41 protein-coding genes and 1 pseudogene are annotated in these 41028 nt (G+C 62.5%); 39 read left to right on the forward strand and 3 right to left on the reverse strand.

Annotation, left to right across the window (positions count from 1 at the left end; all coding sequences use genetic code 11):
• Positions 1–86 precede the first annotated feature (86 nt).
• From dnaE to ispD, 8 genes are all read left to right on the forward strand, one after another.
• The gene (dnaE, locus tag HU729_RS10560) at positions 87–3611 is read left to right on the forward strand and encodes a DNA polymerase III subunit alpha (RefSeq protein ID WP_186709876.1); all 3525 of its coding nucleotides are present in this window, start codon (positions 87–89) and stop codon (positions 3609–3611) included.
• Between the two features lie 105 nt (positions 3612–3716).
• Positions 3717–4664: an acetyl-CoA carboxylase carboxyl transferase subunit alpha gene (gene accA / locus HU729_RS10565; protein ID WP_186667227.1), complete on the forward strand. Its 948-nt coding sequence runs from the start codon at positions 3717–3719 to the stop codon at positions 4662–4664.
• 182 nt (positions 4665–4846) lie between these two features.
• Positions 4847–6142, forward strand: coding sequence for a tRNA lysidine(34) synthetase TilS (gene tilS, locus HU729_RS10570; RefSeq protein WP_186709881.1), 1296 nt, complete (start codon positions 4847–4849; stop codon positions 6140–6142).
• Between the two features lie 269 nt (positions 6143–6411).
• The gene (locus tag HU729_RS10575; protein WP_186667225.1) at positions 6412–8040 is read left to right on the forward strand and encodes a CTP synthase; all 1629 of its coding nucleotides are present in this window, start codon (positions 6412–6414) and stop codon (positions 8038–8040) included.
• Positions 8041–8043: 3 nt separating this feature from the next.
• Complete coding sequence (gene kdsA, locus HU729_RS10580; protein ID WP_186667224.1) at positions 8044–8889, forward strand: 3-deoxy-8-phosphooctulonate synthase; 846 nt, start codon at positions 8044–8046, stop codon at positions 8887–8889.
• A 153-nt stretch (positions 8890–9042) separates the two neighbouring features.
• Entirely contained in the window at positions 9043–10332 is a 1290-nt protein-coding gene (gene eno / locus HU729_RS10585; RefSeq protein ID WP_054891062.1) for a phosphopyruvate hydratase, read from the forward strand.
• 156 nt (positions 10333–10488) lie between these two features.
• Positions 10489–10770, forward strand: coding sequence for a cell division protein FtsB (gene ftsB / locus HU729_RS10590; RefSeq protein ID WP_054891061.1), 282 nt, complete (start codon positions 10489–10491; stop codon positions 10768–10770).
• A complete protein-coding gene (ispD, locus tag HU729_RS10595; protein ID WP_186709882.1) occupies positions 10767–11474 on the forward strand; it encodes a 2-C-methyl-D-erythritol 4-phosphate cytidylyltransferase in 708 nt (235 codons plus the stop codon). The genes ftsB and ispD overlap by 4 nt, the downstream gene beginning before the upstream one ends.
• A 24-nt stretch (positions 11475–11498) precedes the next feature.
• Here the strand turns inward: ispD and HU729_RS10600 are convergent, their stop codons facing one another.
• A complete protein-coding gene (locus HU729_RS10600) occupies positions 11499–12395 on the reverse strand; it encodes a LysR substrate-binding domain-containing protein (protein ID WP_186667222.1) in 897 nt (298 codons plus the stop codon).
• 106 nt (positions 12396–12501) lie between these two features.
• Here HU729_RS10600 and HU729_RS10605 point away from each other — a divergent pair, with 106 nt between their 5' ends.
• The 8 genes from HU729_RS10605 to rpoS all read left to right on the forward strand — a co-directional run bounded on the left by HU729_RS10605 (position 12502) and on the right by rpoS (position 19660).
• A complete protein-coding gene (locus HU729_RS10605; protein ID WP_009686067.1) occupies positions 12502–13614 on the forward strand; it encodes an S-(hydroxymethyl)glutathione dehydrogenase/class III alcohol dehydrogenase in 1113 nt (370 codons plus the stop codon).
• An 8-nt stretch (positions 13615–13622) separates the two neighbouring features.
• Positions 13623–14477, forward strand: a complete 855-nt coding sequence (fghA, locus tag HU729_RS10610) for an S-formylglutathione hydrolase (RefSeq protein ID WP_186667221.1) — start codon at positions 13623–13625, stop codon at positions 14475–14477.
• A 72-nt stretch (positions 14478–14549) separates the two neighbouring features.
• Positions 14550–15023: a 2-C-methyl-D-erythritol 2,4-cyclodiphosphate synthase gene (gene ispF / locus HU729_RS10615; RefSeq protein WP_054891057.1), complete on the forward strand. Its 474-nt coding sequence runs from the start codon at positions 14550–14552 to the stop codon at positions 15021–15023.
• Positions 15020–16078 (forward strand): tRNA pseudouridine(13) synthase TruD, encoded by a 1059-nt coding sequence (gene truD, locus HU729_RS10620; RefSeq protein ID WP_186709883.1) that lies wholly within the window; start codon positions 15020–15022, stop codon positions 16076–16078. Before ispF ends, truD begins: the two co-directional genes overlap by 4 nt.
• Positions 16066–16815 (forward strand): 5'/3'-nucleotidase SurE, encoded by a 750-nt coding sequence (gene surE / locus HU729_RS10625; protein WP_186667218.1) that lies wholly within the window; start codon positions 16066–16068, stop codon positions 16813–16815. The genes truD and surE overlap by 13 nt, the downstream gene beginning before the upstream one ends.
• A 41-nt stretch (positions 16816–16856) precedes the next feature.
• Positions 16857–17495 (forward strand): protein-L-isoaspartate(D-aspartate) O-methyltransferase, encoded by a 639-nt coding sequence (locus tag HU729_RS10630; RefSeq protein WP_186667345.1) that lies wholly within the window; start codon positions 16857–16859, stop codon positions 17493–17495.
• A 187-nt stretch (positions 17496–17682) separates the two neighbouring features.
• Positions 17683–18543 carry a peptidoglycan DD-metalloendopeptidase family protein gene (locus HU729_RS10635; RefSeq protein ID WP_186667217.1) on the forward strand — a complete coding sequence of 287 codons (861 nt, stop codon included), beginning with the start codon at positions 17683–17685 and terminating at the stop codon, positions 18541–18543.
• A 109-nt stretch (positions 18544–18652) separates the two neighbouring features.
• A complete protein-coding gene (gene rpoS, locus HU729_RS10640; protein WP_054891052.1) occupies positions 18653–19660 on the forward strand; it encodes an RNA polymerase sigma factor RpoS in 1008 nt (335 codons plus the stop codon).
• A gap of 505 nt (positions 19661–20165) precedes the next feature.
• On the opposite strand, the gene fdxA is transcribed toward rpoS, so the two are convergent.
• Together fdxA and mutS are read right to left on the reverse strand one after the other, a co-directional pair.
• Positions 20166–20489 (reverse strand): ferredoxin FdxA, encoded by a 324-nt coding sequence (gene fdxA / locus HU729_RS10645; RefSeq protein ID WP_012315871.1) that lies wholly within the window; start codon positions 20487–20489, stop codon positions 20166–20168.
• A gap of 136 nt (positions 20490–20625) precedes the next feature.
• Positions 20626–23196, reverse strand: a complete 2571-nt coding sequence (mutS, locus tag HU729_RS10650; RefSeq protein ID WP_186709887.1) for a DNA mismatch repair protein MutS — start codon at positions 23194–23196, stop codon at positions 20626–20628.
• 146 nt (positions 23197–23342) lie between these two features.
• Here mutS and HU729_RS10655 point away from each other — a divergent pair, with 146 nt between their 5' ends.
• From HU729_RS10655 to recX, 23 genes and pseudogenes are all read left to right on the forward strand, one after another.
• Entirely contained in the window at positions 23343–23783 is a 441-nt protein-coding gene (locus HU729_RS10655; RefSeq protein WP_186709888.1) for a hypothetical protein, read from the forward strand.
• 64 nt (positions 23784–23847) lie between these two features.
• Entirely contained in the window at positions 23848–24582 is a 735-nt protein-coding gene (locus HU729_RS10660; protein WP_054891094.1) for an XRE family transcriptional regulator, read from the forward strand.
• 541 nt (positions 24583–25123) lie between these two features.
• Positions 25124–25447, forward strand: coding sequence for a phage holin family protein (locus HU729_RS10665; protein WP_054891048.1), 324 nt, complete (start codon positions 25124–25126; stop codon positions 25445–25447).
• 11 nt (positions 25448–25458) lie between these two features.
• Entirely contained in the window at positions 25459–25956 is a 498-nt protein-coding gene (locus tag HU729_RS10670) for a hypothetical protein (protein ID WP_186667214.1), read from the forward strand.
• On the forward strand, positions 25953–26513 hold the full coding sequence (locus HU729_RS10675) for a phage baseplate assembly protein V (RefSeq protein WP_186709889.1): 561 nt from the start codon (positions 25953–25955) through the stop codon (positions 26511–26513). Before HU729_RS10670 ends, HU729_RS10675 begins: the two co-directional genes overlap by 4 nt.
• Before the next feature lie 87 nt (positions 26514–26600).
• Positions 26601–26927 (forward strand): GPW/gp25 family protein, encoded by a 327-nt coding sequence (locus HU729_RS10680; protein WP_186667212.1) that lies wholly within the window; start codon positions 26601–26603, stop codon positions 26925–26927.
• Positions 26924–27805: a baseplate J/gp47 family protein gene (locus tag HU729_RS10685; protein WP_186709890.1), complete on the forward strand. Its 882-nt coding sequence runs from the start codon at positions 26924–26926 to the stop codon at positions 27803–27805. Before HU729_RS10680 ends, HU729_RS10685 begins: the two co-directional genes overlap by 4 nt.
• Position 27806: 1 nt before the next feature.
• Positions 27807–28415, forward strand: coding sequence for a phage tail protein I (locus HU729_RS10690; protein ID WP_186709892.1), 609 nt, complete (start codon positions 27807–27809; stop codon positions 28413–28415).
• On the forward strand, positions 28408–30654 hold the full coding sequence (locus HU729_RS25815) for a phage tail protein (protein WP_238348346.1): 2247 nt from the start codon (positions 28408–28410) through the stop codon (positions 30652–30654). Before HU729_RS10690 ends, HU729_RS25815 begins: the two co-directional genes overlap by 8 nt.
• Positions 30655–30810: 156 nt before the next feature.
• Positions 30811–31977, forward strand: coding sequence for a phage tail sheath family protein (locus HU729_RS10705; RefSeq protein WP_186709894.1), 1167 nt, complete (start codon positions 30811–30813; stop codon positions 31975–31977).
• Positions 31978–31990: 13 nt separating this feature from the next.
• Complete coding sequence (locus HU729_RS10710; RefSeq protein ID WP_186709896.1) at positions 31991–32500, forward strand: phage major tail tube protein; 510 nt, start codon at positions 31991–31993, stop codon at positions 32498–32500.
• An 11-nt stretch (positions 32501–32511) separates the two neighbouring features.
• Entirely contained in the window at positions 32512–32814 is a 303-nt protein-coding gene (locus tag HU729_RS10715; protein WP_186709898.1) for a phage tail assembly protein, read from the forward strand.
• A gap of 124 nt (positions 32815–32938) precedes the next feature.
• Positions 32939–34969: a hypothetical protein gene (locus HU729_RS10720; RefSeq protein WP_186709900.1), complete on the forward strand. Its 2031-nt coding sequence runs from the start codon at positions 32939–32941 to the stop codon at positions 34967–34969.
• A gap of 15 nt (positions 34970–34984) precedes the next feature.
• On the forward strand, positions 34985–35830 hold the full coding sequence (locus HU729_RS10725; protein WP_186709902.1) for a phage tail protein: 846 nt from the start codon (positions 34985–34987) through the stop codon (positions 35828–35830).
• A complete protein-coding gene (locus HU729_RS10730) occupies positions 35805–36011 on the forward strand; it encodes a tail protein X (protein WP_063545897.1) in 207 nt (68 codons plus the stop codon). The genes HU729_RS10725 and HU729_RS10730 overlap by 26 nt, the downstream gene beginning before the upstream one ends.
• Positions 36012–36051: 40 nt before the next feature.
• Positions 36052–37086: a contractile injection system protein, VgrG/Pvc8 family gene (locus HU729_RS10735; protein WP_186709904.1), complete on the forward strand. Its 1035-nt coding sequence runs from the start codon at positions 36052–36054 to the stop codon at positions 37084–37086.
• Between the two features lie 32 nt (positions 37087–37118).
• Positions 37119–37262, forward strand: a pseudogene (locus HU729_RS25820) (Com family DNA-binding transcriptional regulator); the annotation flags it as partial.
• Positions 37263–37314: 52 nt separating this feature from the next.
• Positions 37315–37671, forward strand: coding sequence for a hypothetical protein (locus tag HU729_RS10745; protein ID WP_186709906.1), 357 nt, complete (start codon positions 37315–37317; stop codon positions 37669–37671).
• A gap of 70 nt (positions 37672–37741) precedes the next feature.
• A complete protein-coding gene (locus HU729_RS10750; protein ID WP_186709908.1) occupies positions 37742–38290 on the forward strand; it encodes a glycoside hydrolase family 19 protein in 549 nt (182 codons plus the stop codon).
• A 32-nt stretch (positions 38291–38322) separates the two neighbouring features.
• Positions 38323–38784 carry a lysis system i-spanin subunit Rz gene (locus HU729_RS25670; protein ID WP_202883551.1) on the forward strand — a complete coding sequence of 154 codons (462 nt, stop codon included), beginning with the start codon at positions 38323–38325 and terminating at the stop codon, positions 38782–38784.
• A 59-nt stretch (positions 38785–38843) separates the two neighbouring features.
• Positions 38844–39326: a nicotinamide-nucleotide amidohydrolase family protein gene (locus HU729_RS10760; RefSeq protein WP_186667201.1), complete on the forward strand. Its 483-nt coding sequence runs from the start codon at positions 38844–38846 to the stop codon at positions 39324–39326.
• A gap of 104 nt (positions 39327–39430) precedes the next feature.
• Complete coding sequence (gene recA, locus HU729_RS10765; RefSeq protein ID WP_125931569.1) at positions 39431–40498, forward strand: recombinase RecA; 1068 nt, start codon at positions 39431–39433, stop codon at positions 40496–40498.
• A 19-nt stretch (positions 40499–40517) separates the two neighbouring features.
• Complete coding sequence (gene recX, locus HU729_RS10770) at positions 40518–40988, forward strand: recombination regulator RecX (protein ID WP_186667200.1); 471 nt, start codon at positions 40518–40520, stop codon at positions 40986–40988.
• Positions 40989–41028 lie beyond the last annotated feature (40 nt).

Raw genomic sequence — 41028 nt, forward strand, 5'->3', positions numbered from 1 at the left:
TCGGGGCCGCTATGCGGCCCCAAAACATTCCGGCTAATTACGCTACAATCCCGCCCTTGTCGTTCAGCATTGCCACAGGATCTTCAATGTCGGTCTCCTTCGTTCACCTCCGTGTGCACTCCGAGTTCTCCCTGGTCGATGGTCTGGTGCGGATCAAGCCGCTGGCCAAGGCCCTGGCCGGAATGAACATGCCGGCGGTGGCGATCACCGACCAGAGCAACATGTGCTCGCTGGTGAAGTTCTACAAGACCGCCATGGGCGCAGGGATCAAGCCGATCTGCGGCGCCGACCTGTGGCTGGCCGGTGCCGATCCGGAGGCACCGCTGTCGCGTATCTGCTTCCTGGCCATGAACCCCCGGGGCTATCGCAACCTCACCGAGTTGATCTCCAAGGGCTGGACCGAAGGCCAGCGCAACGGCCTGGTGATCATCCAGCGTGAATGGATCGCGCCCGCCAGCGAGGGCCTGATTGGCTTGTCTGCGGCGCGCGAGGGCGATATCGGCATGGCGCTGCTCTCCGGTCGCAGCGACGAGGCCGAGGCCTTGCTACGCGACTGGATGCAGATGCTGCCGGAGCGCTTCTATGTAGAAGTGCAGCGCACCAATCGCGCAGGCGACGAAGAATACCTGCACGCTGCAGTGGCCCTCGCCGACAAGGTCGGCGCGCCGCTGGTGGCGACCAACGATGTACGCTTCATCAAACAGACCGACTTCGACGCCCACGAGACCCGCGTCTGCATCGGCGAGGGCTGGACCCTGGACGACCCGCGGCGCCCGCGCGGCTACAGCGATCAGCAGTACCTGAAGTCGGCCGAGGAGATGGCCGAGCTGTTCAGCGACCTGCCGGACGCGATCGCCAACACTGTCGAGATCGCCAAGCGTTGCAACATCACGGTGCAGTTGGGCAAGTACTTCCTCCCCGATTTCCCGACGCCCAACGGCATGAGCATCGACGATTACCTGCGCCACGTCTCCCACGAGGGCCTGGAAGAACGTCTGGCCGTGCTCTGGCCGAAAGAGACCACGCCCAATTACGAAGAGAAACGTCAGGTCTACCTGGACCGCCTGAAGTTCGAGCTGGATATCATCATCCAGATGGGCTTCCCCGGTTACTTCCTGATCGTTATGGACTTCATCAAGTGGGCCAAGAACAACGACGTGCCGGTGGGGCCGGGCCGGGGTTCGGGGGCGGGTTCGTTGGTGGCCTACGTGCTGAAGATCACCGACCTCGACCCGCTGGCTTATGACCTGCTGTTCGAGCGCTTCCTCAACCCCGAACGTATTTCCATGCCCGACTTCGACGTCGACTTCTGCATGGATGGTCGCGACCGGGTGATCGACTACGTGGCCGAGGCCTATGGGCGCAATGCGGTCAGCCAGATCATCACCTTCGGCACCATGGCCGCGAAGGCGGTGGTGCGTGACGTGGCGCGTGTGCAGGGCAAGTCCTACGGCCTGGCCGACCGCTTGTCGAAAATGATCCCGTTCGAAGTGGGCATGACCCTGGAGAAGGCCTACGAGCAGGAAGAGATCCTGCGCGACTTCCTCAAGGGCGATGAAGACGCTCGCGAGATCTGGGACATGGCGCTCAAGCTCGAGGGGGTCACTCGCGGTACCGGTAAGCACGCCGGTGGTGTGGTGATCGCGCCGACCAAACTCACCGATTTCTCGCCGATCGCCTGTGACGAAGAGGGCGGCGGCCTGGTGACTCAGTTCGACAAGGACGACGTCGAGGCTGCGGGCCTGGTGAAGTTCGACTTCCTCGGCTTGCGGACGCTGACGATCATCAAGTGGGCGATGGAGATCATCAACCGCGAGCAGAAAAAGAAAGACCTGCCCGACGTCAACATCGACTTCATCCCGCTGGACGACCGCAAGACCTACGAGCTGTTGCAGAAGGCCGAGACCACGGCGGTGTTCCAGCTTGAATCGCGCGGCATGAAAGAGCTGATCAAGAAGCTCAAGCCCGACTGCCTGGAAGACCTCATCGCACTGGTGGCGTTGTTCCGCCCCGGCCCGCTGCAGTCGGGCATGGTGGACGACTTCATCAACCGCAAGCACGGCCGCGCGGAGCTGGCCTATCCGCACTCCGATTACCAGTACGAAGGCCTCAAGCCGGTACTGGCCCCCACCTACGGCATCATCCTGTATCAGGAACAGGTGATGCAGATCGCCCAGGTGATGGCCGGCTACACCCTGGGTGGCGCCGATATGCTGCGTCGGGCCATGGGCAAGAAGAAGCCAGAGGAAATGGCCAAGCAACGCGGCGGTTTCATCGAAGGTTGCGTGGCCAATAACATCGATGCAGACCTTGCCGGTAACATCTTCGACCTGGTAGAGAAGTTTGCCGGTTACGGCTTCAACAAGTCTCACTCCGCAGCCTATGGCCTGGTCTCGTACCAGACCGCCTGGCTCAAGACCCACTACCCGGCGCCGTTCATGGCTGCGGTATTGTCGGCGGATATGCACAACACCGACAAGGTGGTGGTGCTGGTCGAGGAAGTGCGCAGCATGAAGCTGCGCCTCGATGCGCCGGACGTGAACTTCTCCGACTTCAAGTTCACCGTCAACGACGACGGTCGTATCGTCTATGGCCTGGGTGCGATCAAGGGGGTGGGTGAAGGCCCGGTGGAGGCGATCGTCGAGGCGCGCGCCGAAGGCGGCCCGTTCAAGGACCTGTTCGACTTCTGCGAGCGCGTCGACCTCAAGCGCATCAACAAGCGCACCCTCGATGCCCTGATCCGCAGCGGTGCGTTGGACCGGTTGGGGCCGCACTTCCACGACGAGATCAAGGCCTACCAGGCCAACATCGACCGCAACCGCGCGGTGTTGCTGTCGGCGCTCGAAGAGGCGATCAAGTCGGCCGAGCAGACCGCTCGCACCGCTGACAGCGGCCATATCGACCTGTTCGGTGGGCTGTTCGTCGAAGAGGATTCCGATGTCTATGCCAACCACCACAAGGTCCGCGAGCTCACGCTCAAGGAGCGCCTCAAAGGCGAAAAGGATACCCTCGGGCTATATCTCACCGGTCACCCAATCGATGAATACGAAACCGAGATCCGCCGTTTCGCTCGCCAGCGCATCGTTGACCTCAAGCCTTCACGCGACACTCAGACCATCGCGGGGATGATCATTGCCCTGCGGGTGATGAAGAACAAGAAGGGTGACAAGATGGGCTTCGTCACCCTCGACGATCGCTCCGGTCGTATCGAGGCCTCGCTGTTCGCCGATGCCTTCATGGCGGCCCAGGCGCTGCTGCAGACCGACGCGATGGTGGTGGTCGAAGGCGAGGTCAGCAACGACGACTTCTCCGGCGGCCTGCGCCTGCGCGTCAAGCAGGTGATGACCATGGAGGATGCCCGCACCAAGCTGGCCGAAAGCCTGCGCCTGAAGATCGCCCACGAAGCACTCAAGGGAGATCGCCTGGCCTGGCTGGGCGAGCTGATCACCCGTCATCGCGGCGGTTGCCCGATCACGCTGGAGTACACCGGCAGCGATGCCAAGGCCATGCTGCAGTTCGGCGACGAGTGGTCGATCGATCCCGCCGATGGCCTGATTCAGGCGCTGCGTGACCAGTTCGGACGTGAGAACGTCTTCCTGCAATACCGTTGAAACGACGAATTTTAATCTCGACCTGAATGCGCCAGATCCCGTAAGGTATGGCGCCAAACGGATCAACCGGCCGGCCGCCTGGCCGTAGACCCAAGACGGATGCCTATGAACCCGAATTTTCTCGATTTCGAACAGCCGATTGCCGACCTGCAAGCCAAGATCGAAGAGCTGCGCCTGGTTGGTAACGACAACTCGCTGAACATCAGCGATGAAATTGCCCGTCTGCAAGACAAGAGCAGTGCCCTGACCGAAAGCATCTTCGGCAACCTGACCAGCTGGCAGATCGCCCGCCTGGCACGCCACCCGCGTCGTCCGTACACGCTGGACTACCTCGATCACATCTTCACCGAGTTCGAAGAACTGCACGGCGACCGTCATTTTTCCGACGACGCCGCGATCGTTGGCGGTACCGCGCGCCTGGACGGCAAGCCGGTGATGGTCATCGGTCACCAGAAGGGCCGCGAAGTGCGTGAGAAGGTCCGTCGCAACTTCGGCATGCCGCGTCCTGAAGGCTACCGCAAGGCCTGCCGCCTGATGGAGATGGCCGAGCGCTTCAAGATGCCGATCCTGACTTTCATCGATACCCCAGGCGCCTACCCGGGCATCGACGCCGAAGAGCGCAACCAGAGTGAGGCCATCGCCTGGAACCTGCGCGTCATGGCGCGCCTGAAAACCCCGATCATCGCCACCGTAATTGGTGAAGGTGGTTCGGGCGGCGCACTGGCCATCGGTGTGTGCGACCAACTGAACATGCTGCAATACTCCACCTACTCGGTGATCTCGCCGGAAGGTTGCGCCTCGATCCTGTGGAAGACCTCCGACAAGGCGCCGGACGCTGCCGAAGCAATGGGCATCACCGCTGAGCGCTTGAAGAGCCTGAACATCGTCGACAAGGTGATCAGCGAGCCACTGGGCGGCGCTCACCGCGATCCGGCCAAGATGTCGGCCAGCATCCGTGCCGACCTGCTCGAGCAGCTCGACATGCTGGGCAAGCTCGACAACGATACTCTGCTCAAGCGTCGCTACGATCGCCTGATGAGCTACGGTCTCTGATTGGCAGGGGCGCTTTGCGCCCTGTTCGCGGGCAAGCCCGCTCCCACAAAAGCAACGATGCTATTTGGGAGCAACTGTCTTGTTCAACATCTAAAGGCCAGCCCAATCTCCCTGTGGGAGCGGCCTTGTGCCGCGAATGGGGCGCGAGCGGCTCCGGCAATTCCAAGTCCTGTGAGGGCCTGATGCTTGACCTCACCCCCAAGCTGCTCCCCTGGCAGCAGGCCCCCACCTGGTACATTGCCTTCTCCGGCGGCCTCGACTCCACTGTCCTGCTGCACCTCCTCGCCAGTCACGCCCGGCAACACGACAGTCCACCGGTGCGTGCCCTGCACATTCACCATGGCCTGCAAGCCGCTGCCGACGCTTGGCCGGATCACTGTCGCCATGTCTGCGACAGCCTGGGCATTGCGCTCGATGTCATTCATGTCGAGGTGCCTTCAGGCGCCAGCCTCGAGCAAGCCGCCCGCACGGCGCGATACGACGCGTTCGCCGAGGTTCTGCAGCCGGGCGAAGTGCTGTTCACCGGCCAGCACCGCGATGACCAGGCCGAGACCCTGCTGTTTCGCCTGTTGCGTGGTGCCGGCCTGCGCGGTCTGGCGGCGATGCCCGCATCTCGTCCGCTGGGGCAGGGGCGGCTGGTCAGGCCGTTGCTCGATCTGGCGCGGGATCAGTTGCAGCGGTATGCCCAGGCATCGGGGCTGAGATGGATCGAAGACCCGTCCAACACCGATACCCGCTTCGCCCGCAATTTCCTGCGCGCCGACGTGTTCCCGCTGCTGCACCAGCGCTGGCCGCAAGCGAGCCAGAGCCTGGCGCGCAGCGCCGCGCACCTGGGCGAGGCCCTGGCGCTGCTGGACGAGCTCGCCGCCACCGACATCGCTGCCGCAAGCCCTGGCGCAATAGCGCCTTGGCAATGCCTGGACTCGCTGGACCTGGGGGTGCTGGCGGCGCTTTCGCCGGCGCGCCAGCGTAACGCTTTGCAGTACTGGCTGAGCAGTCGTACACGTCTACCCGATAGCCGTCATTGGGCCGGCTGGGACAACCTGCGTGATGCCGCCGCCGATGCCCAGCCGCTCTGGCGCTTGACCGATGGTGAACTGCAGCGCAGTCATGGGCGGTTGTGGTGGTTGAGCGGCGATTGGCTGCAGGCGCCGCAGGGTGGGGCGCCTTGGCCAGACCCGAGCCAGTCTCTCTCACTACCCGGCAATGGCAGCGTGCAAGTGGTAGGTGCCATTCCCGGACCTGGCCTGCATGTCGCCTATCGCCAGGGCGGCGAAGTGCTCGATATTCCAGGGCGCGGCCACCGCGACCTCAAGCGCCTGCTCAACGAGTGTCACGTGCCGCATTTCATCCGTCATCGCCTGCCGCTGCTGTGGCAGGGCGAGCGCCTGCTGGCGGTGGCCAACCTGCCGGAGCTAGGGTCGGCAGGTTGGCAGTTGCAGTGGCAGCCGCCGACGAACGTGCAAGGTTTGAGCTGAAGGGTACATTCCGGTAGACTACCCTCCCTTCTTGATACAGCTTCTGTGGGTTCCTCGAAAACACAGGAGTTGCCGATTACCAAGCAGTTTTTTGCTGGGCTGATTCTTAAAATGACGAGCGAGCTCCACACTGGGGATACCCCCGGTCTGTACAGACGCGGCAGTTGTTCGAGATGCACTGTGATTGACGCAGGTGATCGGGGGCTTCGGCCTTCCTTCGCTTTCTCCGGCGGCGCTGGCCGCCTTAACGCAGACTTCTAGGGTTTTTCATGACGCGCTACATATTCGTCACGGGCGGTGTTGTTTCTTCATTGGGGAAAGGCATTGCCTCGGCTTCCCTGGCGGCCATCCTGGAAGCGCGGGGGCTCAAGGTCACCATGCTCAAGCTGGACCCGTACATCAACGTCGATCCGGGTACCATGAGCCCGTTCCAGCACGGTGAAGTGTTCGTCACCCACGACGGTGCCGAGACCGACCTTGACCTGGGCCACTACGAGCGGTTCATCCGCACCACGATGACCCAGAACAACAACTTCACCACCGGCCGCATCTACGAGCACGTGCTGCGCAAGGAGCGCCGTGGCGACTACCTGGGGGCGACCATCCAGGTCATCCCGCACATCACCGACGAGATCAAGCGTCGCATCATCAAGGGCGCCGGCGATGCCGACGTGGCTCTGGTCGAGATCGGCGGCACTGTGGGCGACATCGAGTCGCAGCCATTCCTCGAAGCCATCCGTCAGTTGCGTGTCGAAGTAGGCTCCAAGCGCGCCATGCTGATGCACCTGACGCTGGTGCCGTACATCGCCACCGCTGGTGAAACCAAGACCAAGCCTACTCAGCACTCGGTCAAGGAGCTGCGCTCCATCGGCCTGCAGCCAGATGTGCTGATCTGCCGCTCCGACCACCCGGTCGATGCCTCGTCGCGCCGCAAGATCGCCCTGTTCACCAACGTCGAAGAGCGTGCGGTGATTTCGCTGGAAGACGTCGACACCATCTACAAGATCCCGGGCGTGCTGCACGCACAGGGCCTGGACGACTTCGTCGTCGAGCGCTTCGGCCTGCAGTGCAATGGCGCCGACCTGTCCGAGTGGGACAAGGTCGTCGATGCCAAGCTCAACCCCGAGCATGAAGTCACCATCGCCATGGTCGGCAAGTACATGGAGCTGCTGGATGCGTACAAGTCGCTGATCGAAGCGATGAGCCACGCCGGCATCACCAACCGCACCAAGGTCAACCTGCGCTACATCGATTCCGAAGACATCGAGAACCAGGGCACCGGCCTGCTCGAAGGCGCCGACGCCATCCTGGTGCCGGGCGGCTTCGGTCTGCGCGGCGTGGAAGGCAAGATCAAGGCTGTGCAGTTCGCCCGTGAGAACAAGGTTCCATACCTGGGCATCTGCCTGGGCATGCAGGTCGCGGTGATCGAATTCGCCCGTAACGTCATGGGCTGGAAAGACGCCAACTCCACCGAGTTCGACCGCAACAGCGGCCACCCGGTGGTCGGCCTGATCACCGAATGGTCCGATGCCACCGGTGCCGTCGAAACCCGTACCGAAGCTTCCGACCTGGGCGGCACCATGCGCCTGGGCGCGCAGGACTGCCAGCTGATCGCCGGCTCCAAGGTTCACGACTGCTACGGCAGCGACGTGATCACCGAGCGTCACCGTCACCGCTACGAAGTGAACAACAACCTGCTGCCGCAACTGATCGACGCCGGCCTGGTGGTTTCGGGTCGTTCCGAAGATGGCGCGCTGGTCGAAGTGGTCGAGTCGAAGGATCACCCATGGTTCGTCGCCTGCCAGTTCCACCCGGAGTTCACCTCCACGCCTCGTGACGGCCACCCGCTGTTCAGCGGTTTCGTCAAGGCAGCCCTGGCACAGAAGAACAAGGCCTGATCCATGACCCAGAAGATCATTCGCGTCGGTAACATCGAGATCGCCAACGACAAGCCGTTCGTCCTGTTCGGCGGCATGAACGTCCTGGAGTCCCGTGACCTGGCCCTGAAGGTCTGCGAGGAGTACGTGCGGGTGACCGAGAAACTCGGCATCCCGTACGTGTTCAAGGCCAGCTTCGACAAGGCCAACCGTTCGTCGGTCGCTTCGTACCGCGGTCCGGGCATGGAAGAGGGGCTGAAGATCTTCGAGGAGATCAAGCGTACCTTCAACGTACCGGTGATCACCGATGTGCACGAGCCTTACCAGTGCGAGCCGGTGGCCAAGGTCTGCGACATCATCCAGCTGCCGGCGTTTCTCTCGCGCCAGACCGACCTGGTGGTGGCCATGGCCAGGACCGGCGCGGTGATCAACATCAAGAAGGCCCAGTTCCTCGCCCCGCACGAGATGAAGCACATCCTCGCCAAGTGCGTCGAGGCCGGTAACGACCAGCTCATTCTCTGCGAGCGCGGTTCGAGCTTCGGCTACAACAACCTGGTGGTCGACATGCTCGGCTTCGGCATCATGAAGCAGTTCGAGTACCCGGTGTTCTTCGACGTCACCCACTCGCTGCAGACGCCTGGCGGCCGTGCCGACTCCGCTGGTGGTCGCCGTGCCCAGGTCACCGACCTGGCCAAGGCGGGCATGAGCCAGGGCCTGGCTGGCCTGTTCCTCGAGGCTCACCCGGACCCGGACAACGCCAAGTGCGATGGCCCGTGCGCCCTGCGCCTGGACAAGCTGGAACCGTTCCTGGCGCAGCTCAAGCAACTGGACGATCTGGTGAAAAGTTTTCCGACGGTAGAGACCGCGTAAAGCTCATTTCTCGGGTAAAGTACCGCCCGTTCCACCCCCTGGCCTGCCGGTCAGGGGCTCCCTTCGCCAGGCCTGCCCGTGCCATGTCGCCTGGTGAACGGCAAGAATTCCCAAAGCTGCGTTGTTTTCGTCAATTCTGGAGTGCTTACAACAATGGCAAAGATCGTCGACATCAAAGGTCGTGAAGTTCTCGATTCGCGTGGCAACCCCACCGTGGAAGCCGATGTGCTGCTCGACAACGGCATCATTGGCAGCGCTTGCGCGCCGTCTGGTGCTTCCACTGGCTCGCGCGAAGCGCTGGAGCTGCGTGATGGCGACAAGAGCCGTTACCTGGGCAAGGGCGTGCTGAAGGCCGTCGGCAACATCAATGGTCCGATCCGTGACCTGCTGCTGGGCAAGGATCCTTCCGACCAGAAAGCACTCGACCGCGCCATGATCGAACTGGACGGTACCGAGAACAAGGCCAAGCTGGGCGCCAACGCCATCCTCGCTGTGTCCCTGGCTGCTGCCAAGGCCGCTGCCCAGGACCAGGACCTGCCGCTGTACGCGCACATCGCCAACCTCAACGGCACCCCTGGCCAGTACTCGATGCCGGTGCCGATGATGAACATCATCAACGGCGGCGAGCACGCCGATAACAACGTCGACATCCAGGAGTTCATGGTCCAGCCGGTAGGCGCCAAGACCTTCTCCGACGGCCTGCGCATGGGCACCGAGATCTTCCACCACCTCAAGGCTGTTCTGAAGGCCCGCGGCCTGAACACTGCCGTGGGTGACGAAGGTGGCTTCGCCCCGAACCTGGCCTCCAACGAAGATGCCCTGGCGGCCATCGCCGAAGCGGTCGAGAAAGCCGGCTACAAGCTGGGCACCGACGTCACCCTGGCCCTGGACTGCGCGGCTTCCGAGTTCTACGAAGACGGCAAGTACAACCTGTCCGGCGAAGGCAAGTCGTTCGATGCCGAAGGTTTTGCCGACTACCTGAAAGGCCTGACCGAGCGCTTCCCGATCATCTCGATCGAAGACGGCCTGGACGAGTCCGACTGGGCTGGCTGGAAGATCCTGACCGACAAGATCGGTGCCAAGGTACAGCTGGTCGGTGACGATCTGTTCGTGACCAACACCAAGATCCTCAAGGAAGGCATCGAGAAAGGCATCGGCAACTCGATCCTGATCAAGTTCAACCAGATCGGCTCGCTGACCGAAACCCTGGAAGCCATCCAGATGGCCAAGGCCGCTGGTTATACTGCGGTCATTTCGCACCGTTCCGGTGAAACCGAAGATTCGACCATCGCCGACCTGGCTGTCGGTACCGCCGCAGGCCAGATCAAGACCGGTTCGCTGTGCCGTTCCGACCGCGTCTCGAAGTACAACCAACTGCTGCGTATCGAAGAGCAGCTGGGTGCCAAGGCCGTCTACCGTGGCCGTGCCGAGTTTCGCGGCTGAGCAAGAGATGGTAAAAAGGCAGCAGCCGGGGCTGTCTGAACATTCTTACTGAGTGTTCAGCGCCTTCAAACGGGTTTCTGTCGACGAAGCCTGGCCTCGGCCAGGCTTCGTGCTATCGGAAGCTCGCTGCGGCGGCCTTTTACCCTGGATATCTTCATGCGCAGTCCCTATTGGTTGTTCCTCGTCCTGCTGTTGTTGCTCGGAGGCCTGCAATATCGCCTCTGGGTCGGTAATGGCAGCCTGGCGCAAGTGGCCGAGCTGCAACAGCAGATCGCCGACCAGCATGCCGAAAACGAACGGCTGCTGGAACGCAATCGCGTGCTCGACGCTGAAGTCCTGGAGTTGAAGAAAGGTATGGAGACCGTGGAAGAACGGGCTCGTCATGAACTGGGAATGGTCAAGGAGGGCGAAACCCTCTACCAGTTGCCACAGAAATGATCCAAGAACAGCCGGCCTTCTGGGCCGTGATTCCTGCCGCGGGCATTGGTGCCCGCATGGCTGCCGACCGCCCCAAGCAGTATCTGCAACTGGGCCGGCAGACCATCCTCGAGCATAGCCTCGACTGTTTTCTCGACCATCCCACGCTCAAGGGCGTGGTGGTCAGCGTTGCCGAAGACGATCCCTACTGGCCTGGCTTGCGCTGTGCGAGCGATCCGCGCATCCAGCGTGCAGCGGGTGGGCGCGAGCGTGCCGATTCGGTACTGAATGCCCTGTTGCTGCTGCACGCCCAAGGGGCGGCCGACGACGACTGGGTGCTGGTGCACGATGCTGCGCGGCCGAACCTGACGCGTAGCGATCTGGACAAACTGCTGTCGGAGCTGGCCGACGATCCGGTGGGTGGGCTGCTGGCGGTGCCTGCACGCGATACCCTCAAGCGTGCCGACGCGACTGGCCGGGTCAGCTCCACGGTGGACCGCAGCACTGTTTGGCAGGCCTACACGCCGCAGATGTTTCGGCTTGGCATGCTGCACCGGGCACTGGCCGAGTGCCTGGTGGCGGATGTGGCGGTGACCGATGAGTCCTCTGCCATCGAATGGGCCGGGCATGCGCCGCGTCTGATCGAAGGGCGTAGCGACAACATCAAGGTGACCCGGCCGGAAGACCTGGAGTGGTTGCGTCAGCGCTGGGCTGGGCGGCGCTGAGGCCTTCGGCAGAAGCGCAGCGCTTCAGCCTTGCTGATACTCCGGCAATCCTGCCAACCCATCCTTCAGGTAGTCGACCAACCGCCGCACCTTCGGTGAAAGATGCCGCTGCTGTGGATACAGCGCCCACACCGCGGTGTTCGGCGGCTGGTGCGCCTCCAGCAGCGGCACCAGTGCCCCGGCATGCAGATGCTCGAGCACGTAGTAATCCGGCAACTGGCACAACCCCATTCCTTGCAGCGCCGCGTCGAGTACCGCCTGGCCGCTGTTGCAGCGCCAGTTGCCTTGTACCCGTTGGCTGATTTCGCGGCCATCCTGCTGCAACACCCACAGGTCCGAGCTGCCCACCAGGCAATTGTGCCGCGCCAGTTCCGACAGGCTGTGCGGTCTGCCGTAACGCTCCAGATAAGCCGGCGATGCGCACAGGTACATGCGCCGCGGTGCGAGGCGCGTGGCCACCAGGCGTGAATCCTGGAGGCGTCCCAGGCGAATGGCCAGGTCCATGCCCTCGTGCAGCAGGTCCAGGGTGCGGTTGCTCAGCTCCACCTCGACGCGCAACTGTGGATACAACGCCATGAAGCGTGTCACCAGTGGCACGATGAAACGCTCGCCGTAGGCCACCGCGCACGTCATGCGCAGCAGGCCCTTGGGTTCGCTGGCCAGGTCCCCCATCGCGCGCAGCGCTTCTTCGCGGCCATCCTGCAGGCGCTGGCAGTGCTGCAGGAAGGTCTGCCCGGCTTCACTCAGGGTCACACGCCGAGTGCTGCGGTACAGCAGGCGGGTTTGCAGGCGTTCCTCCAGGCGAGCGATCTGGCGGCTGACATGCGATGAGGAAACCCCCAGCCGTTCGGCGGCCGCAGTGAACTGGCCCGACTCGGCGACGGCGACGAACTCGTCGATTCCTTCCCAGCGACTGCTCATTGATTATCCCTTCATGGCAATAATGTTTTGCATTTGCTCGGATTATTCATCAAAAAAGCATGAATTACACTGGTGGCCTTAACTGATACCTAGCTTGGAGACCACCATGATCAAGTCCCGCGCCGCTGTTGCCTTCGAGGCCAAGAAACCCCTGGAAATCGTCGAAGTGGACGTGGCCATGCCCAAGGCGGGCGAGGTACTGCTGCGCGTGGTCGCCAGCGGTGTCTGCCACACCGATGCCTACACCCTCTCCGGTGCGGACCCGGAAGGCATCTTCCCGTCGATCCTCGGTCACGAGGGAGGGGCAATCGTCGAGGCGGTGGGTGAGGGGGTCACTTCGCTGGCCGTTGGTGATCATGTGATCCCGCTGTACACCCCGGAATGCGGCAAGTGCAAGTTCTGCCTGTCGGGCAAGACCAACCTGTGCCAGGCCATCCGCGCCACCCAGGGCAAGGGCCTGATGCCTGACGGCACCACGCGCTTCAGCTACAAAGGGCAGCAGTTGTTCCACTACATGGGCACTTCGACCTTCTCCGAGTACACCGTCCTGCCGGAAATCTCCGTGGCCAAGATCCAGAAGGAAGCGCCGCTGGAGAAGGTCTGCCTGCTTGGTTGCGGCGTGACCACCGGTATCGGTGCGGTACTCAACACCGCCAAGGTCAAACCGGGTGACACCGTGGCCATTTTCGGCCTGGGCGGTATTGGTCTGTCGGCGGTGATCGGCGCGGTGAAGGCCAAGGCCTCGCGTATCATCGCCATCGACATCAACCCGGCCAAGTTCGAGATCGCCCGCCAGTTGGGGGCTACCGACTGCATCAACCCGAAGGACTACGATCGCCCGATCCAGGAAGTGATCGTCGACCTCACCGATGGCGGCGTGGACTTCTCCTTCGAGTGCATCGGCAATGTCCAACTGATGCGTGCGGCGCTCGAGTGCTGCCACAAGGGCTGGGGTGAGTCGGTGATCATCGGTGTGGCCGGCGCCGGCCAGGAAATCGCCACCCGTCCGTTCCAGTTGGTCACCGGCCGGGTCTGGCGCGGTTCGGCCTTCGGCGGCGTGCGTGGCCGCAGCGAGCTGCCAAGCTACGTGGAAATGTCCGAGAAGGGCGAGATCCCGCTGGACACCTTCATCACCCACACCATGGGGCTGGAGGACATCAACAAGGCCTTCGATCTGATGCATGAAGGCAAAAGCATCCGCAGCGTGATCCACTTCTGAGGCCTGCCATGAGCCTGGACAACATCTCCTGCCAGAAGAGCTTCGGCGGCTGGCACAAGCGCTACAAGCATCACTCCAAGGTGCTCGGCTGCGACATGGTGTTCGCTGTCTACCTGCCACCGCAAGCCGAGCAGGGCGAGAAACTGCCGGTGCTGTACTGGCTCAGCGGCCTGACCTGCACCGACGAGAACTTCATGCAGAAGGCCGGCGCCCAGCGCCTGGCCGCCGAGCTTGGCCTGATCATCGTCGCGCCCGACACCAGCCCGCGTGGCGAGCAGGTGCCCGGGGACCCGGACGGCGCCTGGGATTTCGGGCTCGGCGCTGGCTTCTACCTCAACGCCACCCAGCAGCCCTGGGCCCAGCATTACCGCATGCACGACTACGTGGTGCAGGAGCTACCGGCGCTGATCGAGGCGCATTTCCCTGCGTCCGATCAGCGTAGTATCAGTGGTCATTCGATGGGCGGGCATGGGGCGCTGGTCTGTGCCCTGCGCAACCCGGGGCGCTATCGATCGGTGTCTGCGTTCTCGCCGATCAGCAACCCGATGGATTGCCCGTGGGGTGAAAAAGCCTTCTCCCGCTACCTGGGTGAGGACCGCGCGCGCTGGCGTGAGTGGGATGCCAGCGTGCTGCTGGCCGAAACCCCGGCTGGCCAGTGTCCGCCGCTGCTGGTCGACCAGGGCGATCGCGACGACTTCCTCGACAAGCAGCTCAAGCCTGCGGCGTTGGAGCAGGCGGCGCGCAAAGGTGGGCATGAACTGACCCTGAGGTTGCAGCCAGGGTATGACCATAGCTACTACTTCATTGCCAGCTTCATCGATGAGCACCTGCGCCATCACGCGGTGGCGCTGGGGCGGGTGTAGTGTTGCAGGAGCGGCCCCAATAGCGGCCAAAGCAGGTAGAATCACGCCCTGACTCAATCAGGGCGTTTTTCTATGCGTATTGGCCACGGCTACGATGTGCACCGTTTCGCCGACGGTGATTTCATTACCTTGGGCGGGGTGCGTATTCCCCACAAATACGGCCTGCTGGCCCATTCCGATGGTGATGTGCTGCTGCACGCCCTGAGCGATGCCTTGCTTGGCGCAGCAGCGCTGGGCGATATCGGCAAGCATTTCCCTGATACCGATCCACAGTTCAAGGGCGCCGACAGCCGCGTGCTACTGCGTCATGTGGTGGCCGTCGTGCAGGCCAAGGGCTGGAAGGTGGGCAACGTCGACGCCACCATCGTCGCCCAGGCCCCGAAGATGGCGCCGCACATCGACACCATGCGTCGTTTCATCGCCGAGGACCTGCAGGTCGAGCTCGACCAGGTCAACGTCAAGGCGACCACCGAGGAGAAGCTTGGCTTCACTGGTCGGGAGGAGGGCATCGCCGTGCATGCGGTCGCCCTGCTGCTGCCAGCATGACCGAACTGGAACTGTTGGGCCCGCGCGCCAGCGGCGAGGCCCTTGGCCGCGCCGTGCTCAAGGCCGTCGCCGATGATTTTCAGGTCGATGAAGTGCTCGACATCCCCCTGTCCGGTCAAGGCGAACACCTGTGGCTGTGGGTCGAGAAGCGCGACCTGAACACCGAGGAAGCTGCCCGACGCCTGGCGCGCGCGGCCGGTGTGCCGGTTCGTGCTATCAGTTATGCCGGCCTGAAGGACCGTCAGGCCCTGACCCGGCAGTGGTTCAGCCTGCACCTGCCAGGCAAGGCCGATCCTGACCTGTCCCGTGCCGAAGACGACAGCCTGCGCGTGCTCAAACAGGTGCGTCACCAGCGCAAGCTGCAGCGTGGCGCACATTCGGCCAATGGCTTCACCCTGCGACTGACGGGCCTGAGCGCCGATCACCAGGCGCTGGACGCCCGTCTGGAACAGCTCAAGGTGCAGGGCGTACCGAACTATTTCGGTGCCCAGCGCTTCGGCCATGCCGGCGGGAACGTGCACGATGCGCTCGACTGGGCGGCCCGAGAGGCACTGCCGGAGCAGCGCAATGTGCGTTCGCGGCTGCTGTCTGCGGGGCGCAGCTACCTGTTCAACCAGGTACTGGCCGCGCGAGTGGCTGACGGAAGCTGGAACCAGGCGCAGGTTGGCGATCTTCTGGCCTTCACGGATAGCCGTAGCTTCTTTCCGGCTGGCGAGCAGGAATGCTCCGATCCTCGACTGACAATTCTCGACCTCCATCCCACCGGCCCCATGTGGGGCGCGGGCCTTCCGTCGAGCGCGGGCGGGACCGCGGCGCTGGAAACGGCGGTCGGCGAACGCCATCCTGCACTCTGCCAATGGCTGGGCAGGGCAGGACTGGATCACGAACGGCGCATCCTGCGGCTCCCTATTGGGCGGCTGACGTGGCATTATCCCGAGCCTGATATCCTGCAACTGGAATTCGTCCTTCCGGCCGGATGCTTCGCCACCGTGGTGGTGCGCGAACTTGTGGATCTGGTGCCGGCAGGGCAGACGGAAAGCCCATGCGTATTCTGATTTCCAACGACGACGGTGTTACCGCCCCCGGCCTCGCTGCGCTTCACGGTGCGCTGCAGGACTATGCCAAGTGCGTGGTGATCGCCCCGGATCAAGACAAGAGCGGCGCCAGCAGTTCGCTGACGCTCGACCGGCCCCTGCACCCGCAGGTGCTGGCCAACGGTTTCATCAGCCTCAACGGCACGCCCACCGATTGCGTGCACCTGGGGCTCAACGGCCTGTTGCCGGAAACGCCCGATATGGTCGTCTCCGGAATCAACCTGGGCGCCAACCTGGGTGACGACGTGCTGTACTCCGGCACGGTCGCCGCTGCATTGGAAGGCCGCTTTCTCGGCGGTACTTCCCTGGCGTTCTCATTGCTGTCGCGCCTGCCGGACAACCTGCCGACCGCCGCCCATATCGCCCGGCGCCTCGTCGAGGCGCAGTCGCGTCTGGAACTGCCGGCGCGTACCGTGCTCAACGTCAACATCCCCAACCTGCCGCTGGAGCATATCCGCGGAATACGCCTCACCCGCCTGGGGCACCGGGCACGTGCGGCCGCACCGACCAAGGTCGTCAATCCGCGTGGCAAGGAAGGGTACTGGATCGCTGTGGCCGGTGACGCCGAGGACGGCGGCCCGGGCACTGACTTCCATGCAGTGATGCAAGGCTATGTATCGATCACGCCGCTGCAACTGGATCGCACCTTCAACGATGCCTTCGAGCGCCTCGATGGCTGGCTGGAGGGGCTGCTTTGATGCGCGAACAGGATGATCTGCAGCGCCGTGGCGGCATCGGCATGACCTCCCAGCGTACCCGGGAGCGCCTGATCCAACGCTTGTATGAAGAGGGCGTGTCGAACAGCAAGGTGCTCGAGACCATTCGCCGCACCCCTCGCCACCTGTTCGTCGATGAAGCCCTGGCCCATCGGGCGTATGAAGATACTGCGCTGCCGATCGGCCATAACCAGACGATTTCCCAGCCATTCATGGTTGCGCACATGAGCGAACTGCTGCTGGAGGCCGGCCCGCTGGACAAGGTGCTGGAAATCGGCACCGGTTCTGGTTACCAGACGGCCATCCTGGCGCAGTTGGTCGAGCGTGTGTTTTCGGTCGAGCGGATCAAGGTGCTGCAGGATCGTGCCAAGGAGCGTCTGATCGAGCTCAACCTGCGTAACGTGGTGTTTCGTTGGGGCGACGGTTGCGAAGGCTGGCCGGCGCTGGCGCCTTACAACGGCATCATCGTCACCGCGGTGGCGCCGGAAGTCCCCCAGGCCTTGCTCGATCAGTTGGCACCCGGCGGACGCATGGTGATTCCGGTAGGGGCGGCGGGCGAAGCACAGCAACTGTTGCTGATCGTTCGTGAGGAGCAGGGTTTCTCGCGCCGGGTGCTGGGCGCCGTACGCTTCGTACCGCTGCTCAACGGGCCGCTGGCCTGAGGGCCGACGGAATATGTGCGCTGATAGCGAATTCTTGCGCCACGGGCTTGTCTATCTGGCGGGGTGAGGCGAACCCCGCCAGATAGACAAGCCCGTACGGGCCACCCAAGCGGGTCGGGCTCGGTTATAATTGAAACAATATTGCATATCGTCATATCCAGATTTCGGCACCATGAGGGGAGCGCGGGTGGGGCACACAATCATTCGGCAGCGCAAGGATCGGTCGGGTTTCAAGCTTCTGGTGATTGCGCTGGCCATGGGAACCTTGCTGGCGGGATGCTCCAGCACCGGCTCCAGTGGCGCTCGGGTGGTCGATCGCAACAACGCGGCTCCCAAGCGTCCGACCGTGACCTCGGGGCAGTATGTGGTCAAACCCGGTGATACCCTGTTCTCCATCGCCTTCCGCTACGGCTGGGACTACAAGGAGCTGGCCGCGCGCAATGGCATCGCGCCGCCCTACACCATCCGCCCAGGCCAGCCGATTCGTTTCAGCAGCGGCGCTGGGGGCACCACCACTGTAGTGTCGTCCGGTCCCTCGTCATCGAGCAGAACCACGGTCATTCGCCGCCCGGTTGGTACGCAGACCGCTCCAGCAACAAATAGCGACAAGTCGGCAACGCCTCCCCCTGCCACGACCGCTCCGACCGTCATCCAGGTGCCGGCCGCAGAGCGCGCGGTCGGGGGTTGGACTTGGCCGGCGAACGGCGTGTTGATTGGAAAATTCGCTTCAAACGGTAGTTTGAATAAAGGCATTGATATCGCCGGAGATTTGGGACAGCCTGTTTTTGCTGCATCTGATGGTGCGGTGGTTTACGCCGGGAGTGGCTTGAGGGGCTACGGCGAACTCATCATCATCAAGCACAATGATACCTACGTCAGTGCCTACGGCCACAACCGCAGGCTTATGGTTCGGGAGGGGCAGCAGGTCAAGGCAGGGCAGACGATCGCAGAAATGGGGTCTACGGGCACTGATCGGGTGAAGCTGCACTTCGAGATTCGCCGCCAGGGCAAACCCGTCGACCCACTCCAGTTCCTGCCACGCCGTTGATTGTTGCACCAGCCTGTTCCTGAAGACGTAAAGGGGACAGGCTTTAGCGCTGCCAGGGAATCAGGCGACGCTAGAGTCTGAGGTTCGAACTCAGCAAAGGACTATAACAATGGCTCTCAGCAAAGAAGTGCCGGAGTTTGACATCGACGATGATCTCCTCCTGATGGAGACAGGTATCGTTTTGGAAACGGATGTGGTGTCAGACGAACCTGCTGTACCTTCGGTTCGGACCAGGGCCAAAACGGGCTCATCGCTCAAGCAGCACAAGTATATCGACTACAGCCGTGCGCTCGACGCCACGCAGCTGTACCTCAACGAAATCGGTTTCTCGCCACTGCTTTCCCCGGAAGAGGAAGTGCACTTCGCGCGCCTGTCGCAGAAGGGCGACCCGGCCGGCCGCAAACGCATGATCGAGAGCAACCTGCGCCTGGTCGTGAAGATCGCCCGCCGCTACGTCAATCGTGGCCTGTCGCTGCTCGATCTGATCGAGGAGGGCAACCTGGGGCTGATTCGTGCCGTGGAGAAGTTCGACCCGGAGCGCGGCTTCCGTTTCTCGACCTATGCGACCTGGTGGATCCGCCAGACCATCGAGCGGGCGATCATGAACCAGACCCGCACCATTCGCCTGCCGATCCACGTGGTCAAGGAGCTCAACGTCTACCTGCGCGCCGCGCGTGAGCTCACCCAGAAGCTCGACCATGAGCCGTCCCCGGAAGAAATTGCCGGGCTGCTGGAAAAACCGGTAGCTGAGGTCAAGCGCATGCTTGGGCTCAACGAGCGTGTCTCCTCCGTCGACGTATCCTTGGGCCCGGATTCGGACAAGACGCTGCTCGACACCCTTACCGATGATCGCCCCACCGATCCGTGTGAATTGCTGCAGGACGACGACTTGTCCCAGAGCATCGACCAGTGGTTGGGCGAGCTGACCGACAAGCAGCGGGAGGTGGTGATTCGCCGCTTCGGCCTGCGTGGTCATGAGAGCAGTACGCTTGAGGATGTTGGCTTGGAGATTGGCCTTACCCGTGAGCGGGTACGGCAAATTCAGGTGGAAGGGCTCAAGCGTCTGCGTGAGATTCTGGAGAAGAACGGCCTGTCCAGCGAGTCGCTGTTCCAGTAAGCCGGAATGCGCAATACAGAATGCCCCGACGACCTCGGGGCATTTTTTATGGCCTGGGAAATAGTTCAACCTGCTAGCGTTGTTGCTTAGCGTGTAAGAGATCGCTTACTCGTGGTGTAAGCCTTCGCTACCAACAAGAGTAAACAATTGCCTTTTTCAGTAATGATGTTTTCTTAAGGCATTGAAATTATTGGTTTTTTTAGATGTTTGTAAGTGTGTCTGCTGTAGCATCTTGTTAGGTGCGTAGGTTGCTCCCGCTGGGGAAATCGCTAGTATCTGAAGTGTGCCGACGGACTGGCACAGGCTTTCAAGGATGATCGCCAAGGACATCGCAGGATGCGATTCATCAGGATGATGAATGGGACAAGCAGGGACTACGGAAAAAATGTGGGCGGGTCAAACCGCCCCTTTTTTTTGCCTACGATTTCTCCTCGCCCGGGCTTGCATGAGCCCGAATGCCAGGCACAAAAAAGGCCCTTGCGGGCCTTTTTTGTCGCTGCAGCGGTCAGCGCTCCAGATCAGCGATCTTGCCTGGCTTGCCATCCCACTCTTCAGCGTCCGGCAGGGCATCCTTACGCTCGGTGATGTTCGGCCAGATCTCAGCCAGCTCGGCGTTGAGCTCGAGGAAGTTCTCCATCCCCGCAGGCACTTCGTCCTCCGAGAAAATGGCCTGTGCCGGGCACTCAGGCTCGCACAGCGCACAGTCGATGCACTCGTCCGGGTGAATGACCAGGAAGTTCGGGCCTTCGTAGAAGCAGTCCACCGGACAGACTTCCACGCAGTCGGTGTACTTGCATTTGATGCAGTTGTCGGTGACGACGAAGGTCATTTCTAATTTTCTCCTCAGGCGACGGCAGCGTGCCCTTCCTTCCAGGGCAGCGCGGTTCACGTTGGCTGCAGGCCAGGCTAATAACCTGCAGCTCCGGCAAACCGCGGCGGATTCTACCAGCTTGCGCGGCTGGCCGTTATAACAGGTTCTTCAGTTGATATAGCATTTCGATAGCTTGACGCGGTGTCATGTCGTCCAACGCCAGCTTGCCCAGCTTCTCGATGGCCGGGTGTGGCAGGCTGGCGAACAGGTCGCTCTGGTGTGGCACCTGCGGTTCGCCCTTGGCCTTGGTCACCGGCGCCTCGTGGGGCAGGCTGGCCTTTTCCAGGCGGCCGAGGTGCTCACGGGCGCGCAGGATGACTTGCGACGGCACACCCGCCAGTTGCGCCACCGCCAGGCCATAACTCTGGCTGGCAGGGCCTGGCAGCACATGGTGCAGGAACACGATGCGCTCGTTGTGCTCGGTGGCGTTCAGGTGCACGTTGGCCACCAGTGGCTCGCTCTCCGGCAGTACGGTCAACTCGAAGTAGTGGGTGGCGAACAGGGTGTAGGCGCGCAACTGTGCGAGACGTTCGGCGGCGGCCCAGGCCAGCGACAGGCCGTCGAAGGTACTGGTGCCGCGGCCGACCTCGTCCATCAGCACCAGGCTGCGATCGGTGGCATTGTGCAGGATGTTCGCGGTTTCGCTCATCTCTACCATGAAGGTCGAGCGGCCGCCGGCCAGGTCGTCGCTGGAACCGATGCGGGTGAAGATGCGGTCCACCAGCGACAGCTCACAGCGCGCTGCAGGCACGAAGCTGCCGATATGCGCCATCAGTACGATCAACGCAGTCTGGCGCATGTAGGTAGATTTACCGCCCATGTTCGGGCCGGTAATGATCAGCATGCGGGTGCTGTTGTCCAGGCCCAGGTCGTTGGCCACGAACGGCGTGGTCAGCACCTGCTCGACCACCGGATGGCGGCCCTGCTCGATACGCAGGCACGGCTCGTCGACGAAGCTTGGGCAGTTCAGGTCCAAGGTCAGGGCACGCTCGGCGAGGTTGCTCAGCACGTCCAGCTCGGCCAGGGCCGCAGCGCTGTCCTGCAACGGCGCAAGGTGGCTGATCAAGGTCTCGAGCAGCGCGTCGTAGAGCATTTTCTCCCGGGCCAGGGCGCGACTCTTGGCCGACAACGCCTTGTCTTCGAACGCTTTGAGTTCAGGCGTGATGAAGCGCTCGGCGCCCTTGAGCGTCTGGCGGCGGATGTAGTCGCCCGGCGCTTGCTCGGCCTGTTTGGTTGGCAACTCGATGAAATAGCCGTGCACACGGTTGTAGCCAACCTTGAGGTTGGCAAGCCCGGTACGGGCTTTTTCACGGGCTTCGAGGTCGATCAGGAACTGACCGGCGTTCTCGCTCATGGCCAGCAGTTCGTCGAGTTCGCTGTCGTACCCGGTCTTGAGCACGCCACCGTCGCGGATCACCGCAGGTGGGTTGTCGATGATTGCTCGCTCCAGAAGGCTGGCCAGCTCCGGGTAGGTGCCGGTGATGGCCGCCAGGCGGGCCAGGTGGGGCGCTTCGAGCTCGGCCATGGCGTTCTGCAGTTCGGGCAGGGCGCCAAGGGCATCGCGCAGGCGCGCCAGATCACGTGGGCGAGCGTTACGCAGGCCGATACGGGCGAGAATCCGCTCGATATCACCGATTTCCTTGAGCTGCGGCTGCAGCTTCTCGAAACGGTAGCCGTCGAGGAAGCAGCGAATCGAATCCTGACGTGCCTGCAGCACTTTCAGGTCGCGCAGCGGGCGGTTCAGCCAGCGGCTCAGCAGGCGACTGGCCATGGCAGTCTGGCAGCGGTCGATGACTGACTGCAGCGTATTGTCGCGGCCGCCGGCCAGGTTGATGTCCAGCTCGAGGTTGCGACGGCTCGCGCCGTCGAGAATCACCGTGTCGTCCATGCGCTCATGGCGCAGGCTGCGCAGGTGCGGCAGGCTGGTGCGCTGGGTTTCCTTGGCGTAGGTCAGCAGGCAGCCGGCGGCGCCGATGGCCAGGGTCAGTTTGTCGCAGCCGAAGCCTTTGAGGTCCTGGGTTACGAACTGTTGGCACAGACTCTTGCGCGCCGAGTCACGATCGAAGTCCCACGGCGCCCGACGTCGCGCTCCAGGGCGTTTCTCTGCTGGCAGGCCCTGTGGCCAGTCGTCGGGAATCAGCAGTTCCACCGGGTTGATGCGCTCGAGTTCGGCGAGCAGGTTTTCCCAGCCCTTGATCTCCTGCACGGTGAAGCTGCCGCTGGTGATGTCCAGCACCGCGAGGCCGAACAGGCGTTCGTCACCCAGCAGGGCGGCGATCAGGTTGTCGCGGCGCTCGTCGAGCAGCGCCTCGTCGCTGACCGTACCTGGCGTGATGATACGCACCACCTGGCGCTCGACCGGGCCCTTGCTGGTGGCCGGGTCGCCGATCTGCTCGCAGATCACCACCGACTCACCGAGCTTGACCAGTTTGGCCAGGTAGCCTTCCAGCGAGTGGAACGGAATCCCGCACATGGGGATCGACTGGCCCGCCGACTGACCGCGCGCGGTCAGGGTGATGTCCAGCAGTTTCGCGCCTTTCTTCGCATCTTCGTAGAAGATTTCGTAGAAGTCGCCCATGCGGTAGAACATCAGCTGGTCTGGGTGCTGGTTTTTCAGCTTCCAGTATTGCTGCATCATCGGGGTGTGTGCGGAGAGATCAGACATTCAGGGCCTTGAAACAGGTGGTCTGGTGGCAATTTCGAAACCGGCAATGGTACAGGCTTTTTTTACCTGCTGCAGGACACAAAGGGCAGGGCATCGCTATGATCGGTCGATTTTCCGGGCAGCCCGAACACCGCGCGAGGAATTCCATGCCAAGGGTGGCGTTTTATCTGATGGTCGCAGGCTTGAGCCTGCCGTTACCGCTCATGGCGGCTGCACAGTGCCCGTTTCCGCAGGGCATGCAGGCCTCGATAGAGGCTTCGCGGCATGTGGTCCAGGCACGGGCTGGCGGGACACCACGGGAGCGGTTGCTGCAGGGAATACCGGCCAGGCTGGACGAGCCGACCCGCCAGTTGCTGCGCGAGATCGTGGCCGAAGTCTATGACAATGAACCGGTGCAGGCCGATGTGTATGCGGCCTACCGCTTCGAGCACTGTTTCCTGTCGCAGCAGCATGCCGATACGGTCGCTGCAATCCAGTTCAGCGACGCGTTGCCGTTGCTGCGCAAGTGCGAGCAGATCGAGCCCCAGGGCGCGCGTCCGCCTTGTGCGATGCGGGCAGTGCATACGGTGACGGGTATCCCTGAATGATCGCAGGTTCGGGGTGTGTTGCATGCATTTGCATTTCCCATCGATCTGCAGCAATATGCATTTTATGCAAAAGCGCAACGTAGCCACTGTACTCAGAGAACTGCTCGATCGCCACGGCCTGTCCCCGACGGAGCTGCACCGGCGCACGGGCGTCCCGCAATCCACCCTGTCTCGGATCCTTAGCGAGAAAATTGTCGATCCGTCAGACAAGCATGTCTCCAGAATCGCCGATTACTTCGGCGTGAGCACCGATCAGTTGCGCGGCCGCATAGAGCTGGGGGAGTCCCGCGAGGCGCAGCCCATGCATGGTCATGTGGACCTGAGCGACATCAGCCTGTGGGACGATGAAACCCCCGTCGAGGATGACGAGGTGTCCGTTCCATTTCTTCGAGAGGTCGAATTGGCAGCAGGATCAGGAAGATTCGTCATCGAGGAAAGCGAGCGCGCGCGCCTGCGTTTCGGCAAGCGCAGCCTGCGCCACAATGGTGTGCAGTTCGACCAGGCCAAGTGCGTCACGGTGCGCGGCAACAGCATGCTGCCAGTGCTGCGCGATGGCGCGACGGTCGGCGTCAACACCGGCAAATGTGCCATTGGCGATATCATCGATGGCGATCTCTACGCCATCAACCACAATGGCCAGCTGCGGGTGAAGCAGGTCTATCGCCTGCCCACCGGCATACGCCTGCGCAGCTTCAACCGTGATGAACACCCCGACGAAGACTACAGTTTCCAGCAGATGCAGGAAGAGCAGATCAGCCTGCTCGGGCATGTCTTCTGGTGGGGCATGTACGCACGCTGACCCGCAAATCCGCTGGATAAAAACCCGCTTCGGCGGGTTTTTTCATGCATACGAAGTATCCCCGCCTCCCGTCTTGCATCCCCCGCCGCCTCAAACCATACCGGGCCTACAAAAATTTTAGGCTCTCTGAAAAGCCCTACAGGCCATACCCGACAAGGCCTTCATGCATTTAAGCAACTCCTCATGCATAAATATTTTCAAAAATGCATTGACTGCATATGCATCAATGCATAGCCTGTATCTCAAGCCGGACAGCAACCGGTTGTTACACAGGCAGCGATGAACAGGCCTTGACTGTTCAGAGGGTTGGCAACTGGCCCGGGTGTGCAGCGTAAAGCACCACGATCAGTTATCCGGCGGGCAGGGGGCCGCGGTCGGAGTCACCAATTTGAAGCGGAACCGGCCGGTGTCACCAGATGTGACCGACGGTTCGACAACGCATTACTGAAGGGCCTGCACGGACGGGCCTTTTGGAATGCCGCGTTACACGGCAAGGGATCCACCGGCACTCGCCGGTGGCCATGACACAGGAGACAGGACAGTGACGAACGAGCAACAGGCGTTGCTGGAGATGCCGCTCTGGCTGGTGATCGTCCTGGCATTGCTGGGAGGGCTTTCCGGTGAGATGTGGCGGGCCGACAAGGCCGGCGCCCGAGGTTGGTCGCTGCTGCGGCGGCTGGCGCTGCGCTCGGGGGCTTGCATGGTGTGTGGGGTGTCGACAGTGATGCTGCTGTATGCCAGCGGCATGTCGATCTGGAGCGCTAGCGCCTTCGGGTGCCTGACCGCCATGGCGGGGGCCGATGTAGCCATCGGCCTCTATGAACGCTGGGCAGCCAGGCGCCTTGGTTTGAAGGACGAACGATAGGAGTGCGGCACATGAGCGAACTGGCCACCTTGCATGCGGCATTGACCGCAACGATTCGAGAGGCGATTCCGGAACTGGCATCGGTTGATGCCTATACGGAAGCAGGAAATACCCCGGCATTGCCGGCATTGCGCCATGGCATCGTGCGCATGACTGCCGATGCTGCGCCCAGGGATGGACGCTCGGTGCTGGTCACCACCTTCGAGGCGGACATCACCCCCGATGCCGCCAACCCCGAGGCACGCCTGCAGGGCAGCGTGCTGGCTGCACAACTGATGGACCTGTTGCGCCAGCAGCTATGGGGGCTCGACTTCGTTGAGCCGAGCCGCAACGTACGGGCTTTCTTCGCCGGTGCTGGCTGGCGCGTGCGCTGGGACCAGCCAGTGCTGTTGGGCGAACTGCAATGGCATTGGCCCGACCAGCCGCCGGGCAGCCTCAGGCTGGGCTTCAGTCCAGACACGGGGCCCGGTAATGAAAGCCAGTACATCGCCCCGGAGGACCTGGCATGAGCTATGTCAGTGCCACGCATGACCGCATGCTCGCCACCCTGGTGATTCCCTGCCGCGTGGTGGCGGTGGACTTGGCCGCTGCGCGGGTCAGGGTGTCCGACGGTGGCGGCTGGACCAGCGCCTGGGTGCGCTGGCATGCCCAGGCGGCCGGCAAGGCCCGGCACTGGCGGGCACCCAGCCTGGGTGAGCAGGGCGTGTTGCTCAGCCCCAGTGGCGACCCGGCGCAAGGTACTTTTTTTGCCGGGCTGTATGGCAATGCCGGCCTCCCGCCAGACAACCGCGAGCATGCCGAGGTCTGGCGCTTCGATGACGGCGGTTCGCTGACCTACGACTGGCAGGCCCGGCGCTATGACATCGAACTACCCAGCGGCAACGCGCGCATCAAGGTCGGTGCCAGCACCCTGGTGGTCAGTGATGGCGCGATCACCCTCGAGGCCTCGAGCATCACCCTGACCGGCAAGGTCACGGTCAACGGCCCGCTGATTGTCAGCGGCGACATCAACGGCGGCGGGCGGATCATCGATACCGCCGGCAACACGCCCAACCACAAACACTGAACCCAGCCCGCCATCGCGGGCTTTTTAATGCCAGGAGAACGCAATGGATACCCATCAACGCGCCCGGGATTTTCCGGGAGACGCGTCATGATCGGCCTGGACCGTCGCACCGGCCTGCCATTGGCCGGGATCGCTCACCTGCGCCAATCCATCGAGGACATCCTTACCACCCCACTGGGCAGCCGTCGCATGCGCCCGGAATACGGCAGCCAGTTGCGCCGCTATGTCGACCTGCCCGTCAACGAAGGCTGGAAGAGTGCGGTACAGGCAGAGGTCGCTCGCGCCCTTGGGCGCTGGGAGCCGCGCTTGCAACTGGAGCGGGTGAAGGTCGTGGCCGTGCTGGACGGCCAGGTCAGCCTGGCCCTGAGCGGCCGTTATCTGGGCGATGACGCGCTGGTGGAGGTGAGCGTATGAGTCAGGTAGACCTGTCCAAACTGCCCGCCCCGCAACTGCTCGAGGATCTGGATTTCGAAGCGCTGTACGAAGCCGACCTCGAGACCTTTCGTGCACATATGGGCGATGGCTGGACGGCACAGTTGGAAAGCGATCCGGTCACCAAGCTGCTCGAGGTCGGCGCCTACCGAAAGCTGCTCAACCGGGCACGCATCAATGATGCTGCGAAGGCTTTGTTGCTCGCCTATGCCCGGGGTCGCGACCTTGACCAACTGGCGGCCAACGTTTCGTTGCAGCGCCTGGTGATCCAGGCCGCCGACCCGACCACCGTTCCGCCCACCGAGGCGATTCTCGAATCCGACGACGCCCTTCGCGAACGTGTGCAACTGGTCTATGAAGGCCTGACCACCGCCGGCCCGCGCAACAGTTACATCCTCCACGCCCGCAACGCCTCGGGACGGGTCGCCGACGCGACCGCCGAAAGCCCGTCGCCGGCGGTGGTCGATGTCACGGTGCTGAGCATCGATGACGACGGTGTCGCGCCCCAGGCGCTGCTCGACGAGGTCAACGCCTACCTCAACGACGAGGACATCCGCCCGGTCGCCGACCGGGTCAATGTGCGCAGCGCCCAGGTGCTGCCATACCGGATCGACGCCGTGCTGCACATGGCCGACAACGGCCCCGAGTACGAGGCCATCCTCAGCGAGTGCCGGCGTCGTTTGCAGGCCTGGATCAACCCGCGGCGCCGCCTGGGTGTCGAGGTCGCCCGCTCTGGCATCGACGCCCAGTTGCACATCGACGGCGTCAGTCGGGTCGAGCTGATCGACTGGACCGACATCCGCCCGAGCAAGGCCCAGGCAGCCTGGTGCACAGGCTTCGACCTCAAGCGCGGAGGCTGACATGCACAGCCTTCTGCCGCTCAACCGCACCCCGCTGGAGCGGGCCATCGAAACGGCTGGCGACGAAGACCTCAAGGTCACTCTGCGCCAGCTCTACAACCCCGACACCTGCCCCGCGCACCTGCTCTACCAGCTGGCCTGGGCCTGGTCGGTGGATCGCTGGGACGACAGCTGGAGCGACACCGTCAAGCGCTCGGTGATCCGCTCAGCATTCTTCGTCCACGCCCACAAAGGCACCCTCGGCGCCCTCAGGCGGGTGGTCGAGCCGTTCGGCTACCTCATCGAGGTGGAGGAGTGGTGGCAGGCGCAGCCTGCCGGGGTGCCGGGGACCTTTGCGCTGAAGATCGGCGTCGAGAACTCGGGCATCAGCGAGCAGACCTACAACGAACTGTCGGCCCTGATCGACGACGCTCGTCCCGTCAGCCGGCACATGACCGGCATGGTGATCAGCCTGGAAAGCAACGGTGCCTTCCATCTTGGCTGCGCGCTCCAGGAAGGCGACGAGCTCGATATCTACCCACCGGCACCGCGTGACATCGACGTCGATGGCGTCATCGGGCGCGGCGGCCGAGAACACACAATCGATACCTTGGACATTGCACATGGTTGACCAGACTTCTCAGTTCTACGCCATCCTCACCAATGTGGGCGCGGCGAAGCAGGCCAATGCGGATGCCTTGGGCATTCCGTGGAAAATAACCCAGATGGGCGTGGGCGATGCCAACGGCACCGATCCGACCCCCAACGCCACCCAGACCAGCCTGATCAACGAATGGCGCCGCGCGCCGTTGAACCAGCTCAAGGTGGATGACAAGAATAGCGCGGTGATCGTCGCCGAGCAGGTGATCCCTGCCGAGGTTGGCGGGCGCTGGATCCGTGAGATCGCGCTATATGACGCCGACGGCGACATGATCGCGGTGGCCAATTGCGCTCCGACCTACAAGCCGCTGCTCAGCCAGGGCTCGGGCCGTACTCAGGTGGTGCGGATGAACCTGATCGTCAGCAGCGCGAGCAATGTGCAGTTGAAGATCGACCCTGCCGTGGTATTGGCGACTCGTGAGTGGGTCACCGAGGAACTGGCCCGGCAGGATTTCAAGCATTCAGTACTGGTAGCGACTACCGGGCCGATCACCTTGAGTGGCGTGCAGACCATTGATGGTGTGGCGCTGACTGTTGGGGCTCGAGTGCTGGTCAAGGATCAGGCAGCGGCCAAGAATAATGGTTTGTATGTGGTCGCAGGTGGGGCATGGACGCGCTGCCGTGATGCTGATACGGACGCTAAGGTTACTCCTGGAATGCTCGTCCCCGTGGAAAAGGGGCAGATCAACGGAGATACCTCCTGGCAACTGGTAAGTGATGGGCCAGTCAATTTAGACGTTTCCACACAAGTCTACGAAATGGCGTTTGGACCTACAGGCGTTGTTGCTGGAACCTATCGTAGTGTTTCCGTCGATAAGTATGGGCGGGTTATCGCTGCGAGTAATCCCACCACTGTAGCCGGCTATGGATTGCTTGATGTGTATACCAAGCCTCAAGTTGATGCAGCATTTTCTTTGAAAGCAGACCTCAACTCGCCAAGTTTGGTCGGAACGCCTTCTGCACCCACCGCAGCGAAAGGAACCAACAACCAGCAACTTGCAACTACAGCTTTTGTTCAAGGGGCTGTCGCGGCTGTGGTTGATTCCGCTCCAGAAGCGCTTAATACATTACAAGAGCTGGCAAAAGCACTTGCTAATGATCCGGACTTTGCTACTACGATGACTACGGAGCTGGCTGCTAAGCAGGCTCGGAGCGAGATTCTGACCGGATTATCAGCGCTAACAATCTCGCCTGATAAATTTATATATAGCACAGGGGTAGACAGTTTTTCATTGGCCTCTCTGTCTCCCTTTGTGCGAGATTTGTTAGGGAGCATAGATGCTGTTGCAGTTCGCGCCAATGTAGGAGCCGCAGCAACAGTGCATGGGCATGGAGTTAATGATGTCGCTGGTCTATCCGAAGCGCTTAATGCTGCTCGTGGACTTGCTCAGGGAATAGAAAATCAAGATCCGAATCTAGCTTCGGATCATGTGATTGTAACAAATCACATAAACACGCCTAATCCGCTTTATTATTGGCATATTACGACAACCTTTTATGGTTTGGTTGCTACTACGTCCAATCGTGCGCAGTTGGCCATCCAATACAATGATGGCAACGCAGTTTATGCGCGTAGTGCCTATGCGGGGCAGTGGACTAATTGGGCTAGGTTGGACACTGGTGTACCGGCAGGTACTGTAATTTATACCGCCGGCAGTGCTGCTCCGCCTGGTTTTCTCAAAGCGAATGGAGCAGCGGTTGGGCGTGCGGCATATGCTGAGCTATATGCTCAAATTGGTACCAATTATGGTGCTGGGGATGGTGTAACAACCTTTAATGTTCCAGATCTTCGTGCTGAGTTTATACGCGGTCTTGATGATGGCCGAGGGGTTGATTCTGCACGTCTTAGGGGATCTGTGCAGATGAGTCAGAATCTAGCTCACTCCCATGCGGTGACCGTTGCGGCTAGTGGCTCACACACTCACAACTTGTCTGCTGTTGCAAGCAGCGCGGGGGCTCATAGTCATGCTGCGGGCATCGGTGGATTCGGTAATATTGCAGTTGGCTCTGCTGCTAATTCGATTGCCGGAAATGATTCCGGCGTAGCTGCCTGGCAGCCTTTGAATCTTTCAGCAGGGGAACATACTCACTCTGTTTCTGGTACAGCTCTTGGCTCTGGGGACCACTCGCATTTGGTAACAGTTGCTGCCGACGGCGGTAGTGAAGGGCGTCCTCGTAATATCGCACTACTAGCTTGCATAAAATACTGAAAGGCTTTGCAGAAGGTAGGTTCTGCCTTTTTTTATTGAGTAAGCTTTCGTTTTGACGGAATTTTAGTTGTTGCGTTGACTTAATTTGGGGGGTGAAAGCTCCCTTTCTAAACTCCGCAATTGCCGAGTTTTAATTTCCATCTGGAGTAACCTTACATGAGTGAATTCTTCCACGGCGTCACCGTAACCAACGTAGACACCGGCGCCCGCAACATCGCACTGCCGTCGTCCTCGATCATCGGCCTGGTCGACACCTTCACCGAAGGTGCCGGTGTCACGGCCAAGGCCAACGACCTGGTCCTCATCACCAGCGAGCGTGAAGCCGTGGCCGCCTTCGGCGCCGATGCGGCGATCACCAAGGCCTGTCGTGCCATCTACAGCCGCGCCAAGGCGGTCATCGTCGCCTGCGGCGTGGCCAAGCTCGAAGAGGCGGCCGAGCAGACCGCGGCGATCATCGGCAACGTGCTCGCTGACGGCAAGCGCACCGGCCTGCAGGCACTGCTCGACGGCAAGAGCCGTTTCAACGCCCAGCCGCGCCTGCTGGTCGCGCCCAAGCACAGCGCCACCCAGGCGGTCGGCACCGCGCTGGTGGCACTGGCCGACAAGCTGCGCGGCATCGCCATCATCGACGGCCCTGGCACCACTGACGAAGCCGCGCTCGCCTACGCCAAGAACTTCGGTGCCAAGCGCGCCTTCCTGGTCGATCCGGGCGTGCGCTACTTCGACACCGTCGCCGAGGCCACCGAGGATGCGCCAGGTTCGGCCTGGGTCGCCGGCCTGTTCGCCTTCACCGATCGCGAGTACGGCTTCTGGGCCTCGCCGTCGAACAAGGAGTTCGTCGGTATCACCGGCACCAGCCGCCCGGTGGAGTTCCTCGATGGCGACGACAGCTGCCGCGCCAACCTGCTGAACAACGCCAACATCGCCACCATCATTCGCGATGACGGCTTCCGCCTGTGGGGCAACCGCACCCTGTCCAGCGATCCGAAGTGGGCCTTCGTCACCCGCGTGCGGACCATGGACATCGTCATGGACGCGATCCTCTACGGCCACAAATGGGCCGTCGACCGCTCCATCACCGCCACCTACGTCAAGGACGTCACCGAGGGCCTGCAGGCCTTCATGCGCGACCTGAAGAACCAGGGCGCGATCATCAACTTCGAGGTCTTCGCCGATCCGGAGTTGAACACCGCCAGCCAACTGGAGCAGGGCAAGGTGTACTGGAACATCCGCTTCACCGACGTACCGCCTGCCGAAAACCCCAATTTCCGCGTCGAAGTCACCAACCAGTGGCTGACCGAAGTCCTCGATTCCGCCGCTTAAGGAGCGCATCTACATGGCAATGATTCCCGAAACCCTGGCCAACCTGAACCTGTTCGTCGACGGTGTGAGCTTCCAGGGCGATGTACCCAGCCTGACCCTGCCCAAACTGACCCTGAAAATGGAAGAACACCGTCCCGGTGGTATGGACATGCCCGTCGAGATGGACCTGGGCATGGAGAAGCAGGAAGCGGCCTTCACCACCACCGGCGTGCGCCGCGAGTCGCTGAAGTTCTTCGGCCTGGCCGATGGCACGGCCTTCAACGGCACGTTCCGCGGCGCCTTCAAAGGCCTCAAGGGCCAGATCAATCCGGTCATCGTCACCCTGCGCGGCTCGCTCAAGGATATCGACATGGGCGACTGGAAATCCGGCGACAAGGCCGAGATCAAGCACAGCGTCGCGCTCAGCTACTACAAGCTGGAGGTTGATGGTCGCCTGGTCTACGAGATCGATGCCCTGGGCATGAAGCGGGTGATCGACGGTGTCGACCAACTGGCGGCGCAGCGTACTGCGCTGGGCCTGTAAGGGAGGTGTTCATGGCTCAGGAAAACCGCCAGCCCCAGTGGCTGAACCTTGCAGCCGACCGCGTCACGGTGCGTTTGTCGCGTCCGAGCGAGGCCAATGGCATTCAGGTCGACAGCCTGACGTTGCGGGCCCCGACGGTGCGTGACATGCGCAACGCCAAGGCCGGCGGCGCCAGCGACGACGAGCAGCGCGAGCTGAACTTGTTCGCCTCGCTGGCCGAAGTCGGCATCAAGGACCTCGAAGGCCTCACCCTGAAGGACTACGGCCGCTTGCAGGCCGGGTATTTTCGCCTGGTGCAGGACGACGAGGTTTGACCCGACCCGGCAGAAGGCCGCCGCAAGGCGGCTGGCCAAGGAGCTGAACTTTTCCGCGAGCGAAATCATGACCATGTCGTTCAGCGACATGGTCTGGTGGCTTTCGGATTGAGAGGATTAACGGATGGCGAACAAATCAGGGATTGCCCTGGGGGAAGCCGTCGCATCTGGCTCGGCTTTCCCTGGCGCGCTCGATGACTATCGCGCCAGGTTTACCGATCATTGGGCGCCTTACGGCAAGGCGCTGCAATCGTTTTCATCACCGCTGGATATCTGGCGACCAGGCCCGTATCCATCGGTCGTGCCACAGCTGTCGAACTGGCAAGGACTCACTCCGGCACTGGAGCACCAGCCGTTACCCTTGGCTGAACAGGGATGGCGCGCATCCAACTCACCCCCGTTCGAGTTGCCCGCTCAGATCGTACATGCGTACCCCCAGCCTCGGCCGCGCGCAGATTCAACTCCCCGGATCAACGCGGATGCACCTGAAGCTCGACAAGGGGTGGTGTCGGGGGAGGGCGAAGCAGTTTCGTCAGCCTCTGCTGATCCCACACCGAGCCGAGCCACTGCCCGTACCCGAGCAGGGGCTGCGGCCAAGGAGGCTGCCTCTGCAACCAAGTTGGATTTGGGGTTGAAGCTCTTCCACACCGCTTCCACCGCCACCACGGCGAAGGAGCAGGCAGTGGGCTATCTCAGTGCGGTTGGGTCGGCAGTCGGCACAATAGGCGGCAAGGCCTTGGGGGCGGCGGTGCCGCGCTGGGGCACGATGGTCTCGGAGGTGGGCGGCGTTGCCTTCGGTATGGCCGGCGATAAGCTGGGCGCCTGGGCTGGCGAGCGGGTCACGAACCCTGCATCGGCTACAGCCAAGGACAAACCACCATCAACGCCGGTATCGACTCAGTCGAAACCTGACGCGGATCCTTATTCGACGCTGTCTGGCTCAGTCAGGGACGCGCTTACGACTGCTGCGGTGGTGGGCGGGGGTTATGCCAGCTGGGAGGTACTCAAGCGGCGTTACACCAACCCAGGGGCTGTCGCTGGGACCGCCAAGGGCGTCGCAGAGAACCTCAAGGCATTGAAAATACCCCTTGCTTCGATGTTCATCGAGGCTGGTGCAAAGGCGGCCTATACCTATGGCACGGCGCAAACCCGTGAAGAAAAGTGGAGCGGTTATGGCGGCGCGGCAGGGGGCCTGATCCTTGGTGGCGCCCTGGGTGCCGCCGGATCGTTGCTGGGTCCGATCGGTACCACGATAGGGATGTCGGTCGGCAACTTTGTGGGCGATCAGGTTGGGTCGGCGGTAGGCAAATATTTGGCCACCCAGTACCAAGAGCCTGCCTCCACAGAGCAGCCGGTACGGCGCGGGCTGCCGGCCAAGGCGAGCGGGACGGCAAAGGAGCAGAGCCCGGAGCGTGCCAGGTCGTCAGGACCGCCGTCTCCTCTTCGGCCGGCGGGGCTTATGGCGCAGTTTGCAACCGCCGCAAGCGTTTCATCGCAACGGCGGCCTTCGATGTTGACTAGGCCGAAGCCGGGTTCGACTGCTGACACTGCCGGCATGGACAAGGCTCTCGTGAGGGATCTGTTGAGACGTCCTGTGGATGAGGGGAGGCCGCCAAGTGCGGCGGCCAAGCACCGGGTTGCAGGCGCCATCGCTGAGCCTCGTGCATGGCCTCCGGCGATTCCTGGTCTTTCGTTGGTCCCCGGTATCGTGCCTTCTCCCAGATTCGAAAGTCCTGGCGCCAGCGTTGCGCCCGCTGCCATAAAGGTCGAGCTCCCTCGATCGCCTCAGAAGCCGTCAAGGCCGGCTGCTGTACTGGGGTTGCCGAAGGTTGCGGTGCAGGCCTCAGCGTCTGGACGTTCAGCTGTAATGGACAAGCTCGCAGTAGAGGTGCAGATACCAGCCGCGCAGTTGTCGGTGCCGCCGCAAGCCAGCGTCCTGCCAGATGCTCCGCCGCAAGCCCCGGCCCAACCGGTGATTACCAGCGGGGCAGGCCAGCCCTTCAACTTCACCACCAACATCCCCATCACGCTGCAAGGCGCCGCTGTTGCACACGACCAACTCGCCACCGACCTGGAACTGGCTGTGCGCCGGGTACTGGAAGAACGGCAAAGAGCTGATGAAGCGCGTCTGGCAGACCCTCTACGACAATTTTGAACCGGAGGGACATTCATGACCTACCTGGAGCAGTTGCAGGCCGCACTGCATGCACTGGTCAAGGCGGGCGAGGAGGGGCGTCGGCGTGCCGGCGCCATGCTCGACCCGATGAACCAGGCCGTGGATCACGTCAAGGAAGCCGCGGCCGAACTCGAAGCATTGCCCTGGATCGGACCGGCCATCGGCAAGCGCCTGCAACGTACCCTGCGTGCCATCGACTCGGCACAAGGGCGTGTCAACAAAGTGATTGCCCGCTACGACAAGACCGTCGACGAGGTGCGCAAGGTGCAGGAGCGTGTCGAGGTCTTTTCCGAGCACCTGGGCAAGGCTGGCGCGGCGATCCGCAAGGTGGTGGGCGATGCCCGCGCAGTGGCAGGCGGGGTGCTCGTCACCTTCGGCTTCGCGCCGCTGACAACGCCGGCCGCCGAAGCAATCAAGCCATTCCCGCACCTGCTGGTGCTGCAACCGCTGAAGGCCAATGCAACACCGTACTACTTCAACCTCGATACCGCCGCGTTCGACCAGTTGCGTCGCCAGACCCGTTTCCGCTGGGCTGCCCAGGAGCGCCTGAGCCGTGACAGCGCGCAGCAGGCTGTCGGCCAGGGCGAGGAGACGATCAGCATCCGTGGTGCGATCTTCCCTGCGTTCAAGGGCGGACTTGGCCAGTTGCAGACCCTGCGCAGCATCGGTCGTCAGTTGCTGCCCCTGAGCCTGACCACCGGTTACGGCGAGGTGCTCGGCAATTGGTGCCTGACCAGTATCGATGAAGACCAGAGCAATCTGCTGGCAGGCGGTATTCCACGCAAACAGGGTTTTTCACTGGAGTTCACCCGCTATGGCGAAGACCTGCAAAACGTCTGACGGCGACCTGCTCGACACCCTCTGCCAGCACTACTACGGCCACCTCAACCGCACGGTCGAAGCCGTACTGGAGGCCAATCAAGGGCTGGCCGACGAAGACCAGCCGCTGCGTGCCGGCGTGATGATCCTGCTGCCCGACCTACCCACTGCCACGGTCAGCAGCGTGCAGCTCTGGGACTGAGCGTAGGCCCATATCCACACCGACAACGGAGGCATGAGTCATGCAACCCGTCTTCAGCATCAATGCCGATGGCAAGGACATCACCGCGCTGATCAACGACCGCCTGCTGCTGCTGCGCACCACCGACAAACCCGGCATGGAGTCCGATACGTTCGAGCTGCGCATCGATGCCCGCGACGGCGCCCTGGCCCTGCCGCCTCGCGGCGCGGTGCTGGAGGTGCACCTGGGCTACGCCGGGCAGCCGCTGACGCTGCTGGGGCGCTTCACCGTCGATGAGGTCGAGCTATCCGGGCCGCCAGATACGCTGGTGATCCGCGGCAAGGCCAGCGACCTGTGCGGCAGTGGCAGAACCATCCGCAGCGGCAGCTGGGAGAACGTTCCGCTGCAACGCATCATCGTCGAGATTGGCGCGCGCAACGGCTGGCAGGCGATCTGCCCGGTCACCCTGAACGTGCCTCGTATCGACCAGTACAACGAATCGGACTTCAACTTCATCACCCGTCTGGCTCGTCAGTACGACTGCACTGGCAAGCTCGCCAACGGCCAGTTGCTGGTACTGCCGCGCCAGGGCGGGCAGAGCGCCAGCGGCAAGACGCTGGGGCTGGTGACACTGCGGCGCGGCGACGTCAGCCAGTGGCAGTTTCGCCTGGACGACAAGGCCACCCGCAAGGCCGTGCGCACCCGTCACCAGGACAGTGCCAGCGGTGAGCTAAAAGTGGTCGAGCTGGGCAACGACGCAGGCTCCGAGAGCCAGCGTCCTGTCCATACCGACCGCCACCTGTACCCCAATCGCGCCGCCGCCGAACAGGCTGCCCGCGCACGCTTGGCCAGCTTCAACCGCGAGACGGCCAGCGTGCGCCTGGACATGCCCGGGCGCACTGACCTGTTCGTCGAACGCAGCATCGAGGTGAGTGGTTTTGTCGACGGGCTAGACGGCCAGTACCTGATCGACTCGGTCGAGCAAGTGTTCACCGGGTCCGGCTGGCGGACCACCGTGCAGTGCAACGGTGGCAGGGCAGGCAAGTCTGGGAACAAGGGCAGTGCATCGGGCAAGGCCGCTTCACTCAAGGCGTGAGCCGGCCTGACCACTCAGTAGAGGACGCGCCTATGTTCGTCGAGTTTCGCTGCGGCCAGTGTAGGAAGCTACTGGCCCGCATCACCCCCGCTTCCGAGCTCCAGATCAAGTGCGGCCGCTGCCGCACGCTGAATCATGTGAAAGCCACGCGCTTCGAGCCATCGCCTGCGAGCGATCACCCGGCGGAACTGTCCGCCGATCAAACTGATAGCAATGGAGAATGTAATCATGTCGCTTACCGCACAGGAAATTCAGGACTGCAAGGCACTGGTCACCAGCATCTGGGGGGCCAGTGTGGCCGCTAACCTCGACTACAACGAGGAGGTGGTGGAAGTGGTGCGCATCACGGTCGAGCAGATCAGCATCTGCTCGCAACGATTGGCCGACTTCTTCTCGGCATTGGTCATCGTCGTGGGTGGCGTCGCGGCCGCTGTGTATTCGCGGATGTGGCTGGTCAAGGGTGCCAAGCGGATCGCCGATGAGATCCAGAACCTCAAGGAGGCCAACCTGCAGGCCCGCGCCTGTATTGCCCAGGCCGCGGCGACCTATCGCTCGCCGCTGGAAATGGCGTCGCTGGGTATCTGAGCCAGCTGCCTCGATGTTCCCGAGCCCAGGCATTGCCTGGGCTTTTTTTCTTGCGCCAAGGAGGTGCTGCATGCTCACCGAGCGGCAACTCATTCAGATCTATCCACTCGCCGGCCAGCGTGTCGGTGCGTTTCTCACACCTCTCAACGAAGCCATGGCCCGTTGGGAGATTGATCACCCCAAGCGCATCGCCGCCTTTCTCGCCCAGGTCGGTCATGAGTCCGGCCAGTTACGCTATGTGAAGGAACTGGGCAGCGACCGCTACCTTTCACGCTACGACACCGGCCCACTGGCCCTGCGCCTGGGCAACACCCCTGAGGCTGACGGCGATGGCCAGCTGTATTGCGGTCGCGGCCTGATCCAGGTCACCGGGCGTAACAACTACCAGGCCTGCAGCCGTGCGCTGTTCGGTGATGAGCGGTTGCTGGCGCAACCCCAGCTTCTCGAGCAGCCGCGTTGGGCCTGCGAGTCGGCGGCCTGGTTCTGGCAGTCGCGCGGGCTCAATGCCTTGGCCGATCGTGGTGAATTCAACCGCATCACCCGGCATATCAACGGTGGGCTCAATGGCCTGGATGAGCGCCTCAAGCTCTGGGCCAGGGCCCGGGAGGTCTTGTGCTGAGCCGTTGGCAGCTCTGCGCATGCCTGGCGCTGATGCTGCTGTCGGCGGCACTGGCCTGGCAGGCCCAGGCCTGGCGCTACGAGCGTCTGTTCGCCGAGTCGGACGAGCTCCAGGCGCGCCAGCGAGTGGAGCAGGCCGAGGTGCTCAACGAGCAACTGCGCAGCGAGCGCGAGCAGCGCCAGGCGCTCGAGCGCCGCCTGCATGACAGCGAGTCCAACCATTTCCAGGAGCTTACCGATGCGCAACAGAATCAGGCTCGGCTGCGTGATCGCCTTGCTACTGCCGATCTGCGCCTGTCGGTCCTGGTCGAGCGTGACGCCGCCTGTTCCACAATGCCTGACGCCACCGGCGCCGGCGGCGTGGATCATGGCGCCTTACGCGCCCGACTTGACCCGGCGCATGCTCGACGAATTATCGCCATTACCGACGACGGCGACCGGGGGCTGATCGCCCTGCGTGCCTGCCAGGCGTATATCCGCGCGCTGGCGCCGTGAATCCTTGCCTGGGGGGATGAGGGTGGTAGGGTAGTGCGCAGTCACGCAAGGAGCCTGTCATGGACCCGATCACCGTACTTTCTACCCGCCTGGGCGAACACCTGCGCCGTTTCAATGCGCAGGTGACCACCGCCGAGTCCTGCACCGGCGGGGGCATCGCCGAGGCGATCACCCGTATTCCCGGCAGTTCGGCCTGGTTCGAGGCCGGCTACGTCACCTACTCCAACACCCAGAAGACCCGGCAGCTTGGCGTCCCCGAGGCACTGTTCACCCAGGTTGGCGCAGTCAGCCAGGAGGTGGTCGAGGCCATGGTTCGTGGTGCCCAGGCCGCCAGCGGCGCGCGTTTTGCCGTGGCGGTCAGTGGTGTCGCCGGGCCGGATGGCGGCTCGCCGGCCAAGCCGGTGGGCACTGTATGGCTGGCCTGGGGCGATGGAGGCCGTGTTATCAGCGAGCGCCGTCACTTCGATGGCGACCGCGAGGCGGTGCGCCGACAGACGGTGATCGCTGCGTTAGACGGCTTGTTACAGCTTGGTGCCGAGTAAATCGCTCGACGGGGGTTTGCGGAAACGAATCCCTGTGGAATAATACTGGCTACTTATACAGGTATTCCGGCCATCAGGGCCACGTCGAACACGTGAGGATTTCAATGGACGACAACAAGAAGCGCGCCTTGGCTGCGGCCCTGGGTCAGATCGAACGCCAATTCGGCAAGGGCGCAGTCATGCGCATGGGCGATCACGAGCGCCAGGCTATTCCAGCCATCTCCACCGGCTCGCTGGGCCTGGACATCGCCCTCGGCATCGGCGGCCTGCCAAAGGGCCGTATCGTCGAGATCTACGGCCCGGAATCCTCGGGCAAGACCACGCTGACCCTGTCGGTCATCGCCGAAGCCCAGAAGAACGGCGCCACCTGCGCCTTCGTCGACGCCGAGCATGCCCTCGACCCTGAGTACGCTGGCAAGCTGGGCGTCAACGTCGATGACCTGCTGGTCTCGCAGCCAGACACCGGCGAACAGGCCCTGGAAATCACCGACATGCTGGTGCGTTCCAACGCCGTCGACGTGATCATCGTCGACTCCGTGGCTGCCCTGGTACCCAAGGCCGAGATCGAAGGCGAAATGGGTGACATGCACGTCGGCCTGCAGGCCCGTCTGATGTCCCAGGCGCTGCGAAAGATCACCGGTAACATCAAGAACGCCAACTGCCTGGTCATCTTCATCAACCAGATCCGTATGAAGATCGGCGTGATGTTCGGTAGCCCGGAAACCACCACCGGCGGTAACGCCCTGAAGTTCTACGCCTCGGTCCGTCTGGATATCCGTCGTACTGGCGCGGTGAAGGAAGGCGACGAAGTGGTCGGTAGCGAAACGCGCGTCAAGATCGTCAAGAACAAGGTTTCGCCACCCTTCCGTCAGGCCGAGTTCCAGATTCTCTACGGCAAAGGTATCTACCGTAACGGCGAGATCATCGACTTGGGCGTCTCTCAAGGCCTGGTCGAGAAGTCCGGCGCCTGGTACAGCTACCAGGGCAACAAGATCGGCCAAGGCAAGGCTAACGCCGCCAAGTACTTGCAAGAGAACCCGGCCATCGGTTCGGAAATCGAGAAGCAGATTCGTGAGAAGCTGCTGACCTCCGGCGCTGTCGCCGCGGCTGCCAAGGCTGCCGCCGCCGAAGCTGATGCCGACGATATGGCTGATGCTGAAGCCGGTTATTGATATCGCTGGTTGATCGCACATGTCGTCCGTCGTACTCGACACCCCCGTCGCCGTTCGGCGGACAGCCATGGACCTGCTTGCGCGCCGCGAGCACGGTCGTGTCGAGCTGACTCGCAAGCTGCGTCAGCGCGGCGCCACGGATGAGCTGATCGAGCCCGCGCTTGATCGGCTTGCCGAGGAAGGCCTGCTCAGTGAGGCCCGCTATCTGGAGAGCTTCATCTCCTACCGTTCCAACGCCGGTTATGGTCCAGCGCGTATTCGTGAAGACCTGAGCCAGCGAGGGTTGAACCGTGGCGATATCGATCAGGCACTGCGCGAAAGCGGTGTAGATTGGTCAGCCCGCTTACGGGACGTCTGGCAGCGCAAGTTCGCCGGGCAACGCCCTCAGGATCCTCGCAGCCGAGCGCAGCAAACACGCTTTCTCGCCTACCGTGGTTTTTCCATGGACATGATCGGGCGACTGCTCAGCGGGCGCGATCTCGACGATTGACGGCCAGTGCGGCTGACATGGCAGACATCTGCCAGGTCAG

This window comes from Pseudomonas sp. RW10S2, from assembly GCF_014268985.1.
Classification (GTDB): domain Bacteria; phylum Pseudomonadota; class Gammaproteobacteria; order Pseudomonadales; family Pseudomonadaceae; genus Aquipseudomonas; species Aquipseudomonas wayambapalatensis.

Excerpts from the sequence above, each read along its gene's own strand:
- dnaE (WP_186709876.1), top strand. The coding sequence starts at position 87 with ATGTCGGTCTCCTTCGTTCACCTCCGTGTGCACTCCGAGTTCTCCCTG.
- accA (WP_186667227.1), top strand. The coding sequence starts at position 3,717 with ATGAACCCGAATTTTCTCGATTTCGAACAGCCGATTGCCGACCTGCAA.
- tilS (WP_186709881.1), top strand. The coding sequence starts at position 4,847 with ATGCTTGACCTCACCCCCAAGCTGCTCCCCTGGCAGCAGGCCCCCACC.
- HU729_RS10575 (WP_186667225.1), top strand. The coding sequence starts at position 6,412 with ATGACGCGCTACATATTCGTCACGGGCGGTGTTGTTTCTTCATTGGGG.
- kdsA (WP_186667224.1), top strand. The coding sequence starts at position 8,044 with ATGACCCAGAAGATCATTCGCGTCGGTAACATCGAGATCGCCAACGAC.
- eno (WP_054891062.1), top strand. The coding sequence starts at position 9,043 with ATGGCAAAGATCGTCGACATCAAAGGTCGTGAAGTTCTCGATTCGCGT.
- ftsB (WP_054891061.1), top strand. The coding sequence starts at position 10,489 with ATGCGCAGTCCCTATTGGTTGTTCCTCGTCCTGCTGTTGTTGCTCGGA.
- ispD (WP_186709882.1), top strand. The coding sequence starts at position 10,767 with ATGATCCAAGAACAGCCGGCCTTCTGGGCCGTGATTCCTGCCGCGGGC.
- HU729_RS10600 (WP_186667222.1), bottom strand. The coding sequence starts at position 12,395 with ATGAGCAGTCGCTGGGAAGGAATCGACGAGTTCGTCGCCGTCGCCGAG.
- HU729_RS10605 (WP_009686067.1), top strand. The coding sequence starts at position 12,502 with ATGATCAAGTCCCGCGCCGCTGTTGCCTTCGAGGCCAAGAAACCCCTG.
- fghA (WP_186667221.1), top strand. The coding sequence starts at position 13,623 with ATGAGCCTGGACAACATCTCCTGCCAGAAGAGCTTCGGCGGCTGGCAC.
- ispF (WP_054891057.1), top strand. The coding sequence starts at position 14,550 with ATGCGTATTGGCCACGGCTACGATGTGCACCGTTTCGCCGACGGTGAT.
- truD (WP_186709883.1), top strand. The coding sequence starts at position 15,020 with ATGACCGAACTGGAACTGTTGGGCCCGCGCGCCAGCGGCGAGGCCCTT.
- surE (WP_186667218.1), top strand. The coding sequence starts at position 16,066 with ATGCGTATTCTGATTTCCAACGACGACGGTGTTACCGCCCCCGGCCTC.
- HU729_RS10630 (WP_186667345.1), top strand. The coding sequence starts at position 16,857 with ATGACCTCCCAGCGTACCCGGGAGCGCCTGATCCAACGCTTGTATGAA.
- rpoS (WP_054891052.1), top strand. The coding sequence starts at position 18,653 with ATGGCTCTCAGCAAAGAAGTGCCGGAGTTTGACATCGACGATGATCTC.
- fdxA (WP_012315871.1), bottom strand. The coding sequence starts at position 20,489 with ATGACCTTCGTCGTCACCGACAACTGCATCAAATGCAAGTACACCGAC.
- mutS (WP_186709887.1), bottom strand. The coding sequence starts at position 23,196 with ATGTCTGATCTCTCCGCACACACCCCGATGATGCAGCAATACTGGAAG.
- HU729_RS10655 (WP_186709888.1), top strand. The coding sequence starts at position 23,343 with ATGCCAAGGGTGGCGTTTTATCTGATGGTCGCAGGCTTGAGCCTGCCG.
- HU729_RS10660 (WP_054891094.1), top strand. The coding sequence starts at position 23,848 with ATGCAAAAGCGCAACGTAGCCACTGTACTCAGAGAACTGCTCGATCGC.
- HU729_RS10670 (WP_186667214.1), top strand. The coding sequence starts at position 25,459 with ATGAGCGAACTGGCCACCTTGCATGCGGCATTGACCGCAACGATTCGA.
- HU729_RS10675 (WP_186709889.1), top strand. The coding sequence starts at position 25,953 with ATGAGCTATGTCAGTGCCACGCATGACCGCATGCTCGCCACCCTGGTG.
- HU729_RS10680 (WP_186667212.1), top strand. The coding sequence starts at position 26,601 with ATGATCGGCCTGGACCGTCGCACCGGCCTGCCATTGGCCGGGATCGCT.
- HU729_RS10685 (WP_186709890.1), top strand. The coding sequence starts at position 26,924 with ATGAGTCAGGTAGACCTGTCCAAACTGCCCGCCCCGCAACTGCTCGAG.
- HU729_RS10690 (WP_186709892.1), top strand. The coding sequence starts at position 27,807 with ATGCACAGCCTTCTGCCGCTCAACCGCACCCCGCTGGAGCGGGCCATC.
- HU729_RS25815 (WP_238348346.1), top strand. The coding sequence starts at position 28,408 with ATGGTTGACCAGACTTCTCAGTTCTACGCCATCCTCACCAATGTGGGC.
- HU729_RS10705 (WP_186709894.1), top strand. The coding sequence starts at position 30,811 with ATGAGTGAATTCTTCCACGGCGTCACCGTAACCAACGTAGACACCGGC.
- HU729_RS10710 (WP_186709896.1), top strand. The coding sequence starts at position 31,991 with ATGGCAATGATTCCCGAAACCCTGGCCAACCTGAACCTGTTCGTCGAC.
- HU729_RS10715 (WP_186709898.1), top strand. The coding sequence starts at position 32,512 with ATGGCTCAGGAAAACCGCCAGCCCCAGTGGCTGAACCTTGCAGCCGAC.
- HU729_RS10720 (WP_186709900.1), top strand. The coding sequence starts at position 32,939 with ATGGCGAACAAATCAGGGATTGCCCTGGGGGAAGCCGTCGCATCTGGC.
- HU729_RS10725 (WP_186709902.1), top strand. The coding sequence starts at position 34,985 with ATGACCTACCTGGAGCAGTTGCAGGCCGCACTGCATGCACTGGTCAAG.
- HU729_RS10730 (WP_063545897.1), top strand. The coding sequence starts at position 35,805 with ATGGCGAAGACCTGCAAAACGTCTGACGGCGACCTGCTCGACACCCTC.
- HU729_RS10735 (WP_186709904.1), top strand. The coding sequence starts at position 36,052 with ATGCAACCCGTCTTCAGCATCAATGCCGATGGCAAGGACATCACCGCG.
- HU729_RS10745 (WP_186709906.1), top strand. The coding sequence starts at position 37,315 with ATGTCGCTTACCGCACAGGAAATTCAGGACTGCAAGGCACTGGTCACC.
- HU729_RS10750 (WP_186709908.1), top strand. The coding sequence starts at position 37,742 with ATGCTCACCGAGCGGCAACTCATTCAGATCTATCCACTCGCCGGCCAG.
- HU729_RS25670 (WP_202883551.1), top strand. The coding sequence starts at position 38,323 with ATGCTGCTGTCGGCGGCACTGGCCTGGCAGGCCCAGGCCTGGCGCTAC.
- HU729_RS10760 (WP_186667201.1), top strand. The coding sequence starts at position 38,844 with ATGGACCCGATCACCGTACTTTCTACCCGCCTGGGCGAACACCTGCGC.
- recA (WP_125931569.1), top strand. The coding sequence starts at position 39,431 with ATGGACGACAACAAGAAGCGCGCCTTGGCTGCGGCCCTGGGTCAGATC.
- recX (WP_186667200.1), top strand. The coding sequence starts at position 40,518 with ATGTCGTCCGTCGTACTCGACACCCCCGTCGCCGTTCGGCGGACAGCC.